This is a genomic window from Adlercreutzia sp., assembly GCF_056795635.1.
In genome coordinates this window covers 1-44,393 of the sequence record NZ_JBQIIT010000017.1, presented here as the reverse complement: position 1 = coordinate 44,393, position 44,393 = coordinate 1, and the positions used below count along the sequence as shown (strand labels likewise).

The 44,393-nt window shown below is 66.9% G+C and carries 46 protein-coding genes; 22 read left to right on the top strand and 24 right to left on the bottom strand.

The genetic code is table 11. The features are described 5' to 3' along the window. The 17 genes from ACTOXK_RS09660 to hflX form a co-directional block, all read left to right on the top strand. On the top strand, positions 1-615 hold a 615-nt coding region (locus ACTOXK_RS09660; protein ID WP_482279916.1), incomplete at its 5' end, for a S1 RNA-binding domain-containing protein. A 258-nt stretch (positions 616-873) separates the two neighbouring features. Next, positions 874-1,647 carry a 4-hydroxy-tetrahydrodipicolinate reductase gene (gene dapB, locus ACTOXK_RS09655; RefSeq protein ID WP_482277705.1) on the top strand — a complete coding sequence of 258 codons (774 nt, stop codon included), beginning with the start codon at positions 874-876 and terminating at the stop codon, positions 1,645-1,647. Between the two features lie 195 nt (positions 1,648-1,842). Further along, the gene (gene dapA, locus ACTOXK_RS09650) at positions 1,843-2,745 is read left to right on the top strand and encodes a 4-hydroxy-tetrahydrodipicolinate synthase (RefSeq protein ID WP_482277706.1); all 903 of its coding nucleotides are present in this window, start codon (positions 1,843-1,845) and stop codon (positions 2,743-2,745) included. 87 nt (positions 2,746-2,832) lie between these two features. Further along, positions 2,833-4,737 carry a ribonuclease J gene (locus tag ACTOXK_RS09645; RefSeq protein ID WP_482277707.1) on the top strand — a complete coding sequence of 635 codons (1,905 nt, stop codon included), beginning with the start codon at positions 2,833-2,835 and terminating at the stop codon, positions 4,735-4,737. 7 nt (positions 4,738-4,744) lie between these two features. Continuing rightward, positions 4,745-7,423 carry an FtsK/SpoIIIE family DNA translocase gene (locus ACTOXK_RS09640; RefSeq protein WP_482277708.1) on the top strand — a complete coding sequence of 893 codons (2,679 nt, stop codon included), beginning with the start codon at positions 4,745-4,747 and terminating at the stop codon, positions 7,421-7,423. Between the two features lie 49 nt (positions 7,424-7,472). Then, positions 7,473-8,543, top strand: coding sequence for a helix-turn-helix domain-containing protein (locus tag ACTOXK_RS09635; RefSeq protein WP_482277709.1), 1,071 nt, complete (start codon positions 7,473-7,475; stop codon positions 8,541-8,543). Positions 8,544-8,618: 75 nt separating this feature from the next. Further along, the gene (locus tag ACTOXK_RS09630) at positions 8,619-9,116 is read left to right on the top strand and encodes a YajQ family cyclic di-GMP-binding protein (protein WP_482277710.1); all 498 of its coding nucleotides are present in this window, start codon (positions 8,619-8,621) and stop codon (positions 9,114-9,116) included. A gap of 12 nt (positions 9,117-9,128) precedes the next feature. Continuing rightward, on the top strand, positions 9,129-10,475 hold the full coding sequence (gene rimO / locus ACTOXK_RS09625) for a 30S ribosomal protein S12 methylthiotransferase RimO (protein WP_482277711.1): 1,347 nt from the start codon (positions 9,129-9,131) through the stop codon (positions 10,473-10,475). A 4-nt stretch (positions 10,476-10,479) separates the two neighbouring features. Beyond that, positions 10,480-11,655, top strand: coding sequence for a CDP-diacylglycerol--glycerol-3-phosphate 3-phosphatidyltransferase (gene pgsA / locus ACTOXK_RS09620; protein ID WP_482277712.1), 1,176 nt, complete (start codon positions 10,480-10,482; stop codon positions 11,653-11,655). A 542-nt stretch (positions 11,656-12,197) separates the two neighbouring features. Continuing rightward, positions 12,198-13,256 (top strand): recombinase RecA, encoded by a 1,059-nt coding sequence (recA, locus tag ACTOXK_RS09615; protein ID WP_482277713.1) that lies wholly within the window; start codon positions 12,198-12,200, stop codon positions 13,254-13,256. Between the two features lie 3 nt (positions 13,257-13,259). Continuing rightward, entirely contained in the window at positions 13,260-14,024 is a 765-nt protein-coding gene (locus ACTOXK_RS09610) for a regulatory protein RecX (protein ID WP_482277714.1), read from the top strand. Between the two features lie 353 nt (positions 14,025-14,377). Then, complete coding sequence (gene rny, locus ACTOXK_RS09605; protein WP_135969842.1) at positions 14,378-15,970, top strand: ribonuclease Y; 1,593 nt, start codon at positions 14,378-14,380, stop codon at positions 15,968-15,970. Positions 15,971-15,973: 3 nt separating this feature from the next. Then, entirely contained in the window at positions 15,974-17,059 is a 1,086-nt protein-coding gene (locus tag ACTOXK_RS09600; RefSeq protein WP_482277715.1) for an ATP-binding protein, read from the top strand. A gap of 139 nt (positions 17,060-17,198) precedes the next feature. After that, the gene (locus ACTOXK_RS09595) at positions 17,199-17,531 is read left to right on the top strand and encodes a stage V sporulation protein S (protein ID WP_482277716.1); all 333 of its coding nucleotides are present in this window, start codon (positions 17,199-17,201) and stop codon (positions 17,529-17,531) included. Between the two features lie 12 nt (positions 17,532-17,543). After that, a complete protein-coding gene (gene miaB / locus ACTOXK_RS09590; RefSeq protein WP_482277717.1) occupies positions 17,544-18,902 on the top strand; it encodes a tRNA (N6-isopentenyl adenosine(37)-C2)-methylthiotransferase MiaB in 1,359 nt (452 codons plus the stop codon). Then, entirely contained in the window at positions 18,895-19,833 is a 939-nt protein-coding gene (miaA, locus tag ACTOXK_RS09585) for a tRNA (adenosine(37)-N6)-dimethylallyltransferase MiaA (RefSeq protein WP_482277718.1), read from the top strand. The genes miaB and miaA overlap by 8 nt, the downstream gene beginning before the upstream one ends. Before the next feature lie 184 nt (positions 19,834-20,017). Then, positions 20,018-21,325, top strand: a complete 1,308-nt coding sequence (gene hflX, locus ACTOXK_RS09580) for a GTPase HflX (protein WP_482277719.1) — start codon at positions 20,018-20,020, stop codon at positions 21,323-21,325. A 133-nt stretch (positions 21,326-21,458) separates the two neighbouring features. Here hflX and lexA read toward each other — a convergent pair whose 3' ends face one another. Continuing rightward, a complete protein-coding gene (gene lexA, locus ACTOXK_RS09575) occupies positions 21,459-22,097 on the bottom strand; it encodes a transcriptional repressor LexA (protein WP_482277720.1) in 639 nt (212 codons plus the stop codon). 358 nt (positions 22,098-22,455) lie between these two features. On the opposite strand from lexA, the gene nrdR reads away from it, so the two are divergent. From nrdR to ACTOXK_RS09560, 3 genes are read left to right on the top strand one after another with little or no spacing between them, the layout of a single operon-like run. After that, entirely contained in the window at positions 22,456-22,902 is a 447-nt protein-coding gene (gene nrdR / locus ACTOXK_RS09570; protein WP_482277721.1) for a transcriptional regulator NrdR, read from the top strand. 12 nt (positions 22,903-22,914) lie between these two features. Next, positions 22,915-23,349 (top strand): dUTP diphosphatase, encoded by a 435-nt coding sequence (dut, locus tag ACTOXK_RS09565; RefSeq protein ID WP_482277722.1) that lies wholly within the window; start codon positions 22,915-22,917, stop codon positions 23,347-23,349. Between the two features lie 12 nt (positions 23,350-23,361). Then, the gene (locus ACTOXK_RS09560) at positions 23,362-23,910 is read left to right on the top strand and encodes a hypothetical protein (protein WP_482277723.1); all 549 of its coding nucleotides are present in this window, start codon (positions 23,362-23,364) and stop codon (positions 23,908-23,910) included. Between the two features lie 140 nt (positions 23,911-24,050). Here ACTOXK_RS09560 and ACTOXK_RS09555 read toward each other — a convergent pair whose 3' ends face one another. The 10 genes from ACTOXK_RS09555 to ACTOXK_RS09510 form a co-directional block, all read right to left on the bottom strand. After that, positions 24,051-24,605 (bottom strand): Rep family protein, encoded by a 555-nt coding sequence (locus ACTOXK_RS09555; RefSeq protein WP_482277724.1) that lies wholly within the window; start codon positions 24,603-24,605, stop codon positions 24,051-24,053. Between the two features lie 257 nt (positions 24,606-24,862). Continuing rightward, positions 24,863-25,489 (bottom strand): zonular occludens toxin domain-containing protein, encoded by a 627-nt coding sequence (locus ACTOXK_RS09550; RefSeq protein ID WP_482277725.1) that lies wholly within the window; start codon positions 25,487-25,489, stop codon positions 24,863-24,865. Positions 25,490-25,497: 8 nt separating this feature from the next. After that, positions 25,498-25,755 (bottom strand): hypothetical protein, encoded by a 258-nt coding sequence (locus ACTOXK_RS09545; protein WP_482277726.1) that lies wholly within the window; start codon positions 25,753-25,755, stop codon positions 25,498-25,500. Beyond that, complete coding sequence (locus ACTOXK_RS09540) at positions 25,752-27,377, bottom strand: hypothetical protein (RefSeq protein WP_482277727.1); 1,626 nt, start codon at positions 27,375-27,377, stop codon at positions 25,752-25,754. The genes ACTOXK_RS09545 and ACTOXK_RS09540 overlap by 4 nt, the downstream gene beginning before the upstream one ends. 77 nt (positions 27,378-27,454) lie before the next feature. Further along, positions 27,455-27,619, bottom strand: a complete 165-nt coding sequence (locus ACTOXK_RS09535; protein WP_369872420.1) for a hypothetical protein — start codon at positions 27,617-27,619, stop codon at positions 27,455-27,457. Positions 27,620-27,636: 17 nt separating this feature from the next. Beyond that, positions 27,637-27,792 (bottom strand): hypothetical protein, encoded by a 156-nt coding sequence (locus ACTOXK_RS09530; protein ID WP_482277728.1) that lies wholly within the window; start codon positions 27,790-27,792, stop codon positions 27,637-27,639. 93 nt (positions 27,793-27,885) lie between these two features. Continuing rightward, positions 27,886-28,095: a hypothetical protein gene (locus ACTOXK_RS09525; protein WP_482277729.1), complete on the bottom strand. Its 210-nt coding sequence runs from the start codon at positions 28,093-28,095 to the stop codon at positions 27,886-27,888. Beyond that, entirely contained in the window at positions 28,096-28,470 is a 375-nt protein-coding gene (locus ACTOXK_RS09520; RefSeq protein WP_482277730.1) for a hypothetical protein, read from the bottom strand. Beyond that, positions 28,471-28,812 (bottom strand): hypothetical protein, encoded by a 342-nt coding sequence (locus ACTOXK_RS09515; RefSeq protein ID WP_482277731.1) that lies wholly within the window; start codon positions 28,810-28,812, stop codon positions 28,471-28,473. A gap of 51 nt (positions 28,813-28,863) precedes the next feature. Next, positions 28,864-29,109: a hypothetical protein gene (locus ACTOXK_RS09510; protein WP_482277732.1), complete on the bottom strand. Its 246-nt coding sequence runs from the start codon at positions 29,107-29,109 to the stop codon at positions 28,864-28,866. Positions 29,110-29,197: 88 nt separating this feature from the next. Between ACTOXK_RS09510 and ACTOXK_RS09505 the strand changes: the two genes are divergently transcribed. Together ACTOXK_RS09505 and ACTOXK_RS09500 are read left to right on the top strand one after the other, a co-directional pair. Beyond that, positions 29,198-29,794, top strand: coding sequence for a hypothetical protein (locus tag ACTOXK_RS09505; protein ID WP_482277733.1), 597 nt, complete (start codon positions 29,198-29,200; stop codon positions 29,792-29,794). 136 nt (positions 29,795-29,930) lie between these two features. Then, positions 29,931-30,860 (top strand): prenyltransferase, encoded by a 930-nt coding sequence (locus ACTOXK_RS09500; RefSeq protein WP_482277734.1) that lies wholly within the window; start codon positions 29,931-29,933, stop codon positions 30,858-30,860. Positions 30,861-30,862: 2 nt separating this feature from the next. Here ACTOXK_RS09500 and gluQRS read toward each other — a convergent pair whose 3' ends face one another. The 13 genes from gluQRS to ACTOXK_RS09435 form a co-directional block, all read right to left on the bottom strand. Next, entirely contained in the window at positions 30,863-31,810 is a 948-nt protein-coding gene (gene gluQRS / locus ACTOXK_RS09495) for a tRNA glutamyl-Q(34) synthetase GluQRS (protein WP_482277735.1), read from the bottom strand. A gap of 15 nt (positions 31,811-31,825) precedes the next feature. Next, positions 31,826-33,208 (bottom strand): phenylacetate--CoA ligase family protein, encoded by a 1,383-nt coding sequence (locus tag ACTOXK_RS09490; protein WP_482277736.1) that lies wholly within the window; start codon positions 33,206-33,208, stop codon positions 31,826-31,828. Continuing rightward, positions 33,205-33,654, bottom strand: coding sequence for an amino acid-binding protein (locus ACTOXK_RS09485; RefSeq protein ID WP_482277737.1), 450 nt, complete (start codon positions 33,652-33,654; stop codon positions 33,205-33,207). The genes ACTOXK_RS09490 and ACTOXK_RS09485 overlap by 4 nt, the downstream gene beginning before the upstream one ends. A gap of 5 nt (positions 33,655-33,659) precedes the next feature. Beyond that, on the bottom strand, positions 33,660-34,253 hold the full coding sequence (locus ACTOXK_RS09480; protein WP_482277738.1) for an indolepyruvate oxidoreductase subunit beta: 594 nt from the start codon (positions 34,251-34,253) through the stop codon (positions 33,660-33,662). Positions 34,254-34,263: 10 nt separating this feature from the next. Beyond that, on the bottom strand, positions 34,264-35,988 hold the full coding sequence (locus ACTOXK_RS09475) for a thiamine pyrophosphate-dependent enzyme (RefSeq protein ID WP_482277739.1): 1,725 nt from the start codon (positions 35,986-35,988) through the stop codon (positions 34,264-34,266). A gap of 39 nt (positions 35,989-36,027) precedes the next feature. After that, positions 36,028-36,468, bottom strand: a complete 441-nt coding sequence (locus tag ACTOXK_RS09470; RefSeq protein ID WP_482277740.1) for an FHA domain-containing protein — start codon at positions 36,466-36,468, stop codon at positions 36,028-36,030. Between the two features lie 13 nt (positions 36,469-36,481). After that, complete coding sequence (locus ACTOXK_RS09465) at positions 36,482-37,969, bottom strand: D-alanyl-D-alanine carboxypeptidase family protein (protein WP_482277741.1); 1,488 nt, start codon at positions 37,967-37,969, stop codon at positions 36,482-36,484. Beyond that, positions 37,959-38,390 (bottom strand): amino acid-binding protein, encoded by a 432-nt coding sequence (locus ACTOXK_RS09460; protein ID WP_482277742.1) that lies wholly within the window; start codon positions 38,388-38,390, stop codon positions 37,959-37,961. Before ACTOXK_RS09460 ends, ACTOXK_RS09465 begins: the two co-directional genes overlap by 11 nt. After that, positions 38,390-39,697: a phenylacetate--CoA ligase family protein gene (locus tag ACTOXK_RS09455; RefSeq protein WP_482277743.1), complete on the bottom strand. Its 1,308-nt coding sequence runs from the start codon at positions 39,695-39,697 to the stop codon at positions 38,390-38,392. Before ACTOXK_RS09455 ends, ACTOXK_RS09460 begins: the two co-directional genes overlap by 1 nt. A 10-nt stretch (positions 39,698-39,707) precedes the next feature. Continuing rightward, positions 39,708-42,221, bottom strand: a complete 2,514-nt coding sequence (locus tag ACTOXK_RS09450) for a VanW family protein (protein ID WP_482277744.1) — start codon at positions 42,219-42,221, stop codon at positions 39,708-39,710. Further along, entirely contained in the window at positions 42,208-42,876 is a 669-nt protein-coding gene (locus ACTOXK_RS09445) for a CDP-alcohol phosphatidyltransferase family protein (protein WP_482277745.1), read from the bottom strand. Before ACTOXK_RS09445 ends, ACTOXK_RS09450 begins: the two co-directional genes overlap by 14 nt. A 207-nt stretch (positions 42,877-43,083) precedes the next feature. Beyond that, positions 43,084-43,440, bottom strand: a complete 357-nt coding sequence (locus ACTOXK_RS09440) for a 4Fe-4S dicluster domain-containing protein (RefSeq protein ID WP_482277746.1) — start codon at positions 43,438-43,440, stop codon at positions 43,084-43,086. A gap of 6 nt (positions 43,441-43,446) precedes the next feature. Beyond that, positions 43,447-44,393: hydrogenase large subunit (locus tag ACTOXK_RS09435; protein ID WP_482279915.1), on the bottom strand; the 947-nt coding region annotated here is incomplete at its 5' end.

The window sequence follows — 44,393 nt, the reverse complement described above, 5'->3', positions numbered from 1 at the left end:
ATGCTCGCCACCATCGACGGCCCCCGCGCCGAGATGAAGGAGACCGCGCCGCGCATCGAGACCATCAAGATCCCCGTGGACAAGATCCGCGACGTCATCGGCAGCGGCGGCAAGGTCGTCCGCGGCATCCAGGAGGAGACCGGCGCCTCCATCGACATCCAGGAGGACGGCACCATCCACGTGGGTGCGGTGTCCGGTACCGCCATGGAGGCTGCCAAGGCCATGATCCTCGGCATCGTGAAGGAGCCCGAGGTGGGAGAGGAGTTCGAGGGCGAAGTCGTCGGCATCAAGGACTTCGGCGCCTTCGTGAAGCTGACCCCCGGCAAGGACGGCCTGCTGCACATCTCGCGCGTGGCCAACGGCCGCGTGGGGAAGGTGGAGGACGTGCTGAACCTCGGCGACGTCATCAAGGTCGTGGTGCTGGAAGTGGATCCGAAGACCGGCAAGATCTCCCTGGACCGCCTCGACAAGCCCGATGCCCCCGAGGGAAGCGCCCCGGCCCGTCGCGAGGATCGCGGCGACCGCGGTCACGGCCACGGCGAGCGTCGCGAGCGCCGAGAGGACAACCGTCCCGGTCGCGCCGGCCGCACCCCGCGCCGTCGTCACGAGGGCTAGGCCCCCGCATTTCGCAGGACACCGGTGCCAGGGCAGGTCTCTGGCACCGATAGGGCCGTGAAGCCTACGGCCCTTCCCTCCTTTTGGGGCTCGTCGCCCGTCGGAGGGCGGCGGCACCTTGATTCGCTCGGACAGTCCTCGCTTTGGAGAACAGTCCACCGGCTGTTCCCGTCGCTGCGGAGCTCGCTCGGTCAAGGCGCCGCCGCCCTCCTCCATGCTCTTATCCACTTGTATTCAATGAGAAGCGAGGAGGTCTTCATGATCAACGTTGCTGTGGCCGGGTGCGCCGGCCGTATGGGCTCGGCGGTGGTAGACGCCGTGACCGCCGCCAACGACATGACTGTGGTCTGCGGCATCGATCCTCATGCCGCGGGCGCGGAAGGCGCCTTCCCCGTGTTCGCCACCGTGGCCGAGGCTCTCGACGCCGTGGACGCCGACGTGCTCGTGGACTTCACCCAGCCCGCTGTCGTGGCCGGCAACCTCGCCGAGGCGCTGCCCCGGGGCGTGGACTGCGTCGTGGGCACCACGGGCCTGGCCACCGCCACCCTGGAGGAGCTGGCCTCCATCGCGCCGGCGGGCACGGCCCTGTTCTACGCGCCGAACTTCACCACCGGCGCCGTGCTCATGATGGAGTTTGCCAAGGCCGCCGCGCCCTATTTCCCCGAGGCCGAGGTCATCGAGTTCCACCACTGCAACAAGAAGGACGCTCCCTCGGGCACGGCCGTGCGGACGGCCCAGCTCATCGCCGAGGCGCGCAGCCCCCGCGTGAGCGAGGCCCCCGGCCGCGAGACCGAGATGCCCGGGGCCGAGGGGGCCCGGGGCGCGCTCGTGGAGGGGGTGCCGGTCCATGCCGTGCGCTCCATGGGCTACGTGGCCTCCCAGGAAGTGATCTTCGGCTCCCTCGGCCAGACCCTCACCATCCGCCACGACTCGTGGGACCGCACCTCCTACATGCCCGGCGTGCTGCTGGGCATCCGCAGCGTGGGGGAGCGCGAGGGGCTCATCGTGGGCCTCGAGACCTTCATGGACTAGGGCCGCGGCCCCCACACCGCCGCTTCCGCTTCCGCGATCATTCCCGGGCGAGCGTTCCGACAGGGCCGCTCGCCTTGTGCGTTTGGCGAACTTCCGCGAGCCCGGGCCCTCCGAGGCGAACATCAGTGGCATAATAGCCAGTGAGTTGATTGGCAGGGGCCCCGCGCCCCGGCATTCGCCTAAGGAGAAACACCGATGGAAAGCACCCGCAACCCTCGCTTCGGCCGCCTCATCCCGGCCATGGTCACCCCCTTCGATGAGAACCTCGAGCTCGACCTGGATCGGGCCCAGGAGCTGGCCTGCCGCCTCGTGGACGGCGGGGTCGACTCCATCATCGTGAACGGCACCACTGGCGAGAGCCCCACGGTGTTCTACCCCCAGAAGCTCGAGCTGTTCCGCGCCGTGCTGGCCGCCGTGGCCGGCCGCGTGCCGGTCATCGCGAACGTGGGGGACAACTGCACCGCCGACACAGTGTCCTTCGCCCAGGATGCCGGCAAGCTCGGCGTCGACGGCTTCATGTGCGTGGTTCCCTACTACAACAAGCCGCCCCAGGAGGGTCTGTACCGTCACTTCAAGACCATCGCCGATTCCACGGAGATGCCCATCATCCTGTACAACATCCCCGGGCGCTGCTCCATCAACATGGAAGCCGAGACCACTCTGCGCCTGGCCCGCGACTGCGACAACGTCGTGGCCATCAAGGAGGCCTCGGGCAACCTCGACCAGGTGAAGGCCATCATCGACGGCGCCCCGGCCGACTTCGACGTGTACTCCGGCGACGACTCCGCCACCCTGGACATCATGCGCCTGGGCGGCGCGGGCGTCATCTCCACCATCGGCAACGTGGCCCCGGAGCGCATGAAGGAAATCGTGGAGCTGGCCGCAGCCGGCGACTGGGAGGCGGCCGAAGCTGCCAACGAGGCCCTGCTGCCGCTCATGACCGGGCTCTTCGCCACGGCGAACCCCATCCTCGTGAAAGAGGCCCTGAAACTCATCGGCTTCCCCGTCGGCGGCGTGCGCCTGCCGCTCGTGGACGCCACCCCCGAGCAGTCCGCGACCCTAGCCGCCGTCATGCGCGAGGTGGGCGTGCTGGCCTAGGCGGGCCCCTGCTGGAACCGTGAACGCCGGTCCGCCACGGGCGGGTCGGCGTTTTTGCAGACATATCCCCGAACGACAAGGAACTTCATGACCAAGGAAAACCAAGAGAAGAAAAACGAGAAGCCCCGCGCCGCCAAGGAGGGCGGCACCGATAGCACGGGCGGCTCAAACGGCAAGGGCAACCGCAACCGCGGGGGCCGCAAGAACAATACCTCCTTCAAGCGCGTGAACCTGGAGCGCAAGCGCCCGCAGCTCTCCCGCGGCGAGGGGGCCGAGGGCTCCGCGCAGAACGGCGAGCGCCCGCGCCGCCGTCGGGGCTCGAAGGCCTCGAAGGATCCCAACGCCAAGCTGCGCATCATTCCGCTCGGCGGCCTGGACGCCATCGGCAAGAACATGACCGCCTTCGAGTGCGGCGACGACATGATCCTCGACGATGCGGGACTGATGTTCCCCGACGACGATCATCCGGGCGTGGATCTCATCCTGCCCGACTACACCTACGTGCTGGAAAACGCCGACAAGCTGCGCGGCATCATCATCACCCACGGCCACGAGGACCACACGGGCACCTTGCCCTACCTGCTGAAGGACCTCGACCGCACCGTGAACATCTACGCCACCAAGCTCACGCTGGGCCTCATCGAGGGCAAGTTCGCCGAGCACAAGATCAAGAACGCCAAGCTCATCGAGATCAAGTCGGGCGAGGAGATCAAGCTCGGCTGCTTCAAGGTAGACTTCTTCGCTGTGAACCACTCCATCCCCGGTGCCGTGGGCCTGTTCATCCAGAGCCCGGCCGGCAACGTGCTGCACACCGGCGACTTCAAGCTCGACCAGACCCCCATCGACGGGGTCACCACCGACTTCGCTGCCATCACGCGCTTCTCCGAGAAGGGCGTCGACCTCATGATGAGCGACTCCACGGGCGCCATGAACCCGAACTTCACGCCGAGCGAGGCCGAGGTGGGCAAGACCCTGGAGCAGATCATCTCCCAGGCCCCGGGCCGCGTCATCATCGCCTCCTTCGCGAGCCACATCCACCGCATGCAGCAGATCTGCGACGCCGCGGTGAAGAACGGCCGCAAGGTGGTGGTTACGGGCCGCTCCATGATCCAGAACACCGACATCGCCCGGCGCCTGGGCTACCTGAAGATCTCCGACGACAACCTCATCGACGCCTACGATCTAAAGGGCATCCCTTCCGACCAGGTGGTCATCATGTGCACTGGCAGCCAGGGCGAGCCCTTGAGCGCCCTGGGCCGCATCGCCAACGGCGAGCACAAGACCATCGAGATCGAGGAGGGCGACACCGTCATCATCTCGGCCACGCCGGTGCCCGGCAACGAGAAGGCGGTCACCCGGGTCATCAACTCCCTGGCCAAGATCGGCGCCGACGTGTACGACAAGAGCCGGGCGCGGGTCCACGTGTCGGGCCACGCGGGGGCCGAGGAGCTCAAGATCATGCTCACCCTCGTGAAGCCCAAGGCCTTCATGCCGGTCCACGGCGAGGCCACCCACCTGCGGGCCCACGCGAAGCTGGCCGAGGCCACGGGCGTGGACGCCGAGAACATCTACATCCTGGAGAACGGCGATGCCCTGGAGCTGTCGGCCCTGGGCATCGAGCGCGGCGAGGGGGTGCCCTCGGGCATCGTCTACGTGGACGGCCTGTCGGTGGGCGACACCTCCCAGGACGTGCTCGACGAGCGCAACACCCTCGGCAACCAGGGCTTCGCCTCGGTGGCCGCGGCCGTCGATCTGAAGCAGAAGCAGGTCGTGGGCGACGTGCAGGTGTCCATGCACGGCATCACCGGCGGCGACGACTACTACCTGGCCCGCGAGGCGGCCTCCACGGTGGCCGGCGCCCTGCGACGCTGCCTGGGGAAGGACGGCGGTGCGAAGGAGCTGCGCAAGGCCGCCCGCGACGCCCTCATGTCGCTTCTGTGGGACCGCACCAAGCAGCGTCCCATGGTGGTCGTGAATATCCTGGAGGTTTAGAGCTTCCATGGCCCGTCACTCGCAGCAACCCTCGAAGGGATCCCCGTCGCGCAAGAAGGCGAGCGAGGCCGTCTCCAAGGACGGCACTCGCCGCCCCCTCTCGGCGGCCGCCCGCAGCCGGTCGGTCGAGCCCGCGCCGCGCATCCTGGACGATCGCACCCGCCGCGACATGGTGGGCGTGGGCTTCATCCTGCTCGGCATCGTGCTGTTCATCGCTGCCGTGGCCCCCACCGGGGCCATCGTCACGGCCCTGCTGTCCGAGTCGCTCCACCTCGTCTTCGGCGTGGGCTGCTACATCATGCCCTTCTTCCTCGTGGCCGTGGGGGGCACCGTGCTCTACCGCAAGGAGACCGAGCGCATGTCCCTGCGCATCACCGTGGGCCTCGGGCTCATCCTGGTGGCGCTGCTCGGCATCATCGCCCTGTTCACCCCCGTGGGCAACACCGGCCCTGAGGCCCTGTTCGACTACGGCAACCTCGTCACCCACGGCGGCTACGTGGGGGCGGCCCTGGCCTGGGTGGGGCTCACCCTGTTCGGCGGCATCATCTCGGCCATCCTGCTTTTGGGCCTGGCCGTGGCCGGCGTCATCGTCATCGGGTTCTCCGTGTCCGCCTTCATCGAGAAGGTGCGCGCCCGCCACGAGGCGGAGCTGGCGGGTCGGGAGCCCTACCTGCCCGAGGGGCTGTTCGGCGCCGTGAAGCGCGGCGGCCACCTCGTGCGCCACAACTTCGGCGGAGCCTCCGGCGAGGTGCCCCAGCCCCCCGACGCCACGGTGGTGCGGCCGGCCGCCGCCACCGCGCGCCTGGCCATGGAGGAGCAGCCCCGCCGCCCCCGCAGCCGTGCCATCGCCGAGCGCCAGTCGGTTCCCGCCGAGGGGGCTCCGGCCGTCCCGGCCGTGGACGGGGCGGCCCTCACGCGCCAGCTCGGTGGCGAGGGGAGGGGGGCCGCTGCGGGCCGCACGGTGAACATCACCGCCCCCGACCCGCGCCAGACCGCCGCCATCGGCGCCATCACCGCCGAGGAGCCGGCCCGCCCCATGACCCGCAAGCTCGGCCGCAAAGCCGCCGAGGAGGCCCAGAGCGCACAGGCCGCTGCGACGGCGGCGCCCACGGCCAACCCCCGCAAGCGCGCGGCCAAAGCGAAGCCCAAGGCCGCCCCGAAGCCGGCGCCCCCCGTGTCGAAGGACGGCTTCCAGCTGCCCTCCATGGACCTGCTGTCCACCGGCGACGGCAAGCGCCGCGGCTCCACGGAAGAGGAGCTGCGCGAAGTGGCCGCCGAGCTCCAGGGCACCCTGGAGGACTTCGGCGTGCTCGCGAGCGTCGTGGGCTGGGTGGAGGGCCCCACGGTCACCCTGTTCAAGGTGGATCTGCCCTCGGGCGTGCGCGTGAGCAAGGTCACCAACCTCACCGACGACATCGCCCTGGCCCTGGCGGCCCCCGGCGTGCGCATCTTCGCCCCCATTCCCGGCACCAACTACGTGGGCATCGAGGTGCCCAACCGGGTGCGCCAGATGGTGTACCTGCCCGAGGTGCTAGCCGCCGCCGAGCCGGGGCCCCTGCAGGTGGCCATCGGTGAGGACGTGGAGGGCCACGCCATCGTGCACGACCTGGCCAAGATGCCCCATGTGCTCATCGCCGGCACCACCGGCTCCGGTAAGTCGGTGGAAGTGAACTCCATGATCATGTCCATCCTCATGCGGGCCACTCCGGCCGAGGTGCGCTTCATCATGGTGGACCCCAAACGGGTGGAATTCGCCCCCTACGAGGGCATTCCCCATCTCTACGTGCCCGTGGTCACCGAGTGCCGCGAGGCCTCCAGCGCCCTGTCCTGGGCCGTGGCCGAGATGGAGCGCCGCCTCAAGATGTTCTCGAAGTGCGGCGTGCGCAACATCATCTCCTTCAACGAGAAGGCCCGGGCGGCCGCAGACGCCGCCGAGGCGGCCGAGCAGAGCGGGGAAGAGGTGCCGGAGAACCCCTACGGCGAGCCCATTCCCTACATCGTCATCGTCATCGACGAGCTGGCCGACCTCATGATGAACGTGGGCAAGGAGGTGGAGTTCTCCATCAGCCGCATCGCCCAGCTCGCCCGCGCGGCCGGCATCCACCTCATCATCGCCACGCAGCGCCCCTCCACCAACGTGGTCACGGGCCTCATCAAGGCGAACATCACCTGCCGTATCGGCCTCACCGTGGCCAGCGGCATCGACTCCCGCGTCATCCTGGACTCCACCGGTGCCGAGAACCTCATCGGCCGGGGCGACCTTCTCATCGCCAAGCCGGAGTACCCCAAGCCCGTGCGCGTCCAGGGCCCCTGGATCCCCGACGAGGAGATCGCCGCCGTGGTGGCGCACTTGAAGGCCCAGGGAGAGCCGGAGTACCATTCCGAGATCCTCAAGACCAACGTGGTGACCCTCGGCGACTCCTCGCCGGCCGGCGACGGCGGCTCCGAGGCCGACGATCCGCTGCTCTGGGAGGCCGCCGATGTGGTGGTTTCAAGCGATTTGGGGTCAACTTCCAATCTTCAGCGCCGCCTGAAGGTCGGATATGCCCGCGCTGGTCGTATAATGGATCAGCTAGAAGAAAAGGGCATCGTGGGCCCGGCCAACGGCAGCCGTCCCCGCGAGGTGCTCGTAGACGCAATGGAGCTCGAGACCCTGAAGGCCTTCGAGGCCAACGACGAGGATTAGACGGCCCGGCCCCGGCGGCCGCCGTCCATGACATAGAGGAGTTACGACCGTGGCGAGACAGATTTCCTTCGGAGACACGCTCAGGAGCGCCCGCGAGCGCAAGGGGCTCGACCTGTCCACCGCGGCCCGCAAGCTGCGCATCCGTCCGGACATCCTCCGGGCCATCGAGGAGAGCGACTTCGCCCGCATGCCCCCGCGGGGCTACACCTCCAACATGGTGGGCGCCTACGCCCGCCTCGTGGGTCTGAACCCCGCCGAGATCACGCGCCTCTACCGCGACGAGGCCCAGCAGTTCGAGACCGGCCGACGCCCCATGGGCGGCCGGAGCGAGCGCCCCCGTCCCGGCGAGCGCGCCGAGGGCCGCGGCCGTTCGAGCCGCGAGGGCCAGCGAGAGCGGGGAGCCCGCCCGAACGGCCGCTCCTCCCGCACCGGCCGCGGCGCTGCGCCTCAGCCGGCCTACACCAACCTCGTCCAAGGGCGCCAAGCCCCGGGCATCGCCGCCAACTTCGGCTCCATGCTGCCGCTCATCGTGGTGGGCGCCATCATCGTGGGCCTGCTCGTGCTCGTCATCTTCCTGGCCTTCGGGGGCAAGGACGCCCCGGCCGAGGACACCCCCACGGTGCCCATCTCCGGCATGCCGACCCCCCAGGGTACCACGAGCGGCACAGATGCCACGGGCCAGCAGCCCACGGCCCCGACTACCACGCCCGTGGCCCCCACGAGCGCCAAGTTCGCCTACAAGGTGGCCGACGGCGCCGAGATGTACATCGAGGTCATCCAAGACGGCAAGACCGTGGAGGCCGGCGATGTGACCGGGCCCAAGAGCCAGGAGTACGACGTCACCGGCAAGCTGAAGTTCGTCGTCTCCGGCGACCCCGACGAGGTGGAGATCACCGTGGACGGCGAGAAGGTTGAGCCCACCGAGGCCAAGAGCGGCGTGTACACCTACACCGTCGACTTCGAGGAGGCGCTGTCTGCCTGGAAGCGCGCCAACGGCGTGGGCAGCGGCTCGACCGACGACGGGACCGAGGCCGACAACGGCAGCGACGAGTCGGGCGATGAGGGCGGCTCCGGCGACTCCACCGATGGCAACAGCGAGGACGGCGACGCGGGCAACTAGTGCGTCCCGCGCCCATCGTCCCGCGTCCCGTTCCCCGTTCTACCTTTCCCGAACCGATTAGAAAGTGAGGGCCCCATGGCCAAGGAATCCAGCTTCGACGTCGTATCCACCGTGGACATGCAGGAGGTGGACAACGCCTTCCAGCAGGCCAAGAAGGAGCTCTCCCAGCGCTATGACCTGAAGGACTCCGGCGCCGAGATCGGCCTGGACAAGAACGGCGGCACCATCACCGTGTCCGCCCCAGCCGACTTCGTGGCCTCCCAGGTCATCGATGTCATCGGCAGCAAGCTCATCAAGCGCGGCATCGATCTGACCGCCGTGCAGTGGGGCGATGCCCAGGCCGCCACGGGCGGCTCGGTGCGCCGCGTGGCCACCGTGGTCAACGGCATCGACAAGGAGACCGCCGGCAAGATCAACAAGGACATCAAGGCCCAGAAGCTCAAGTGCAAGGTCACTATCGAGGGCGACAAGCTGCGCGTGAGCTCCCCGTCCCGCGACACCCTCCAGGAGGTCATCGCCTTTCTGAAGGGCCAGGACTACGGCCAGCCGCTCCAGTACGTGAACTACCGCTAGGAGCCCCTTCCGATGACCGCTCCGGTTCCCCCCGTGTGGGAGGGCGCGTCCGCGCCCCGCGTCAGCCTCGTCACCATGGGCTGCGCCAAGAACGAGGTCGACTCTGCGGCCATGGCCCGTGCCCTGGCCGAGGCCGGCTATCAGGTGAACGCCCCGGCCGACGAGGCCGATGTCATCATCGTGAACACCTGCTCGTTCATCCAGTCGGCCACCGAGGAGAGCCTCGAGGCCATCTTCGAGGCCGCCTCCCTGCCCCTTGTGGCCGCGGGCCGCGCCTCGGTGGTGGTGGCCGGCTGCATGCCCGCCCGCTACGGCGACGACCTGGAGGGCGAGCTCACCGAGGCCGCCGCCTTCGTCCCCTGCAGCAAGGAGGACGACATCGTGGCCGTCCTGGGGCGCCTCACCGGCTTCGAGCCGATGGCGGGGGAGGAAGCGATGGCCCCCACGGCATCCGAAGCCACGGGGGCGCCGGGGGAAGGGGGCATCTTCGCCTACGTGAAGATCTCCGACGGCTGCGACCGCTTCTGCTCCTACTGCACCATCCCGGCCATCCGCGGCCGCTACCACAGCTTCCCTTTCGAGGCCATCCGCGCCGACGTGGCCCGGGAAGTGGCCGCCGGGGCCCGAGAGATCGTGCTCATCGCCCAGGATACCGGCCGCTGGGGCCAGGACCTTCCCGAGGGCCACGACCTGGCCTGGCTCGTGGACACCCTGGCCGAGGCCTTCCCCGACACCTGGCTGCGCGTCATGTACCTGCAGCCCGAGGGGGTCACCGACCGGCTGCTCGCCGTCATGGCCGCCCGGGACAATGTGTGCTCCTACCTGGATATTCCCCTCCAGCACGTGAGCGCTCCCATCCTGCGGGCCATGAACCGCGCCGGCTCGGCCGAGAAGTTCGCGGCCCTCATCGAGCGCATCCGCGCCGCCGTGCCCGGCATCACCCTGCGCACCACCCTCATCGCGGGCTTCCCCGGCGAGACCGAGGAGCAGTTCGAGGCCCTGTGTGACTTCGTGGCCGAGGCCCCCTTCGACTACATCGGCGTGTTCCCCTATTCCCGCGAGGAGGGGACGGCCGCCGCCGCGCTGCCCGACCAGCTCGATGAGGACGAGAAGGCCGAGCGGGCCCAAATCCTGCGCGACCTGGCCGACGCGGTCTGCGGGCCGCGCATCGCCGAGCGCATCGGCCGGCCCATGGCGGTGCTCGTGGAAGGCACCGAGGAGGACGGCCAACGCTTCGGCCGCGCCCAGTGCCAGGCTCCCGAGGTGGACGGAGTGACCTATGTCTCCGATGGCACCGTCGGCACCGTGGTGGATACGATCATCGCCGACACCCTGCTCTACGAGATGGAAGGCGCGTAAACCCATGGCCCCTATCGAGCCCACGGCCCCCGAGAAACTCATGACCCCGGCCAACATCGTCACGCTCATCCGCATCTGCCTCGTGCCGGTGTTCGTGCTCGCCATCGTGAGCCCCTGGCCCCTCTGGATGGGCCTGCCCGACATCACCACCGAGGCCAAGCGGCTCATCGCCGCGGGCATCTTCATTCTCATCTCCTGCACCGACTGGCTCGATGGCTACCTGGCCCGCAGCCGCGGGGAGGTGACCGATTTCGGCAAGTTCATGGACCCCCTGGCCGATAAGATCCTCGTGGCCGCAGCGCTCATCGCCCTCGTGGAGCTGGCCGTGCTCCCCGGCTGGCCCGTGCTCATCATCCTTGCCCGGGAGTTCATCGTCTCCGGCATCCGCATGGTGGCGGCCAGCAAGGGCGAAGTCATCGCCGCGAGCTGGTACGGCAAGGCCAAGACCGTCTTCCAGATGATCGCCATTGTGCTGTTCCTGGCCAAGGACGCCCTCGTCTTCCCCTCGGCAGCCGCCGCCTTCTCCAACCCGCTGTTCCTGCTGTCCTGGATCGTCATGGCCATTGCCCTCGTGCTGACCATCATGTCCATGCTCGACTACCTCGTGAAGGCCCGCCACCTGCTGAAGGGGAGCGCCCCCAAGACCAAGGCCGCACCTGCGGTCGAGGCGGGGGAGCGGCCCACCGAGGTGGCCGCCCTGCAGCGGGCCATCGACGCCGAGGCCCGGATCATCGTGGAGCGGGCCGGCGAGCGCGGGCTGACCGTGGGCACGGCCGAGAGCCTCACCGGAGGTCTCATCGCCGCCATGCTCACCGCCGTGCCCGGCAGCTCCGCCGTGGTGCGCGGGGGCATCGTCAGCTACGTGAACGACGTGAAGGAGCAGGTACTCGGCGTGTCCGGCGACGTGCTGTCGCGCCAGGGGGCCGTCGATGAGCTCGTGGCCCTCCAAATGGCCCGGGGCGCCCTGCGGGAGCTGGCCTGCGACGTGACCGTGTCGGTCACCGGCATCGCCGGGCCCACCGGGGCCGAGCCGGGCAAGCCCGTGGGCATGGTCTGGATCGGCTGCGCCACTGCCCGGGGCACCCGGGCCGAGGAGCACCACTTCCAAGGGGGTCGCGACAGCGTGCGGCTCCAAACCGTGCTGGCCGCCCTCAAGGCCATGGAAGCCGCCCTGAGCTAACCTCCGGAAGGAGGCAGGCTGGCCGCCCGGGGCCAGATTCGCCTTGCGAAGCCATTCTATCCGCGGGGCCGGATTCACCCCGTGGCGATATTCGCTCCTGCGAAATTGGATTCCTCCAGGTGGGGGAGGGGTTCTTGGAACTTGGGTGCCTCCGGCCTTCCCTTCCCTTTGTTTTTCAATCCCCCATGCACCCCACTTTTGCCATGTCCGGTCCGCACCCCTCGCCCTCCGGGAAGGGGGGAGCAAGGGGTGCGGACCGGAGGAAGCGATCGGGCGACATCGCGACGGCCCGGGGACGGCTTTCCTGAGACGCGACTACGGTTTGCGGACGGTTCCAGGAGACGAGGCAACGGTGCGCGGAGGGGGTCAAATGCGATCCAGCCACGACAAAAGTGCGACGAGCGCCTGGTAAGATAAGGGCACCCCATCGGCCGCGACTTCCTGAAATCCACCGAGAAAACCCCTTGACGCTCATACGTTTGTTCGTATAATAGGAGGAAATCGGCCACTTGTTCGTATGATGGCCCAGACAAGGAGATGCAATGAACGAAGATAAAGAGAAGATGCTCAAACTCACCACGGACCAGATCGAGTCGAAGTTCGGCAAGGGGTCCATCATGACCCTCGGCGAGGGCGGCGCCGATCTGAATATCGGCGTCATTCCCACCGGAGCTCTTCCCTTGGATGCCGCTCTCGGCATCGGCGGCGTGCCCCGGGGCCGCATCATCGAGATCTACGGTCCGGAGTCCAGCGGTAAGACCACCCTGGCCCTCCAGATCCTCGCCGAGGCCCAGGCTCTCGGCGGCATCGTGGCCTTCATCGACGCCGAGCATGCCCTCGATCCGGTCTATGCGGCCCGCATCGGCGTCGATATCGACGAGGTGCTCATTTCCCAACCCGATACCGGCGAGCAGGCCCTGGAAATCTGCGACATGCTCGTGCGCTCCGGTGCCATCGACTGCGTCATCGTGGACTCCGTGGCTGCCCTCGTACCCCGCGCCGAGATCGAAGGCGAGATGGGCGACACCACGGTGGGCCTTCAGGCCCGCCTCATGTCCCAAGCCCTGCGCAAGCTGGCCGGCTCTCTGTCCAAGTCGAACACCACCTGCATCTTCATCAACCAGCTGCGCGAGAAGATCGGCGTCATGTTCGGCAACCCCGAGACTACCACGGGCGGCCGTGCCCTCAAGTTCTTCTCGTCGGTGCGCATCGATATCCGCCGCGTCGACTCCATCAAGCAGAACGGCGACGTGGTGGGCAACCGCGTGCGGGCCAAGGTCGTGAAGAACAAGGTCGCGCCGCCCTTCCGCCAGGCCGAGTTCGATCTCATGTACGGCGAGGGCATCTCGCGCGAGGGTTGCATCGTGGACATGGCCGTGGAATGCGGTGTCGCCAAGAAGTCCGGCGCCTGGTACACCTACGGCGAGGAGCGCCTGGGGCAGGGCCGCGAAGCCGCCAAGCAGACCCTGCGGGAGAACCCCGATCTGCGGGAGGAGCTCGAGACCAAGGTGCGCGAGGCCTATGAGATCCCCATCATCGAGGCCCCGGCCGAGGGCGAATCCTTCAGCCCGGCCCCCAAGGCCACGGGCAAGAAGAAATAGCCCATGTCCGCCAAGGCCGACATACTCGACCAGCTGCGCTGCTCCGTCGCCGCCATCGAACGGGGCGAGGCAGATCCCCACGGCTCCAGGACCGGTCTGGACACCCCGTCGCTCTCTGCAACGAGCGGGGAGGGTCGTTGGGGCACCAAGTCCCACTGTCGCGGCGTCGCAGCGGGGAAGCGGCACCGCGCCGCAGGGTCATCGGCGGAGCATCCCAAAGCTGCGGGGCCGTCACGGGGGACCTTTTCTCGAAAGGCGACCGACGACCCGTGCGAAGACGAATCGGTATCGCCCGCAGAGGGAAAGACCGCCGATGCCGCCTTCCAGAGGATCCTGCGCTGGGCCGCCGTCCGAGAGCGCTCCACCGTCTACGTGCGGGAGCGCCTCCTGCGGGACGAGTTCGCGCCAACGGCCGTGGAAGAGGCGGTGGCGCGGGCCGAGCGCGTGCGCGCCATCGATGATCTCCGCTACGCCGACGCTCTCGTGCGCACGCGCCTGGCGGCCGGCAAGGGACTGCGCGATGCCCGCTCGGAGATCGAGGCTCTCGGCATCGACCCCGAGAGCCTCGATGCCTGGCAGGAGCATGCCGCCCGCGGCCGCGAGGCCGAGGTGGAGCGGGCTCTCGTCCTGTTGCGACGCCGGCCGCCCCGGGCCAAGCGGGCCCGCGAAGCCGCCTTCCGCAAGCTCGCCACCCAGGGCTTCGATACCGATGTGGCGGCCAGCGCCGCCCGTCTCTGGCACGAGGAGACCCTCGCCGCAGCCGAGTGATCCGCCCTCGAGGCCGCGCCGCGACCCTGGAGCGTCGGTCCTGGCGCCGCCCGGAAAGCCCGTGCCCTCCCGTTGCGCTCCGGAAATACCGCTATCGCGCGCACCCCGAATCACAGGCCCTTCCGCACTCCAGAAGCCCCAAACGAGCCCTTCTGCCCGTTTGGGGCTTCTCTTCTCTCCCGCATCGGGTATACTGTTTCCCGTGGCTTTTTGAGCAGTTGTACCCTCAAGGGTATTTGATATAGACAACGGCATACGTCGAACACCTTCGTACATCCATGCTCATGCCCGGCCACGGGCTTTTTTTATGACTTTGATTGGGCGTGAAGGCCCAGATGAGAGGAGGAAATCCGATGGATCCCATTATGATCGTCGCCATCATTGCCGTGGCTATCGTCGGCATTGCCCTCGGCTTCATCGTCAATCGTTCCATGACCGCTTCATCCAACCGCCAGGCCGCCGGCGAGGCCGCCACCCTGGTCGAGGATGCGCGCAAGCAGGCCGAGACGATGCGACGGGAAGCTGAGATCGAGGCGAAGGACCAGGCCCTGCGCTACCGTCAGGAGCTTGAGGAGGAAAAGAAGGAGCGCATGCGCGAGGTGCGCACGGCCGAGAGCCGCGTGGCCCAGCGCGAGGAGACCCTTGCCCAGCGCGAGGAATCCCTCGACCGCCGCGTAGAGTCCCTCGATGCCCGCGAGCACCAGCTCTCTTCGCTCCAGGGCCAGGTGGAGCGCCGCGAGCGCGATGTGAACGAGGCCGAGAGCGCCATCGTCCGCCATCGCGAGGAGGCGCAGATCGAGATCAACCAGGCCCTTGAGCGCGCCGCCGGCATGAGCCCGGAGGAGGCCAAGGCCGAGCTTCTGGAGACCATCCACGACGAGGTGACCCGCGAGTCCGCCGTCATCATCCGCGATGCCGAGACTCGCACCAAGGCCGAGGCCGACAAGAAGGCCCGCGAGATCCTGAGCCTGGCCATCCAGCGTGTGGCCGCCGACCACTCCGCCGAGTCCACGGTGTCCACCATTCACATTCCCTCCGACGACCTCAAGGGCCGCATCATCGGTCGCGAGGGCCGCAACATCCGCTCCTTCGAGCAGTTGACCGGCACGAACCTCATCATCGACGACACCCCCGAGTGCGTCACCATCTCCTGCTTCGATCCGGTGCGCCGCGAGATCGGCCGCGTCACCATGGAGAACCTCATCGCCGACGGCCGCATCCATCCGGCCCGCATCGAGGAGATGTACGAGAAGGCCGTCCGCCTCGTGAACCAGCGGGTCCAGGAGGCCGGCGAGCAGGCCACCTTCGATGCCGGCATTCACGACCTGCACCCCGAGCTCGTGAACACCCTCGGCCGCCTGCGCTACCGCACCTCCTTCGGCCAGAACGTGCTGAACCACTCCCTGGAGGTGGCCTACCTGGCGTCGGTCATGGCCTCCGAGCTCGGCCTCGACCCCATCCCCGTGAAGCGGGCCGGCCTCTTGCACGACCTGGGCAAGGCCGTGGACCACGAGGTGGAGGGCAGCCATGCCGTCATCGGCGCCGACCTGGCCCGCCGCTTCGGCGAGCGTCCCGAGATCGTCCACGCCATCGAGGCCCATCACAACGACATCGAGCCGAACTCCACGATGGACGTGCTCATCCAGGCCGCCGACGCCGTGTCGGCCGCCCGTCCCGGCGCCCGCAAGGAGACCCTCGACGCCTACATCAAGCGCCTCGAGAAGCTCGAGGAGATCGCCAACGCCCATGCCGGCGTCGAGCGCACCTATGCCATCCAGGCCGGCCGCGAGGTACGGGTCATGGTGGAGCCCGAGGTGGTCGACGAGGCCGCGTCCGTGGTGCTCGCCCATGACATCGCCCAGCAGATCGAGAACGAGATGCAGTACCCCGGGCAGGTGAAGGTCGTGGTCATCCGCGAGAGCCGCGCGGTGGATTACGCGAAGTAGTCCATGGCCGACTCCTCGCTCGCCAACTTCATAGATACCGTATGCGGCGAGAGCCATCTCCGAGTCGAGGCCGATCTCGGAGATGGCTTTGTTCGTCTGCGCTCTTCTGAGGCCGAGCGGCGCCAGGCCGCCCAGGACATCCGCTCCTCCGAGGACATCCTCATCGAGCTTTTGCGCAACGCTCGCGATGCCGGAGCGCGCCATATCTTCGTGGCCACCCAGAAGACCGAGGGGCGCCGCTTCATTACCATCGTCGACGACGGCTCCGGCATCCCGGCCCTCCAGCAGGAGCGCATCTTCGAGCCCCGTGTCACTTCGAAGCTCGACACGGCCCATATGGACAAATGGGGCATGCACGGCCGCGGCATGGCACTGTACTCCATCGCCGTGAACGCGGAGACGGCCCGCGTGGCCTCATCGGCCCGCGGCCTGGGGGCGAGCATCGCCGTGGAGACCGACACGGCGCGCCTGGGGGAGAAGACCGATCAATCCACCTTCCCCCGCTTCGAGCGGGAGGCCTCGGGCTCCTTCGCCATGCGCGGCCCCAAGAACCTTCTGCGCACGGCTGCCGAATTCGCCCTCGAGCACCGCGATCAGTGCTCGGTGTTCTTCGGCACGCCGGTAGAGATTGCGGCGGCCCTGTACACTTTCGCCATCGCCACCACGAGCCCCGCCGCCCGGGCGTTCCCCGACGACCCTGCCACCGCGCCCCTCGTGAAGCGCCTCGCCCTGGCCGCGACCCCCGATGCCCTGGCCGACGAGTGCGCCGCGATGGCCCTCCCGTTCTCCTCGCGTTCCGCGCGCCGCATCATGGACGGCACCATCGAGCCGCCGGCATCCCTCATCGACCGCCTTCGGGACGAGAGCTTTCCCGCCGCCGCGCCCGCCCGTCCCCACATCCGGCGCAAAGGGGGAGACGGCCGGGGACTGCGGCTGGCCGAGGCGGATGTGGAGGCCCTGCGAGAGAGCGCGGCCCGATCCGTAGAGGCCCTGGCCGATCGATATTTCCTCGAGGCCGTGGGCCGGCCGGAAGTTTCCGTGGGAGCCGACGCCATTCGCATCACCGTTCCCATCCGCAAGATGTCTTAGGCCTGCGCGATATTGCGCCCCCTGCGCCCTTTCGGTAGAATAGTAACGTTTGAATTTCCAAGGCATTCCCTCGCGATTCGACATTAAACGAACCCCTATCAGACCAGCAACCACGCCTCAAAGGACAAGGATCAGCGACGTGTCAACCACCACAGAACCCCGGCCGTCCATCGGCTGCCTCAAGGTATCCTCGAAGTCTTCCCCGGCCTCCGTGGCCGGCGCCATCGCGGGCATGATCAAGGACGGCTCGTCCGTCGAGATCCAGGCCGTGGGCGCCGGCGCCGTGAACCAGGCGGTGAAGGCCGTGGCCATCTCGCGCGGATTCCTCTCTCCGGTGGGCATCGAGATCTGCTGCATCCCCTCGTTCGCCGATATCGTCATCGACGGCGAGTACCGCACCGCCATCCGCTTCTCCGTGGAACCCCGCGCCGGCTTCGCCGTCGTCGCCGCGGCCGACGCGGTCGCACTGTAGCCGGCGGTCGCCATGGGCGTTTCCTTCGAGGGCACCACCTTCTGCATCCACACCTTCGGCTGTCAGATGAACAAGCACGACTCCGAGCGCGTCGCCGGCATGCTCGAGGGCCTGGGCTCGCTGTCCGTCGGCACTATCGAAGAGGCCGACATCGTCGTGTTCATGACCTGTTGCGTGCGCGAGGCCGCCGATACGCGGCTCTACGGCCAGGTCGCATCCATGAAGAACATTCCCGTGCGAGACGGCTCGCCCTACGAGAAGCGCTACATCGCGGTGGGCGGCTGCATCGGCCAGCGCGACGGCGAGAAGCTCGTGGAGCAGCTGCCCCACCTCGACGTGGTCTTCGGCACCCATAACCTGGCCTCGCTGCCGGGGCTGCTCGCCTCGGCCATGGAGAGCGCGGGCCATTCCGTCGAGGTGCTCGACGGGGGAGCGGAGTTCTCCACCGCCCTGCCCACCGACCGGGAGCACGCCTGGGCGGCGTGGCTGCCCATCACCGTGGGCTGCAACAACTTCTGCTCCTACTGCATCGTGCCCTACGTGCGCGGCCGCGAGAAGTCGCGCCCCCTGGAGGACATCGCCGAGGAGGCCCGGCGCTACGTGGAGGCCGGCGTGAAGGAGATCACCCTGCTCGGCCAGAACGTGAACTCCTACGGCCGCGACCTCTACGGCGAGCCGCGCTTCGCCGCGGTGCTCGACGCCCTGGACGATACCGGTATCGAGCGGCTGCGCTTCGCCACGAGCCACCCCAAGGACCTCACCGACGAGGTGATCGCCCGCTTCGGCACCTTGCGATCCCTCATGCCGGCCCTGCACCTGCCGGTGCAGTCGGGCTCCGACCGCATCCTCAAGGCCATGAACCGCCGCTACACGCGGAAGCACTACCTCGGGCTCATTGAGAAGCTGCGGGCCGTCGTGCCCGACATCGCCCTGTCCACCGATATCATCGTGGGCTTCCCGGGCGAGACCGAGGAGGACTTCATGGACACCTACCGCCTCGTGGAAGAGGTGGGCTACAGCCAGGTGTTCACGTTCATCTACTCGAAGCGCGAGGGCACGCCGGCCGCCTCGATGGAAGACGACACCCCCCGCGAGGTCATTCAGGAGCGCTTCGACCGGCTGGTGGACCTCGTGCAGCGCAAGGCCTTCGAGACGAACCAGGCCGAGCTCGGCACCATCGTGCCCGTGCTCATCGAGGGTACCTCCAAGCGCGACGGCGCGGTGCTGGCCGGCAAGAGCCCCAAGAACCAGACGGTGCACGGACCCGTTCCCACCGGGCGCACCGCCGACGAGCTCGTCGGCACCATCGTGCCCATGCGCATCGACGAGGCCCGCACCTGGTACCTCTCCGGCACGGTGGTCGATGGCTGACGCCGCCCCGCCCGTTATCTGCATCGTCGGCCCCACGGCCTCGGGCAAGACCGATGCCGCCCAGCTCGTGGCGGCGGCTATCGGCGGGGAAGTGGTGAGCGCCGATTCCATGCAGATCTACCGCGGCATGGATATCGGCACGGGCAAGCTGCCCGCGCCTGAGCGCATCGTGGCCCATCACGGCTTCGACCTCGTCGATCCCGGCGAGCCCTATTCCGCGGCCCTGTTCCAGTCCTTCGCCCGCGATGCCTTCGCGGCCATCGCCGCCCGCGGCAAGCGGGCCGTGCTCTGCGGGGGAACGGGCCTCTATGTGAAGGCGGCCATCGACGCTTACGAGTTTCCCGCCGGCGAGCAGGTGGACAATCCCGTGCGCGAGCAGTGGACCGCCTTTGCCGCACGGGAAGGGGCCCAGGCCCTCTGGGACGAGCTGAACCGCCGCGATCCGGACAGCGCCCGGGAGCTGCACCCGAACAACGTGCGCCGCGTCGTGCGGGCCTTCGAGCTTCTGGCCGAGGGGCGCTCCTATGCCGAGCAGAAGCGCAACCTGGCCTCCATCGAGGCGGCCGTTCCCACCGTGCAGTTCGGCCTGGCCGTCACCCCGACGGTGCTGAACGAGCGCATCGACGCCCGGGTAGATGCCATGGTCGAGGCCGGTCTGGTAGGGGAGGTGCGCGGTCTTTTGGATGCGGGCTTCCGCGAGGGAGTGACGGCGCCCCAGGCCATCGGCTACAAGGAGATCGTCGAGGCCCTGGAGGGACGCTGCACCCTGGATGAGGCCATCGCCGCCATCAAGCAGGCCACGCGCCGCTACGGCAAGCGCCAACGCACCTGGTTCCGCCGCGACGAGCGCATCCGCTGGATCGATGCCGATGCCGGGGACGCCCGGGCCGTAGCCGACGAGATCATGGCCCAGCTGGAAACATTGGAATAGACTCCATCTTGCGAAGGGGAATGCCTGTGCTATCATAGCAGGGCATTTTTCATTCGCGTCTCAGCGACCGGTAGAGAGGGGAGCGTGTTGTCCATGCGCTTTGTCGACTAGCCCATAGCCTTGTCGGGCATTTCTCGGCGCCCCGCGCGCCCTTTAGTCGCACACTACGCATAAGGAGCACCCCATGACCGAATATCAATCTGTTATCCAGAAGGGCCCCGCCACCATGGCCGAACAGCGCCGGGAGCGGGCCGTCATCGTGGGCGTCGACCGCCCGGGTCTCGAATGGCCCCTGGAGTCGTCGCTGGCCGAGCTCGATCGCCTGGCCGACACCGCCGGAGCCGATGTGGTGGCCTCCACCACCCAGCGCCTCGATGCCCCGAACCCCCGCACCTTCGTAGGTTCGGGCAAAGCCGTCGAAATCGCCGAGCTCGCCCGCAGCTGCGAGGCGGACCTCGTCATCTTCGACGACGAGCTGACCCCCTCCCAGCAGGCGAACCTCGAGAAGATCATGGACAAGTCCGTGAAGGTCATCGACCGCACGGCCCTCATTCTGGACATCTTCGCCCTTCACGCCACCTCCAAGGAAGGGCGCCTCCAGGTGCGGCTCGCCCAGAACCAGTACCTCTACCCGCGCCTGCGCGGCATGTGGGCGCACCTGGCCTCGAACCGCATGGGCGGCGGCGTGGGATCCCGCTTCGGCGAGGGCGAGAGCCAGCTGGAAGTGGACCGCCGCATGGTACGCAAGCGCATCACCTCCATCCGCCGCGAACTGGCCCATCTTTCCGAGGTGCGCTCGCTGCAGCGGGAGAGCCGCTACGGCAGCGGCATGTTCAAGGTGGCCCTGGCCGGCTACACCAACGCGGGGAAGAGCTCTCTCATCAACCGGCTCACCGGGGCCGATGTGCTCAGCTACGACAAGCTCTTCGCCACCCTGGATTCCACCACCCGCAAGTTCTCCCTGCCCGAGGGCCGCGAGGTCACCGTCACCGACACCGTCGGCTTCATCCAGAAGCTGCCCACCACCCTGGTGGAAGCCTTCAAATCGACACTCGATGAGATCACCGGCGCCGACCTGATCCTCCATGTGGTTGATGCCTCCTCTCCGGAGTTCGAGGGGCAGATCGATGCCGTTTGCGAGGTGCTCGACCAGATCGGCGCCGAGGCCATCGCCACCATCGAGGTGTTCAACAAGTGCGACCTGCTCGATGAGGAGACTCTGACCGGGCTGCGTCGTCGCTTCCCCCACGCCCAGTTCGTCTCGGCTCGCACCGGCGAGGGCATCGACGGCCTTGTGACCGCCCTGGCTGCGGCCGCCTCGGCCGCCGATGCCAAACTCGATGTAGTGATTCCCTACCAGCGCGGCGATCTGGTGTCGCTCGCCCATGAGCGCTGCCATATCATCTCGGAGTCTCACGAGGCCGACGGCACCCACATCCAAATGCTCGCCGCCCCGGCCTTCGCCGCCGCTTTTCGGGAGTTCTCCGCGTAGCGACGGGCGGAGAGCCGGGACGGAGCATTATCGTCCGCGCAGCACCCCTTATACGAGGGCCATGGAAGCACTTCCATGGCCCTCGTTGGATGCTATCGAGTTTTGTCGAGCGCGAAATTGCCCGGTGGCCCTTCTAGAGGCGGCGGAAGACGGCCACCACCTTGCCCGCGATAGAGCAATCGCTCACGATAATGGGATCCATGGAGGAGTTCTCCGGCTGAAGGCGAATATGGTCGGCCTCCTTGTAGAAGCGCTTTACCGTGGCCCCGTCGTCCACAATGGCCACGACGATATCGCCGTTGTTCGCCACGGACTGCTCCTTGACCACGACGTAATCACCGTCGTTGATGCCGATCTCCACCATGGACTCGCCCCGCACTGACAACATGAAGGATGCGGCGTCACCCACGATGTCCGTGGGCAGCGTAATGGTGTCGGTAATGTTCTCCTGGGCCAAAATGGGACAGCCGGCCGCCACATCGCCCACCAGGGGCACGTTGACGAGATTGCTGTAGCTGCCCGCCACGCTAACGGCGGGGGAGGGCATGTCGTCAATCGGGTAGGTGAGGGCGATGGAACGGGACTTGAGCGGATCCCGCTTGATATAGCCCTTATCTTCCAGGGCCTTCAGGTGCACGTGTACGGTGGAAGGGGAGGACAGGCCGAGGGTCTGGCAGACTTCACGCACCGTGGGGCCATAGCCCTTCTCCCGTATGCACGCCTCGATGCAGTCAAGAACCGCCTGCTGCCGCCTGGTTACTTTCTGGGTCATGCTGCATCCTTTCTATAAGGCGTACATTTGTTTGAAAAATTTGTTGACATGAACTTTTGTTCGTTCTATTATAACTGCGAACAAAGGTTCTACGCAAGAGGTCAGGAGAGAAAAAATGAGCCGATTTGAATTTCCCATCGCCTTCGCCCTCAGCACCGTCATCTCCTTCGTCATGCTCTTTGCTTGAGAAAAGCGACCCCTGCGAACGGGAGCGGATGGGTGCTCGGAGAGCCGCCGCCGTTGGATGCGGGACTCGAGAAGCCGTCGACGTATCACGATGGTAGCAAAGTCTTGAAGATGCCGGAAGCCGGCGACCCTTGGGGTATCATGGGTAACCAACTCATTGTTAGGAGAACCCATGCGCTGTCCTTCCTGCGGATATCCCGAATCGAAAGTCGTCGATTCCCGCTCTGCCGACGAGGGGGCATCCATTCGCCGGCGTCGCGAATGCCTGGAATGCGGCACCCGCTTCACCACCTACGAGCGATTGGCCGAGAACCCCATCCTCGTCATCAAGACCGACGGCTCCTCCGAGGTGTTCAATCGGGAGAAGCTCATGCGCGGCCTGCTCATCGCCTGCGCCAAACGGCCCATCACGCCAGAGAAGATCGATCACCTCATCGCGAGCATCGAATCGGAGCTCCGTTCTACCCAGCGCACGGAGATCAAATCGAAAGATCTCGGCGATATGGCCCTGGCGCGACTGGCGAAGCTCGACGATGTGGCCTACATTCGCTTCGCCAGCGTATACAAGGATTTCCAGAGCGTGGAGGAGTTCTCCTCGGCCCTGGGCGAGCTCGGGTAGGGGAGGTACGCCATGGATGTGAGCATCACCGTTCTCGACGAGGCGCTGCCTGCGCCCCAGTACGCCCATCCGGGAGATGCGGGGCTCGATCTGCGGGCCGCCGTGGCCGGCACGTTGAAGCCCTTCGAGCGCATGACGGTGCCGTGCGGCTTCGCCATGGCCATTCCGGACGGCTACGCCGGGCTCGTCATTCCGCGCAGCGGCCTTGCATCCCGTCACGGCATCTCCGTCGTGAACGGGCCGGGACTGGTGGATAGCGGCTACCGAGGCGAGATCATGGTCGTGCTCGTCAATCTCGATCCCCAGGAGCCGTTTTCCTTCGAAAAGGGCGATCGCATCGCCCAGATGATGATCGTAGCTACCCCTTCGATTACTTTACATAACACAGATCAGCTTCCCGCCAGTGCCCGTGGAGCCCAGGGCTTCGGCAGCAGCGGAGTCAGCTAGAATCGAGGATCCATGGATCAACCGCCCCAGAAGCCCGAAGACGCCTCGGCGCCCAACGAATCGCCGCAGAGACCGGAGTCCCCGCGTCCCGACGACCCATCGACCCAAGGGCAGCGGCCCGCTACGCCCTCCATCGACCCTCAGATCGCTGAGTCCATGGAAAGCGCCCAGGCTGCCGTGGCCGACTACGAGCTCAAGTCGGCGCGAACCCTCGCCACCGTGGCCACGGTGGCCGGCCCCATATCCTTCATTATCGGCGGCGTCGCCCTGAGCACCGTGGCGCTTGTTTGCGCCATCATCGCCTTCGTCAAGATTCGCGACGTTCTCGATGCCGTGGCACCGGCCAAGCGGCCCTACGCCCGAGCGCTCAGGCAAACCGCCCTCATGGGCATTGGCATCGGCGCGGTGGCCCTCGTGCTCAACGGCATCGGCGTCGCCATGATGCTGCCCGTGCTCATGGACGCCATGCAGACCGGCGACTACAGCGCCATCCTCGGCGACGCCGCGAGCAGCCTGTCGCCGACGAGCCCCTCCGAGGGCGGCGGCAACGCCTGGGGCTAAAAGTCACAACGATCCTCCCCATCCATCCACCATTCTCTCTGAAAGGCTGATAATATGGAATTAGGTTATTCGCGGCAAGCGGCCTATTCCATCGGTAAAAGGCTGATAAGAAAACTTATGTCCAATAACCCTGATTTATGCTAGAGGCAGCATCGATTAAGTTCCGTTATGTACGTCTTGACCAAGTTCACGTGGCTTGAGACGTAGGGAACATACTCTGGCTTGAATTCTACCAAGAAGGACATGAGCATTGCAAAATTGGTGATCTTCATCTCGTTTATGAGGTCGTACACGTCGCAGAAATCGACGTTGCACACATCGGAGATATTGACCTTGAACCCGGCCATGTCCTCCACCTCGTCAAAATCGTACTGGGCCTTGTCCTCCTGGCCCAGGTGCGCCAGATAGCGGTAGGCGCCAACCTTGTTCCCGACGGGCTTGGCAAAGAGGATGCCGAAGGATTCGGGAACGACCTCCAAGGCGGTCTTGACGAGCACGGGCGAGCCGAACTCCAACATGAAATGAACGTGCGGGCGCTTCGGCCTCTCAATGCCGTCCTCCGTCAACTCCACGTCGCGATCATGCACGACGAACGCGCCAGGAATCATCAGTTCGCGCAACTGATCGCGCCAATTCACGGGCAAGTTCTCGACAAGCTGAACGTACCACCAGCAACGGCACTTCTTACCGGCCATAACGAAAATCCTCTCTCTTTGGAACACGGAACACGCCCCCTATATCAAGTAGGAGGCGTGTTCCCCTGAAAAATGCGGCCCCTCTGCCCAGCGGCGAGGGCGGGAACAGCGCCGAGGGGCAATATGCGCCGCTGTGCGCCCCGCTTTACGTATCGAACGGGGTTCAACCCCATAAAGCGGGGCGGGAAAGGGATACGGGAGCGAATGCGCCCGAGCGAGCCACGGGGCGCGGCGGCAGGGGCCCCGAGCCCCACCGCCTACGCCCCGGGCACCTGCTCGAAGCGGTTGTAGCTGTCGTAGACCCTGAAGTACGCCCTGCGCGGCAGGAGCCAGGTACAGCCCACGCGCTCGCGGAGGCCGTAGTAGTAGCTGACGGAGGCGAACAGCTTGCCGCCAAAGGGAAGGGAGAGCAGAAGGCCCTTCATCCCGAAGTTGGACAGCTTGCGGTGGTTCGCCTCGATCTCTATGAGGCTGCGAATCTGCCTATCAAGCATCCTATCAAACTGGGCAATAAGGACGATCTTATAGCCGTAGTGGCGGTGCTGGCTGAAGAACTCTATCCAGTCCATGCGCCGCTGGCTCGCCCCCTTGTCCTGCCAGGTGCGCGAGTTGAAAACAAGCTGCGCCTCATCGATGACGAGCAAGATGGCATCCTCGCGGACGGGTCGCCCATCGAACCAGCGCCGCGAGAAATCGTAGAGGAGATCAGGGGCAAGTTCGGAGTTGGGAACGTAGCGGAACAGCTTCCCGTAGTTCCTCAACTTGGGGTTAACATCGAAGTTGCAGATGACGGGCCTTCTCTTGACTTGCAGCGTGTCGCGTATGTCGCGGGCGACGTGGAGGCTCTTCCCGCTTCCGGGAGTGCCAGAATAAAGGTAGATCATGGGAACCCCTATCTGTCGACGGTGGAGACGACGCGCTGGACGACCATGGCGACGTTGACGGCGAGCACGAGGCCGACCCAGGCCGTGAGAATGTCGATGAGGTCGCCGACGGGAACGAACCAGTTGAGGGCACCGAGGGCATCGGCCACGCCCTGGGGCATGGCGAGGGGGAGCGCCGAGAGATCGACGGCGGGCAGCAGCGAGAGCAGCAGGAGAACCAGCTGGAGAGCGCCGCCCGTGATGAAATCGATGAGGCCGGTAATCATTCGGAAGCCGCACCCCCTCCCATGAAGATGAAGCGGCGGGTGTTGGCGAAGAGGACAACGACGAACAGGACACGGCAGAACCAGCCCGACACGTCGGCCACGGGCCGCATGGGCGCGAGATCGACGCGCATAGGCTCGCCGCCCACCTCGAAATCCCAGACAGGGGCGGCAGCATCGCAGCGGACAAGGCCCAAAACCTGCTTGAGAACGGCGGGGATGCAGAAGGGGAAGGCGTTGGAGATCGCGGAGGAAACCTCCGAGGAGAGGGCGCCCAAGCGCGAGAAATCCAGGTCGCCGACTAGAGTTTCTACAATATCGCGGGCGGCACCGGCCATCATGAGATCAACGATTGTAGCCAGCTTCGCATCAATGTAAGAGGTATCGACACTCAAGCCCTTGGCAGACCACGATTCCCAGGCCTTCGCGAAATTATACAATTGACGCAGGATGAGATAAAGGAGATTCGCGCTGGTAAGAAGCCTGGGGGAATCCTCTCCCGGAACCGTCATCGTAACCTGCATACGGTTAAAGACGCTCTTGAACTGATTGTCCAAGGAAGTCCGGAGCAACTGAAAACGGGAGTCGATGGACGTGATGTAGTCGCTGTTCCTCTGAATCTTGCCCACGAGATCGTTAATGCTCTCAGACCAGAAATCAATGGACGTGATGTAGTCGCTGTTCTTCTGAATCTTGCCGAGCAAGTCCATGGGCGAGCCTTTATGGATGACAACCGTACCACCGTAACCGTAGCCCCACTGCTTGCGGAGATCCGCAAACATATAGCCGACGGTGTTCCCCAGCGTCTGATCATTCACGTAGTCATACGTGCCCGAAAGAACGCGGTACAAAAGCTCGGAAAACCCAACGGTGCGCAAAGAGGAGTCACCCGGAAGCGTGTGGGTAACCCATGAGTACTTGTATAACCACTGGAGCCAGTAAGCGGGGGAATTGCTTTGAATGACAGCAGTACCGCCGTAGCCATAGCCCCACTGCTTCTGAAGCAGGGAATACATTGACGGAACGGACGAAAGATTAGAGGTGTTGCCCATGATGGCCTTAAGCCATCCGGCAGGGGAATTAGAGTATAGAACGGCGGTCTTGCCGTAATTCCACCCCCATTGAGCAGTAATGGCATCAACCAAATCAGTGATATTGGCGGTTTTGCCAGAACCGGAACCACCGGAGAAAGCCCCACCAAAACCTTCGGTAAGATTCCCGCCGAAGCCGCCTGCATAGGGCATAATGCTAAGATCAGCGGGAGAAACAGGCGCAGAAGCTAGTGAATCAACCACACTATGTGAAGTTTGCTCCAAAACATCAGAAGCAGCACCAAGAAAACCAGAAGCAACACTAGAAGAATCTTCGGGAGAACTCGGCGTTTCGGCCTGCTTCTCTGCTGCTCCCTCTCCAACTTCGCAATCATCTTCTGATTGCGCTCCAACCTCTCCCGGTTCATCTGACGTTCCAATTCCTCTATCGTCTTCGTCACCTCGCGGCCCATCGGTCGCCACCTCCTGAACCTCAGTAGATTGGTCGGCATAAGCATACCACGACAGGGCCGGGGAGAGCGAGAGCGTTACCGCGAGCAGGACGAACAGGGGAGCGCGAGAACGAGCGAGCATGAAATCACCTCCTAAGATGAGAAAAGGGGAGGGCCGAAACCCTCCCCGCAGCCCGAGTTAGCAAGGGCGGGAACCGACTAAGCGCCCGAGGTGAAGCGCTTGACCAGCTTCCACGTCGCGGTGATCGCGATGAAGATGGCGGCCACGCCCAGGATGGTGGGCAGGTTCGCGCCGATCACGGTCTGGATGGACGTGGAAAGCTGCGTGACGGCAGTTCCGATGGCAGTGGTGATAGTCTCCATTTCACTTCTCCTTTCAATTAGACGAGACTACGAATCAAGCCGATGAGCTTGAACGTTCCGAAGCTGAGCAGTCCCAGGAAGCAGCCCAGCATGAAACCGACGGGAACGGCTGCGAAGAGCGAGATAGCGAACTCAAGCCAGCCGACAACTTGGTACGCATCGAGAATCTCCAAGGCGATCACCTCAACAAAAAAGGTCGAGAAGCACTAGAAGCAAGGCACCGAGAAAAGCGCTCGCGAGGAAAAGAAGCGCGAGTACTTGCATGCTCACAGCACCACCGCCAAAAAGCAGAGCACCAGCACGGCGGTGAGCGCCCACGGCGGCAGCTTGAGGAGCAGGGGCTGCCTGCCCCAGTCGTCGCGCCAGCGGTCTTTCGCCCAGGCGGTCACGATGCGAAGCACCTGATAGACCGCGAAGGCGTAGGCGAACACGCCGACGAGGGACAGGACAACGAGGACGTTGAGAACGGTTTCCATTTAAGACCTCCATTTGTCAGAGAAGGCGAGCCAGAGCGTCGCGCCGAAGTTGAGAAGCAGAGCCACCAGCATGAAAACAGAGAGGACAAGGCCCATCCATTGGAAGGCCATGAGGTCGGAGAAGAACTCCGGGGGAACCTCGACCGAGGAATGAACCTCGGTGACCCAGCCGCCGTCATCGGGCATGCCATCGTCCAGGATAAGCGCCTGCGCCTCATCCTCGTCGGGCTGCGGAACCTCCTCGGCCTCGTCGGGGCGGGACAGGATTTCAAGCTGCTTGAAGGACAACTCGCGAATCTGGGCCACGTCCTGGCCGATGCCCTTAAGCGTAGCGGCCGCATCGACGGCCAGGCCAGCGGCTTCCATCTCGTCCATCTAGGCCACCTCCTCTACGAGATCGCGGACAGGGCAGAGAGGGAAGCGGGAAGGGGGAGCGCCGTAAAAGTGCTCGTAACGGCCCTCGTCCTCGTAGTCAATGAGGCCGTGGCGCGGCTCCCGGTAACACTCCTCATCGAACATATCCGCAACCTGGGAAAGCTGGGCGACAATCAAGCGGATGAAGAAACGCGCCTCGGGATGGTCGGCGTAACTCATGACCACGTTACCGTTGAAGCGGTTCATGGCGACGGAGAGCAACTCGCCGCGGGGAATGTCGATGAACTGCGCGGCCTCCTCCACGTTGTCCAGAGGAAAAATGATGTGATGCGAAAGGCCCATTTAGCACCTCCTTAAGTTCACAGGTGTTATGTAAAGTCCAGGGGATGCGAGCTACAGCTCGTAGGAATCGAACACGAGCTTGCAAAACTTCTCGCCAGCGTTCACCCGGAGGATGACGCAGCAATTCACCTGCTCTTCGGGAAGCGCGTTCGATTCCTTGGGAACAGACACCTTCACCAGCTTCTTGGCCTCGGTGTCGTAGAAGCGTGCGTTGTGGTACTCGACCTTGCGCCCCGTCTCGTCGGTAAACTCGCCCTTCTGCTCATCGAGCAGAAAACCGTTCAGATGAGTAATCATGATTAACCTTCCTTTCGGTTAGAATTATCGGAAGCGCCCACGCGCTCCGTTCGCGGATACCTTAAAACCGACCTGAAAGGCTGATAATATGGATTATGTAAAGTCAAAGTCCTTTGTCCTTACCCGTGGGATTCTCACTCTTCTGGTGGCCATCATGATGATCGCGGGCGCCTGCTCGCTCTCGGGCTGCCTGGGTAGCCAGAGCGACGAGGATATCATCCGCGCGAAGCTCACGTCGGAATTGGACAGCATCAAGAACCTCGACGACTCCTTCGTCAACGAATTCTCCGAGAGCATCAACATGAGCCAGCTGTCGGTCTACGGCATCGACGGCGTTGCCTTCATGAAGTCCTATCTCGACGGCTTCGACTACACCATCGACTCCATCACCGTGGACGGCGACCGAGCCACGGCGCAGATCACCATCACCTGCAAGAGCTACACCGGCTACCAGAACGCCCTCCAGAGCGCCGTGACCGCCATCACCGCGAACCCCGATGAGATCGCCGCCTTGTCGAGCGACGAGATCAACCAGCGCATCGGCGAGATCGTCATCGGCTCCCTCGACGGCGTGGAGCTGGCGGTCACCGAGCCGGTCACCATCACCTACACCAAGGTGGACGGCCAGTGGGAGCCGGCATCGTCGACATCCGGGGACATCGCGGCAGCGCTCATGACCAACTAGGGCCATCAACCTTATATCTTTACGGAAGGCACCGCACCCTCGGTGCCTTCTTCTATAATAGCCCCACCGCCCGCAATCAGCGATCCGGCACAGCCCCGCTGGGCGATCGGAGAACGGCCTGAACAAGAAAGCGAACATGAGTACGAAACAGCATTCCGACGATAGGGGAGCGTTCACTCCCCTCTCCCCTGCCCTGATCTGGCAGCTTTCCGCCCCCCACACCTGGCCCGCGGCCATCATGCCCGTCCTCATCGCCTGCGCCTGCGCCCTCGCGACCACGGGCGCCGTCTCCCCCGCCATGGCCTGGCTGCTTTTGGTCATCTGCATCCTCATGCAGTCGTCGGTGAACACCTTCAACGACTACTTCGACTACGTGAAGGGCACCGACTCGGCCGACGACAACGTGGAGGTCACCGATGCCGTGCTCGTCTACAACCGCGTGAACCCGCGCTCGGTGCTCGCCGTGGCCATCGCTCTGCTCGGCACGGCCTTCCTCCTCGGTATCATCGTCATCCTCGAGGCGGGCCTCATCCCCCTGGCCATCGCCCTCGTGGGGGCCGGCATCGTCGTGGCCTACTCGGGGGGCAAGACGCCCCTGTCCTACCTTCCCGTGGGCGAGGCCGTGAGCGGCATCGTCATGGGGGGCCTCATCCCCCTGGCCTGTTACCAGGTGCTCACCGGGCGCCTCGACTTCCTCATGCTGCTGTGGGCCGTGCCCACCATCATCGGCGTGGGGCTCATCATGATGACCAACAACACCTGCGATATCGAGAAGGATATCGAGGCGGACCGCCGCACCCTCCCCGTCCTGCTGGGGCACCAGCGCGCCCGGGCGACCTACCATGGCCTCATGGCGCTCTGGGTCGCGGCCATCCTCGTCATCGTGCCCATCTGGTTCCCGACGGGCATCGCCGTCCTGCCCTTCCTCGTCCTGGCCGCCTACCCGCTTCTGCGGGCCCTTTGGCTCAACCCCCTCGCTCCCGCCTCGCGCATCGGCGCCATGGGGCAGATCGCCAGCGTGAACGTGGCCCTCGGTGCCCTCTACGCCGCCGCCCTCCTGTTCTAGGCTCAGCGCCAGGGTATCTGCACCGGATCGGGGAACAGGGTCGGCAGCGCCCTGACGGAGAAATCTCCCAGCAGCTCCTCGGGCATGACGGGATCGGTCGTGGGCGCCAGCCCCGTGATGCCGGCAATGTGCCCGATCACCGCCGCGGGCGTGCCGAAGCGGGCGAGCAGCTCATCGAGGGCCGCATCGCGGTCGCGCTTCGAGAGGCGCCGATCACGCTCCCCCGTCACCAGGGGCACATGGCCGTAGGCGGGATGGGACAGGCCGAGCAGCTCCTGCAGGTACATCTGCTGGGGCGTGGAGCACAGCAGATCGACGCCCCGCACCACCGAGGTCACTCCCTGGGCCCCGTCGTCCACCACCACAGCCAGCTGATAGGCGAAGGCCCCGTCGGCGCGGCGCACGAGGAAGTCGCCGCAGTCAGCGGCCAAGTTCTGACGGTAGTCCCCCTGCACGAGGTCGCGCAGGCCGAGGACGCGATCGGGCACAGTGAGCCGCAGGGCCGGCGCTCTCCCGGCCGCCTCGCGCTCGGCCCGCTCTCCAGCCGACAGCCCGCGGCACGTGCCCGGGTACACCGGCTTCTCGCCCCGATGGGGCGCCGAGGCGGCGTGCAGGTCGGCCCGGGTGCAGTAGCAGGGATACAGCAGATCCCGCACGGCCAGGGTCTCCAGGGCCGCCCGGTAGGCCTCGTCCCGATCATGCTGGAAATAGGGGCCGCGATCCCAGAAGAGCCCGAGGCGCTCGAAATCCCGCTGCACGTCGTCGATGAACGCGGGCTTGGAGCGCTCCCGATCAAGATCCTCCACCCGCAGCACCATCTGACCGCCCTGGGACTTCGCCACGAGCCACGCCACAAGGGCCGCGAAGATGTTCCCCGCGTGCATGCGCCCCGTGGGCGACGGCGCGAAACGGCCGACGACGGGGGTGGCGGGGGCTTCGGGGGCGTCCATGGAGAGACCCTCGGACTACTTCGCCCGTCGATCGTCCACGTGCTTGGCCTTGCCGATGGCCCGCTCGATGCCGCCGGGCTCCACCAGGCGCACCGTGGGCGCCACCAGCAAAGTCGCCTTCAGCTTCTCGGCGATCTTGCGGCGCAGGGCGTCCATGGTCTCGAAGGAGTCGGAGAAGGCCTCGGGGCGCAGCTCGGTCTCCACGATGAGGAAGTCCATGCCGTCCTTCGTCTCCACGATGATGTGGTAGTGGGGCGTGACCTCCTCGATGCCGGTGAGCACGTCCTCCACCTGGGAGGGGAACACGTTGGTGCCGCGGATGATGAGCATGTCGTCGGAGCGGGAGCGCACCTTGTCCATGCGGGCCAGGGTGCGGCCGCAGGCGCAAGGCTCAGTGTGCACGGCCGTCAGGTCGTGGGTGCGGTAGCGCAGCACGGGAATGCCCTGCTTGCCCAAGGGCGTGAGCACGAGCTCGCCCATCTCCCCCTCGCCCACCGGCTCGCCGGTCTCGGGATCGATGACCTCCCACAGGAAGTGGTCCTCGGCGATATGCTGCTGGTAGCGCTCGGCCAGACACTCGCCGGACACACCCGGCCCCATGACCTCGGTGAGCCCGTAGTTGTCGGTGCACACGATGTGCATGCGCCGCTCGATCTCGGCCTTCAGGCCCGGCGGGCAGGGCTCGCCGCCGAAGAGGCCCACGCGCAGGGGCGAGGCCTCCCAGTCGTAGCCCATCTTCTCCCCCACCTCGCAGATGTGCATGGCGTAGGAGGGCGTGGCCACGAGCACCGTGGTGCCGTAGTCCTCGATCATCTGGATATGGCGCTCCGTGTTGCCGGCCCCGGCGGGAATCATGGCGCAGCCGAGCCGCTGCAGGCCGTAGTGCAGGCCGAAGCCGCCGGTGAACATGCCGTAGCCGAAGGCCATCTGGGCCACGTCGCCGGGCACCACGCCGGCCATTTGCACGAGCCGGGCGATGCACTCGCTCCACATGGCCATATCGTCGTCGGTGTAGCCCACCACCACCGGCTTGCCCGTGGTGCCCGACGAGGAATGCAGCTCGCGAATCTCGTCCAAGGGCACGGCGAACAGGCCGAAGGGGAAGGTGTCGCGCAGAACGGCCTTGTCGGTGAAGGGCAGCCGGCGCACATCGGCCAAGGTCTGGATGTCGGCGGGCGCCACGCCCATCTCGTCCATCTTCGTCCGGTAGTAGGGCACGCGCTCGTAGGCGTAGGCCACGGTCTCCTTCAGTTTGGCCAGCTGCACCGCCTCGATCTGCTCGCGCGGGGCGCGCTCGATCTCGGGCTTGTACACCGGGAGCAGGTCGAAGCGACCGGCGGCCGCAGCGGCCAGGGCGCCCCCCTTCTCCCTCACATCCATGGTCGCGGAAGCGCTCATCGCTCGATCCCCTTCCCCTGTCGGGCCGCCGAGAAGCGGGCGATATCCTCCTGGGTAATCAGCTCCACGGGCTCGCTCGCCAGAAGGGCACGGGCCCGATCGGGATCGGTGGTGGAGAGCACGATATAGGTGGAGATCATGGAGTAGCTGTACACCACGTTGATGCCGCAGCGGGCGAGCACTCCCATGACCCGGGCCAACTCGCCGGGCTCATCGACGAGCTTCAGGCAGAGCACGGGCGTGACGGTGCAGGCGCAACCGTCCTCCCGCAGGGCCTCCAGGGCCTCCTCGGGCCGGTCCACCACGAAGCGCAGGATGCCGTACTCGCCGGTGTCGGAGGCGGAGAATCCGCGCACCGACACGCCCGCCTCCTCGAAGCGGTCAAGTACCCGGCTCAGATGGCCGGGGCGGCTGTTGGCGAAGACGCTGATCTGGGATACGGTCATGGCTCTCAAGCTCCTATTCCGGCGTCCATGAAGGTTCGGCCGGCCGCCAGGGCCGCCAAGTTCGCCTCCACGGTATGGGCGGGCACGCGCTCGGCCACGACGCGCTCCCACACCTCGGCGGGAATGCCGAGAGTGGCCGAGAGCGCCCCCACGAGCACCACGTTGGCGCACTTGGGGTTGCCGGCGGCGCGGGCCAGGGCCGCGGCGGGCACGAGCAGCGCCCCGGCCGCGGCCAGATCCTCCCGGGCCCGGGGCGGCATGGAGGCGGCGCCCGTGAGCACGGGCAGCGGCTTGATGGCCATATCGTTCACGATAAGGGTGCCGCCCTCGGCGAGCTGGGGCAGGTTGCGCAGGGCCTCGGTGGTCTCGAAGGCCACCACCACGTCGGCGGCGCCCGGATCGGACACCATGGACTGCACGGCGCCGCCCATGCGCACCACCGTGGTCACGGAACCGCCGCGCTGGGCCATGCCGTGGATCTCGGACACCTTCACGTCGAGCCCCGCCGCCAGGCAGGCGGCGGCCAGCAGGTCGGCCGCCAGGATGGTGCCCTGACCGCCGACGCCGCACAGGAGCACGGTCTTGGTCGTCATCTCCATTATCGCTCCCCTATTCCAAAACGATCGCGTTGAAGCGGCAGTACTGTGCGCACTGGCCGCAGCCGATGCAGAGCCCCGTATCGATGGAGGCCACACCGCTCTCGTCCCGGGCGATGGCCGGACAGCCGAGCGTGGCGCAGGCACCGCAGGCGGTGCAGGACCCGTTCACCCAGTAAGGGCGCCCTGCCTTGCGCTCCAGCAGCACGCAGGGGGAACGGAACACGATGACCGAGATGTCGTCGGTGGCCGTGGCCTCCTTGAGAGCCGCGCGCACCGCGGCGGCGTCGTTGGGATCCACCGTGCGCACATCCTCCACGCCGATGGCGGCCACCACGGCCTCGATGTGCAGTTCCCGGCTCGGACGCCCCTGCAACGTCACGCCGTTGAAAGGGTTGCCCTGGCGCCCGGTCATGGCCGTGGTGCGGTTGTCGAGCACGCAGACGGTGCCGGCACCGCGGTTGTACACCGTGGAGATGAGCGAACTCAAGCCCGAGTGGGCGAAGGTGGAGTCGCCGATGACCGCCACCACGGGCCGGTGCTCGGTGCCGGCCAGGGCTAGCTCGAAGCCGTGGGCCATGGAGACGGAGGCACCCATGTCCACGGTGGTGTCCATGGCGGCCAGCGGGGGCAGGGCCCCCAGGGTGTAGCAGCCGATGTCCCCGGTGACGATGGCCCGCATGCGGGCGAGTTCCTTGAACACGAGGCGGTGGGGGCAGCCCGGGCAGAGCGCCGGCGGTCGGGCCGGCAGCCCCTCTGCGGCCGGGGCGTGGGGCAACGGCGCGCCGCCGAAGGCCGTCCGCACGAGGCCCGGGGACAGCTCCCCGGCCCGGGGCAACGGGCAGGGCGGCTCGCTCACCGCGATACCGCAGGCCCGCACGGCATCGGCCAGATAGGTCGAGCCCTCCTCCACCACGTAGAGGCGCTCGACGGAATCAGCGAAGTCGGCCAGGGCCGCGGCCGGCAGGGGCCAGGTGAGGCCCAGCTTGAAGACGGAGGCCTCCGGCAGCCCTTCCGCCACATGCTGGTAGGCCGCTCCGGCGCAGACGACGCCGACGTCGCTTCCGCGGCGCACCACCTCGTTGTAGGGGCACTCCTCGGCCCAGGCGCTCAGGGCGTCGATGCGCTCGAGCTGCACGGCGCGGCGCGGCTTGGCGAAGGCCGGCATCATGACCCACTTCGCGGGGTTCTTCTCGTAGGGAACGAGGGGGCGCTCCGTACGCTCGCCGGGCTCCACAGGCGTCTTGGTGTGGGAGATGCGCACGCTGGAGCGCAGCATCACCGGCACGTCGAAGCGCTCGGACAAGTCGAAGGCCTCCCGGGCGAAGCGGAGCGCCTCGGCAGAATCGGCCGGATCCAGGCAGGGCACGGCGGCGGCCCGGGCATAGTAGTGGGAGTCCTGCTCGTTCTGGGATGAGTACATGCCGGGGTCATCGGCCGCCAGGATCACGAGACCGCCCCCCACGCCGGTGTAGGCGGCGGTGAACAGCGGGTCGGCCGCCACGTTCACCCCCACGTGCTTCATGGTGGCGAGCACCCGGGCCCCGGCCGCCGAGGCGCCGACGCCCACTTCCAGGGCCACCTTCTCGTTGACGCACCACTCGGCGTAGACGCCCTCTTTCCGGCCGAAGGCCTCCAGCGTCTCCGTGGAGGGCGTGCCCGGATAGGCCACGCCGATGGTGCAGCCGGCCTCCCAGGCACCTTGGGCGATGGCCTCGTTTCCCGACATCAGTTCCATAGTTCCTCGTCTCTCTCCCAACCGGGGGCCGCAGGCGGCCTAGTTCTCCTCGTATTGCAGGCAGAAGGTGCCGATCTGGATGAAGTCGCCGGGGCGCAGGGTGCGCGCCTCCACGGAGTCGTTGTTCACCCACACGCCGTTGAACGAGTTCGCGTCGCGGATGACGTAGCAGGGGCCCTCGGGCTCGATGGTGGCGTGCATGCGCGAGACGGTCATGTCGTTCAGGAAGATGGTGCACTGGGGGGCTCGGCCCACGGTAACGGGCTCGCTGCCCAGGCCGTAGACCATGCCCACCTTCGGTCCGCGCACCACGGTGAGGGACGCCCGGGTGGGGGCCACGTCGCAGGCGAGCACGGCATCGCCCTCCACCGACAGCGGCTTGAAGGCCTGGGTCGCACCGAGGAGCTTGAAGCCGCAGGTGGGGCACACGGCATCATCGGGCGATACCGCATGGGAGCAGACGGGGCACAGTTCGGTCATAGCCGTTCTCCTTCTATTCGCTGGCCCCGGCATCCGGGGCCCCTTGCTGGTCGTCGGTCGCCCCGCCGCCGTCGGCCGGGGCCGCATCCTCCTCGCCGGAGGCAATGGCGGCCACGGACTGGTCGGAACGGGTGGGCGCCTTGTCGTAGATGAGCGGGGTCTCGTTCACCACCACGGGCTCGGCCAAAAGCTCGGTGCCCCCGAAGCCGGCCCACAGGCGCTCCCACCAGATGGCGATGGCCTGGAAAAAGTCGGGGGCGGCCACATCCTCGGTGGCCACGAGGTCCTGGGTGGCGATGGGCTGGCCGGCCTGATAGAAGGTGGCGGTGCCCACCTTGTCGCCGGCCCGCACCGAGCCGTTCAGATCGTCGAAGGCGAGCTCTTGGCTCACGTTGCCCTCGGGGGCGAACACTTCCACGGCGGCCTTCGGATCGGCGAAGGTGGCGTTCACGCGCTTATCGGTCCAGGCAGTGAAGGGCACCTCGGCGATGAGGGGCACCTCCTCGGCGCGGCCGTCCTCGGTCATGGTCACCGTGCGGTCGCTATGGGCGAGCCGGTAGCTCACGCGGTTGTCGTAGACCCAGTCGAAGAGGATCTTCGTGTCCTCGAAGCGGGCCGATTCCGAGGGGCAGCCGAGCACCACGGCGATGAGGTCGCCGTCGCCCCGGTTGCATGCCCCGGCGAAGGAGTTGCCCGCGGCCTCGGTGTAGCCGGTCTTGATGCCGCAAGCGCCCTCGTAGACGCCGAGCAGCAGATCGGAGGACACCAGATCGAGGGTGACCGCCTGGCCGTCGGGCTTGGCCACGGTGATCTGGGCCGTCTGCTGGGCCACGATGGAGCGGAAGGTCTCGTTCTCCATGGCATAGGCGCACATGAGGGCCACATCGCCGGCCGTGGAGTACATCTCGTTGTCGAACTCGTCGATGTCGAGCCCGTGGGGGTTCGCGAACAGGGAGTGCTCCATGCCCAGTTCAGCGGCCTTGGCGTTCATGGCGTCCACGAAGGCCTCGTTGGCCGTCTGGCCGTCCCGCGCGAGCCCCGCCCCCACGGTCTCGGCGATGGCGATGGCGGCATCGTTGCCCGAGGGCACCATGAGCCCGGTAAGGGCCGCCTGAAGGGTGAGGGTGTCGCCGGCCTGGAGGTTCGCCGAGGACTCGCCCACGGCGGCGGCCTCCGGCGACACGGTCACCTTCGTGTCCAGGGGCAGCCCGGAATCCAGGGCCACGATGGCCGTCATCACCTTGGTGATGGAGGCGATGTGGGACTGGGTGTCGGCGTCGCGGGCGAAGAGCACGGTGCCCTTCTCGTCCGTGAGCACGGCGTAGGAGGCCGTGATGTTGGGGCAGGCCACGGCCGGCAGCCCCCGCGCCTCCACGGTCTGGCCGAGGATCACATCGGTGCCGCGCACATCGGCCGCGGCCGGCGCGGGGGCGGTCAGGGGCAGGGCCAGGGCGCAGGCCAGCAGCAGGGCCCCGAGCCAGGGGCGGCGCTTAGTCCTCATCGACAACGTAGACCTCTTCCGGAGCGAGAATCGTGAAGCCCGCGGCGGCCAGGACCTCCTCGGCCCCCTCCCCCTCGATCTTCAGCACGTCCACGGCGGTGCCGCCGGCCACGGAGAAGCAGTAGCCGTACTCGATGTTCATGGATGATTCATGGCAGAAGCCCAGAAGCCGGGCCAGGGCGCCAGGCTCGTCGGCCACGGACACGGCGATGACCGGCGTGATGGAGGCGCGGAAGCCCGCCTCGGCGAGCACGGCGGCGGCGCGGTTGGGCCGGTCGCAGAAGATGCGCACGATACCGAAGTCGGCCGTATCGGCGATGAAGAGCGCCGCCAGGTTGATGTCGGCGTCGGCCAGGGTGCGGCAGGCCGCGGCCAGGCGCCCCTTCTCATTGGCGAGGAATACCGTCAGCTGCGAGATCATTAGTGAGTCTCTCCTCTCAGGTCGATGACGCGCTTTGCCTTGCCCTCGGAGCGGGCGATGGTCTTGGGCTCCACGAACTTGATGTCCACGGCCACCTGCAGGTTGCCCTTGAGCGCCGCGCCCAAACGTCCGCGCAGGTCCTCCAGGGCGCGCACCTCGTCGATGGGGAAATCGGGCTCGGTCTCCACCTGGAGCTCCACGTGATCGAGGGGCCCGCGGGTGGTGAGCACGATCTGGTACTGGGTGGCCACCTCGGGGAACTCGGTGATGACCTGCTCGATCTGGGACGGGAACACGTTCACGCCGCGGATGATGAGCATGTCGTCGGTGCGGCCCAGGATGCGGCCGATCTTGCGGTGGGTGCGCCCGCAGGCACAGGGCTCGGCGCTGATGGAGGTGACGTCGCGGGTGCGGTAGCGGATCATGGGCGAGCACTCGCGGGTGAGCGTCGTGATGACGAGCTCGCCCACCTCGCCGTCGGGCAGCACCTCAAGGGTGTCCGGGTCGATGATCTCGCAGTAGAACTGGTCCTCGGCGATGTGCAAGCCGCCGCGCTCGGCGCATTCCATGGCCACGCCCGGGCCCATGATCTCCGAGAGGCCGTAGACGTCGCAGTACTGGAGCCCCAGCTTGTCGGCGATCTCCTGGCGCATGTTCTCCGAGCAGGGCTCGGCGCCGAAGATGCCGCCGGAAATTTGGAAGTCGGTGGCCGGGTTGTAGCCCATCTCGATGGCCGTGTCGGCGATGAGCAGGGCGTAGGAGGGGGTGCAGCACAGAATGTCGGTCTTGCAGTCCTTGAGCATCTGCACCTGGCGCTTGGTGTTGCCCGAAGAGGTGGGGATGACGGTGCAGCCCATGGCCTCGCCGCCGGCATGGGCCCCCAGGCCGCCGGTGAACAGGCCGTAGCCGTAGGACACCTGGATGGTGGACTCGCGCGTGCCCCCCACCATGGCGATGCCGCGGGCGAAGCAGTCGCCCCAGTTCTCCAGGTCGGCGGCCGTGTGGCCCACCACCGTGGCCTGGCCCGTGGTGCCGGAGGAGGCGTGGATGCGGGCCACGTCGCCGTTCTCGCGGGCGAACAGGCCGAAGGGGTAGTTGTCGCGCATGTCCTGCTTCACCACGAAGGGGAAGCGCGGAAGATCTGCGAGGCTCTCCAGGTCGTCGGGGGTCACGCCGGCCGCGTCGAAGCGCTCGCGGTAGAGCGGTACGTTCTCGTAGGCGTTGCGCAGCGATTCCCGCAAACGCTCCAGTTGCAGCGCCTGCAGCTCCGCGCGGGGCATGGTCTCGATTTCCGGCTGAAAGTACACAGCTGTCCTCCTATTCCTCGTCATCCGATGGCCCGGGTTGCCCCCCGGCCTCTCCGTCCTCTTCCCCCGACTCCCCTTCCTCGGGCTCGCGCGCGGCGCCGGCCGCCACTTCGTCCCAGGGCCGGCCCTCCTCGGGCGGCGGCTCGGTGCTCTCGGGCTCGTCGGGCTCGTGCTCGGTGCCCGGAAGATTCGGGCCCTCCACGACCACCTCGTCGACGGGCGCGTAGTTCGAGGCGAAGTCCTCCTCGTGGAGCAGGTTGCCCGAGCGGTCGCGCACGATGCGGTGCACCGTGACGCGGCGGCCGTCGGCCCCCTTGGTCTTCACGTAGTGGGTGCCCGCCGGCTCGTTCTCGTCGATCTTCGTGCGCTTCTTGAAGGGATCGCCCGCCTCCCAGTCGCCGGTCTCGGCCGTGACCACGTAGCCCGGATCGATGCCGAAGAGGGAGACCGTGAGGGTCGAGTCGGTGTAGCGGGTGCGCACGAGCACGTCGGAGGGGCTGTCGTTCACCCACACCAGATCCAGATCAGGATACGCGATGGCGGCATCGCGGCCGGTGGGATAGCTGGAAATGTACAGGGAGTGGTTTCGGCGCTCGGTCACGGGGAAGCCGGACTCGAAGACGGCGTTGAACACCGTGGTGGCCACCTGGCAGATGCCCCCGCCGATGGCGTCCTCGTACTCGCCGTTCACGATGGCGTTGGCCGCCTGGAAGCCGTTGGCCTCGTTGGCCTCGCCCATGACGTCGTTGAAGGACCACTCCCCGCCGTCGGCGGCCGCGATGGAGTCGGTCAGGCGATCGGCGGCGTGGTGGATGTTGTGGCGGCGGTTGGCGGTGCCAGGGCCGTCGTTGTACTCGGTGGTGAAGGTAGCGATCTCGCCGATGAGCCCCAGATCGACGGCCTCGTCGAAGGTGGCCCGCTCCGGGGCGTCCCCCCAGCCGATCTCCACGGCCACTGGACCGCCGACGGGCGCTCCCGTGCGGTCGAATTCCCCGAACAGCGCCTCGCGGGCCGCCGTGAGCGCCTCGGCCACGAGCGGGTAGCGAGAGCCGGCCCCCGTGGACACCCACACCTCCCCGTCGGCCTTCTCGAAGGAGACGGTGACCGCCGAGGCGAAGCCGGCGTCGCGGATGCGGGCCACCAGATCGGCCCGGGCGACCTGCTCGTCGAGCACGGGGGCCAACAGGTAGCCGTCGCCGGACGGCCGCACCTCGGTATCGATCCAGGCGCCGAGCTCGGCGCCGGACAGGGCCCAGGAGGTGCCCTCGAAGGTAAAGGTGGCGCCGGCATCGAGGGCCGCCTGCACGGCGGCGCGGGCGCGCTCGGCCGCGGTCTGGTCGATGCGCAGGGGCGCCCAAGCGGCCTCGGCCACGAAGGAGACGGTCTCCGGGGCGTCGCCGAGGAAGCCCTCGGTGAGCAGCGCCGTGAAGTGATCGCGGTCGACGATGGTGCCCTCATGGCCCTCCACGAGGCTGGCCTGGCCCTCCTCCACGGCCACGTCCCAATCCTGGCGCGGCTCGCCGATGGTGGCGTCGATGTCGGCGGCAAGGGCCTCCACGGCATCGTCGTCGAAGGCCAGGCGCACGGGCACCGCCGCGCCGTCGACGAGGGCCGACCAACGCTCGGCGATGCCCCCGTCGCGCCCCACGGCGAAGGCCTCGTCCACGAGCTCGCTCACGGGCAGATGCGCCCCCAGGGTGCCGGCCTCGGCCACCCACAGCAGCTTGTCGGCCCGGGCCTCCTCCACCGAGAGCTGCTCGGCCTGGGCCTCTTGCTCGGCCAGCTCGGTGCCCACGTCTACGGAGGCTGCGGCCTCCTCGCTCGCGAACACGATGGCCCGCCCGCGGCTGGCGCGGTCGCCGTAGGCGCCGCTCACGGCGGCGCGGGCCTCCTCGGGGGTCATGCCGGACACATCCACTGAGCCGATGGACACGCCGGTGTAGATGCGGTTCTCGTTGATGATGCGGTCGGCCCCGTAGGCGCCCCCTAAGAGGAGCCCGATGAGTAGCAGCGTGGCCAGGGCCGCGGGAAGCCCGCGCCGGCGGCGGCCGCGGATGGTGGAGGGCTGGACGCGGGGCGCGCCGTAGGCGGGCGCCCCCTTCTTCCCGCGACCGTGGCGGCCACCGTCGGCGGCCGAGGGGCGCCGCGAGGCCGGCCGGGGCCGGTCACCGCGGTCGGGGCGGCCCGCCGGCCGGGAGGCGCGACCGCCCTCGGCGGCAATGGGGCGATGGGCGCCGGTAGCGGACGGAGCGGGGCGATCGGGCCGCTGCCGCCGATCCGCGGCCCGATCGCGATCGCCTTCGGCCGGACGGGAGCCGCGGGCAGCGCCAGCGGCCTCGGGACGAGGACGCCGCGAAGTGGGAGTCCCCTCCGTGCGGGAACGGCGGCCCTCGGAGGCATCCTGCGCCCCCCGAGACCCGCGCGGGGCGTGGCCGTCGCGCACCGAGGGCATGGACAGCGACGAGGGGGCCTTGCGGCGCGTGGGCCGGGACGGCCGGCCCTCCCCTTCCCTACGCGGCGCCATGACCGGCGAGCCTTTCTCGGGCGAGGGCGTCCCGCAGCTGCCGGGCGGCGGCCACGGTGTAGTAGACGGTCACGCCGAGGGAGAGCGACAGCCCGGCGTAGATGAACCAGATGCCCCAGGACACAGGCGCTCCGTTGAAGCCGGGCAGCCAGGATAGGTCGCACCAGCCCAGACCGGGGATGAGGGGCCAGTTGAGCAGCAGCCCCGAGAAGCCGACGAAGAGGAAGGTGGTGGCGAACTTGCCCGGGTAGACCACGGGCACGCGGATGCGGAAGCGGGAGATGAGCCAACCGCCGCCGATGAGCAGGTAGGCATCGCGCACCACCACGACGATGATGACCCACAAAGGGATGCGCCCGACGAGGAACACGCCGAGCACGCCGGTGATCATGAGGATGCGGTCGATGGCGGGGTCGAGCAGCTGGCCCAAGCGGGTGACCGTGTGGGTGCGCCGGGCAATCTGCCCGTCGAGGAAGTCGGTGGCCGCGGCCGTGGCGAACACGAGGGTGGCGGCCAGATTGAGGCCCTGCAGCAGCAGGACGAGGTAGAGCGGCACCATGAGCAGGCGGATGAGGGAGATCGCGTTGGCCAGGGTGAAGACCTTGTGGGACACCTCGTCGGCGGCTCCCTGGGGGCTCTTCGCGTTCTCGGCCATAGGATGCACTTCCTCTTCTCAAAAAGTCCGGACTCCCCGAGGAGCCCGGACTGTCATGCCAGCTGATGCAATTCTATCAGATGCCCCGCACGCACAGAGCATCGCCACGAAACTTAACGGCCCGCTCACCTTACTTTTCCGTCACCGTGGCCGCCGGCCGGCAGCCACCGGGGAAACGCGAGGCGCCCCGGCCGGGGGCCGACTCCCCTAGGCCGTGGCCTTGGGGTCGGGCACCTCGATCACCGTGCAGGACTGGGCCGTGGCGATGGGGGTGTAGGCGGGGTCCATGGCCAGGCAGGCCTTGGGGCAGGCGCGCACGCAGCTGCCGCACTGGACACAGCGGAACGGGTCGATGGCCCAGGTGCGCTCCTTCTTCTCCACGACGATGGCATCGGCCGGGCAGGCCTTGGCGCAGATGCCGCAGAGAATGCACAGTGACACGTCGTTGACGATGTGGCCCTTGAGTCCCGCCGGGGCCGGCTTGGTCTCGAAGGGGTACAGCACGGTCTCCGGCTTCTTGAACAGCGATCCGAAGGTCATGCCCCCCAGTTTGAAGCTTCCCATGGCGGCCTACCTTTCCGTGCAGCTGATGCAGGGGTCGATGGTCAGGATGATCATGTTCACGTCGGCCAAGTCGCAGCCCTTCAGGGCCACGGTCATGCCGGCGAGGTTCTGCGAGGTTGGCGTGCGGATGCGCATGCGCTCCAGGTTCTTCGAGCCGTTGCCGCGGGCATAGTAGTAGCACTCGCCGCGGGGCTGCTCCAGCACGTTGGAAGCCTGGGCCCCATCGGCCGGGGCGCCCTTCACGGCCACCTCGATGTCGCCGGCGGGCATCTTGGCCGCCAGCTCCTTGATGATCTCGATGGACTGGAGCACCTCCAGGCAGCGCACCTTCACGCGGGCGTAGCAGTCGCCCTCGGTGGCCACGATGGGCTGGAAGTCGGCCAGGTCGCCATAGGCCCCCTTGCCGAAGGAGCGCACGTCATAGGGCAGGTTGGAGGCGCGGGCGAAGGGGCCCACCATGGACAGCGCCCGGGCGTCCTCGGTGGAGATGTGGCCCACGCCCACGGTGCGGTTCTTCACCGAGGTGTCGGTGAGCAGCGTGTTCATGATCTTGGTGTAGTCGTCCTTGATGCCGTCGAGCACGGCGATGATTTCGGCCATCTGGGTGGCGTCGATGTCGCGCACCACGCCGCCCACCTTCACCACAGACAGGATCACGCGGCCGCCGGTGGTCTTCTCGAACAGATCGAGCACGCGCTCGCGCAGACGCCAGCAGTGCATGAACATGGACTCGAAGCCGAAGGCGTCGGCGGCCAGGCCCAGCCACAGCAGGTGCGAGTGCACACGGGACAGCTCGTGCCAGATGATGCGCAGATACTCGGCGCGCTTGGGGATCTCCACGCCCATGAGCGCCTCCACCGTCTCGGCGTAGCCGATGGAGTGGCCCGTGGCGCAGATGCCGCAGATGCGCTCGGCGATGTAGATGAACTGGTTGTAGTCGCGGGTCTCCACGA

What these genes read in the sequence shown, in the direction of transcription:
- dapB (WP_482277705.1), top strand. Translation starts at nt 874, where the DNA reads ATGATCAACGTTGCTGTGGCCGGGTGCGCCGGCCGTATGGGCTCGGCG.
- dapA (WP_482277706.1), top strand. Translation starts at nt 1,843, where the DNA reads ATGGAAAGCACCCGCAACCCTCGCTTCGGCCGCCTCATCCCGGCCATG.
- ACTOXK_RS09645 (WP_482277707.1), top strand. Translation starts at nt 2,833, where the DNA reads ATGACCAAGGAAAACCAAGAGAAGAAAAACGAGAAGCCCCGCGCCGCC.
- ACTOXK_RS09640 (WP_482277708.1), top strand. Translation starts at nt 4,745, where the DNA reads ATGGCCCGTCACTCGCAGCAACCCTCGAAGGGATCCCCGTCGCGCAAG.
- ACTOXK_RS09630 (WP_482277710.1), top strand. Translation starts at nt 8,619, where the DNA reads ATGGCCAAGGAATCCAGCTTCGACGTCGTATCCACCGTGGACATGCAG.
- rimO (WP_482277711.1), top strand. Translation starts at nt 9,129, where the DNA reads ATGACCGCTCCGGTTCCCCCCGTGTGGGAGGGCGCGTCCGCGCCCCGC.
- pgsA (WP_482277712.1), top strand. Translation starts at nt 10,480, where the DNA reads ATGGCCCCTATCGAGCCCACGGCCCCCGAGAAACTCATGACCCCGGCC.
- recA (WP_482277713.1), top strand. Translation starts at nt 12,198, where the DNA reads ATGAACGAAGATAAAGAGAAGATGCTCAAACTCACCACGGACCAGATC.
- ACTOXK_RS09610 (WP_482277714.1), top strand. Translation starts at nt 13,260, where the DNA reads ATGTCCGCCAAGGCCGACATACTCGACCAGCTGCGCTGCTCCGTCGCC.
- rny (WP_135969842.1), top strand. Translation starts at nt 14,378, where the DNA reads ATGGATCCCATTATGATCGTCGCCATCATTGCCGTGGCTATCGTCGGC.
- ACTOXK_RS09600 (WP_482277715.1), top strand. Translation starts at nt 15,974, where the DNA reads ATGGCCGACTCCTCGCTCGCCAACTTCATAGATACCGTATGCGGCGAG.
- miaB (WP_482277717.1), top strand. Translation starts at nt 17,544, where the DNA reads ATGGGCGTTTCCTTCGAGGGCACCACCTTCTGCATCCACACCTTCGGC.
- miaA (WP_482277718.1), top strand. Translation starts at nt 18,895, where the DNA reads ATGGCTGACGCCGCCCCGCCCGTTATCTGCATCGTCGGCCCCACGGCC.
- hflX (WP_482277719.1), top strand. Translation starts at nt 20,018, where the DNA reads ATGACCGAATATCAATCTGTTATCCAGAAGGGCCCCGCCACCATGGCC.
- lexA (WP_482277720.1), bottom strand. Translation starts at nt 22,097, where the DNA reads ATGACCCAGAAAGTAACCAGGCGGCAGCAGGCGGTTCTTGACTGCATC.
- nrdR (WP_482277721.1), top strand. Translation starts at nt 22,456, where the DNA reads ATGCGCTGTCCTTCCTGCGGATATCCCGAATCGAAAGTCGTCGATTCC.
- dut (WP_482277722.1), top strand. Translation starts at nt 22,915, where the DNA reads ATGGATGTGAGCATCACCGTTCTCGACGAGGCGCTGCCTGCGCCCCAG.
- ACTOXK_RS09560 (WP_482277723.1), top strand. Translation starts at nt 23,362, where the DNA reads ATGGATCAACCGCCCCAGAAGCCCGAAGACGCCTCGGCGCCCAACGAA.
- ACTOXK_RS09555 (WP_482277724.1), bottom strand. Translation starts at nt 24,605, where the DNA reads ATGGCCGGTAAGAAGTGCCGTTGCTGGTGGTACGTTCAGCTTGTCGAG.
- ACTOXK_RS09550 (WP_482277725.1), bottom strand. Translation starts at nt 25,489, where the DNA reads ATGATCTACCTTTATTCTGGCACTCCCGGAAGCGGGAAGAGCCTCCAC.
- ACTOXK_RS09545 (WP_482277726.1), bottom strand. Translation starts at nt 25,755, where the DNA reads ATGATTACCGGCCTCATCGATTTCATCACGGGCGGCGCTCTCCAGCTG.
- ACTOXK_RS09540 (WP_482277727.1), bottom strand. Translation starts at nt 27,377, where the DNA reads ATGCTCGCTCGTTCTCGCGCTCCCCTGTTCGTCCTGCTCGCGGTAACG.
- ACTOXK_RS09535 (WP_369872420.1), bottom strand. Translation starts at nt 27,619, where the DNA reads ATGGAGACTATCACCACTGCCATCGGAACTGCCGTCACGCAGCTTTCC.
- ACTOXK_RS09525 (WP_482277729.1), bottom strand. Translation starts at nt 28,095, where the DNA reads ATGGAAACCGTTCTCAACGTCCTCGTTGTCCTGTCCCTCGTCGGCGTG.
- ACTOXK_RS09520 (WP_482277730.1), bottom strand. Translation starts at nt 28,470, where the DNA reads ATGGACGAGATGGAAGCCGCTGGCCTGGCCGTCGATGCGGCCGCTACG.
- ACTOXK_RS09515 (WP_482277731.1), bottom strand. Translation starts at nt 28,812, where the DNA reads ATGGGCCTTTCGCATCACATCATTTTTCCTCTGGACAACGTGGAGGAG.
- ACTOXK_RS09510 (WP_482277732.1), bottom strand. Translation starts at nt 29,109, where the DNA reads ATGATTACTCATCTGAACGGTTTTCTGCTCGATGAGCAGAAGGGCGAG.
- ACTOXK_RS09505 (WP_482277733.1), top strand. Translation starts at nt 29,198, where the DNA reads ATGGATTATGTAAAGTCAAAGTCCTTTGTCCTTACCCGTGGGATTCTC.
- ACTOXK_RS09500 (WP_482277734.1), top strand. Translation starts at nt 29,931, where the DNA reads ATGAGTACGAAACAGCATTCCGACGATAGGGGAGCGTTCACTCCCCTC.
- gluQRS (WP_482277735.1), bottom strand. Translation starts at nt 31,810, where the DNA reads ATGGACGCCCCCGAAGCCCCCGCCACCCCCGTCGTCGGCCGTTTCGCG.
- ACTOXK_RS09490 (WP_482277736.1), bottom strand. Translation starts at nt 33,208, where the DNA reads ATGAGCGCTTCCGCGACCATGGATGTGAGGGAGAAGGGGGGCGCCCTG.
- ACTOXK_RS09485 (WP_482277737.1), bottom strand. Translation starts at nt 33,654, where the DNA reads ATGACCGTATCCCAGATCAGCGTCTTCGCCAACAGCCGCCCCGGCCAT.
- ACTOXK_RS09480 (WP_482277738.1), bottom strand. Translation starts at nt 34,253, where the DNA reads ATGGAGATGACGACCAAGACCGTGCTCCTGTGCGGCGTCGGCGGTCAG.
- ACTOXK_RS09475 (WP_482277739.1), bottom strand. Translation starts at nt 35,988, where the DNA reads ATGGAACTGATGTCGGGAAACGAGGCCATCGCCCAAGGTGCCTGGGAG.
- ACTOXK_RS09470 (WP_482277740.1), bottom strand. Translation starts at nt 36,468, where the DNA reads ATGACCGAACTGTGCCCCGTCTGCTCCCATGCGGTATCGCCCGATGAT.
- ACTOXK_RS09465 (WP_482277741.1), bottom strand. Translation starts at nt 37,969, where the DNA reads ATGAGGACTAAGCGCCGCCCCTGGCTCGGGGCCCTGCTGCTGGCCTGC.
- ACTOXK_RS09460 (WP_482277742.1), bottom strand. Translation starts at nt 38,390, where the DNA reads ATGATCTCGCAGCTGACGGTATTCCTCGCCAATGAGAAGGGGCGCCTG.
- ACTOXK_RS09450 (WP_482277744.1), bottom strand. Translation starts at nt 42,221, where the DNA reads ATGGCGCCGCGTAGGGAAGGGGAGGGCCGGCCGTCCCGGCCCACGCGC.
- ACTOXK_RS09445 (WP_482277745.1), bottom strand. Translation starts at nt 42,876, where the DNA reads ATGGCCGAGAACGCGAAGAGCCCCCAGGGAGCCGCCGACGAGGTGTCC.
- ACTOXK_RS09440 (WP_482277746.1), bottom strand. Translation starts at nt 43,440, where the DNA reads ATGGGAAGCTTCAAACTGGGGGGCATGACCTTCGGATCGCTGTTCAAG.